This is a genomic window from Mesorhizobium yinganensis (assembly GCF_040081985.1).
In the GTDB taxonomy this organism is placed as follows: domain Bacteria; phylum Pseudomonadota; class Alphaproteobacteria; order Rhizobiales; family Rhizobiaceae; genus Kumtagia; species Kumtagia yinganensis.
Map to the genome: position 1 here is coordinate 1 of NZ_JBEBMH010000039.1, position 45600 is coordinate 45600.

Annotated in this window: 45 protein-coding genes and 5 pseudogenes; 29 read left to right on the forward strand and 21 right to left on the reverse strand. The window is 62.4% G+C overall.

Annotation, left to right across the window (positions count from 1 at the left end; translation table 11 throughout):
- Nucleotides 1–436 (reverse strand): epoxide hydrolase N-terminal domain-containing protein (locus ABMA59_RS33250; RefSeq protein WP_349009656.1); only part of this gene is annotated, 436 nt, incomplete at its 3' end.
- A gap of 280 nt (nt 437–716) precedes the next feature.
- Here ABMA59_RS33250 and ABMA59_RS33255 point away from each other — a divergent pair.
- Together ABMA59_RS33255 and ABMA59_RS33260 are read left to right on the forward strand one after the other, a co-directional pair.
- A pseudogene (locus ABMA59_RS33255) lies at nt 717–1043 on the forward strand (winged helix-turn-helix domain-containing protein); the annotation flags it as partial.
- Between the two features lie 157 nt (nt 1044–1200).
- Nucleotides 1201–1602 (forward strand): winged helix-turn-helix transcriptional regulator, encoded by a 402-nt coding sequence (locus ABMA59_RS33260; RefSeq protein ID WP_349009657.1) that lies wholly within the window; start codon nt 1201–1203, stop codon nt 1600–1602.
- A 43-nt stretch (nt 1603–1645) separates the two neighbouring features.
- Here the strand turns inward: ABMA59_RS33260 and ABMA59_RS33265 are convergent, their stop codons facing one another.
- Nucleotides 1646–2557 (reverse strand): NmrA/HSCARG family protein, encoded by a 912-nt coding sequence (locus ABMA59_RS33265; protein WP_349009658.1) that lies wholly within the window; start codon nt 2555–2557, stop codon nt 1646–1648.
- 28 nt (nt 2558–2585) lie between these two features.
- Between ABMA59_RS33265 and ABMA59_RS33270 the strand changes: the two genes are divergently transcribed.
- Nucleotides 2586–3317: a TetR/AcrR family transcriptional regulator gene (locus tag ABMA59_RS33270; protein WP_349009659.1), complete on the forward strand. Its 732-nt coding sequence runs from the start codon at nt 2586–2588 to the stop codon at nt 3315–3317.
- A 206-nt stretch (nt 3318–3523) separates the two neighbouring features.
- On the opposite strand, the gene ABMA59_RS33275 is transcribed toward ABMA59_RS33270, so the two are convergent.
- Together ABMA59_RS33275 and ABMA59_RS33280 are read right to left on the reverse strand one after the other, a co-directional pair.
- Nucleotides 3524–3928 (reverse strand): hypothetical protein, encoded by a 405-nt coding sequence (locus tag ABMA59_RS33275; RefSeq protein ID WP_349009660.1) that lies wholly within the window; start codon nt 3926–3928, stop codon nt 3524–3526.
- Nucleotides 3929–3930: 2 nt separating this feature from the next.
- Complete coding sequence (locus ABMA59_RS33280; RefSeq protein ID WP_425476027.1) at nt 3931–4359, reverse strand: hypothetical protein; 429 nt, start codon at nt 4357–4359, stop codon at nt 3931–3933.
- A gap of 59 nt (nt 4360–4418) precedes the next feature.
- On the opposite strand from ABMA59_RS33280, the gene ABMA59_RS33285 reads away from it, so the two are divergent.
- The 5 genes from ABMA59_RS33285 (at nt 4419) to ABMA59_RS33305 (ending at nt 6606) form a co-directional block, all read left to right on the forward strand.
- Nucleotides 4419–4619 (forward strand): hypothetical protein, encoded by a 201-nt coding sequence (locus ABMA59_RS33285; protein ID WP_349009662.1) that lies wholly within the window; start codon nt 4419–4421, stop codon nt 4617–4619.
- A complete protein-coding gene (locus ABMA59_RS33290) occupies nt 4597–5553 on the forward strand; it encodes a hypothetical protein (RefSeq protein ID WP_349009663.1) in 957 nt (318 codons plus the stop codon). The genes ABMA59_RS33285 and ABMA59_RS33290 overlap by 23 nt, the downstream gene beginning before the upstream one ends.
- 107 nt (nt 5554–5660) lie before the next feature.
- Nucleotides 5661–5867, forward strand: coding sequence for a helix-turn-helix transcriptional regulator (locus tag ABMA59_RS33295; RefSeq protein ID WP_349009664.1), 207 nt, complete (start codon nt 5661–5663; stop codon nt 5865–5867).
- Between the two features lie 5 nt (nt 5868–5872).
- A complete protein-coding gene (locus tag ABMA59_RS33300) occupies nt 5873–6076 on the forward strand; it encodes a hypothetical protein (RefSeq protein ID WP_349009665.1) in 204 nt (67 codons plus the stop codon).
- Nucleotides 6073–6606 (forward strand): hypothetical protein, encoded by a 534-nt coding sequence (locus ABMA59_RS33305; RefSeq protein ID WP_349009666.1) that lies wholly within the window; start codon nt 6073–6075, stop codon nt 6604–6606. The genes ABMA59_RS33300 and ABMA59_RS33305 overlap by 4 nt, the downstream gene beginning before the upstream one ends.
- On the opposite strand, the gene ABMA59_RS33310 is transcribed toward ABMA59_RS33305, so the two are convergent.
- Nucleotides 6578–7390, reverse strand: coding sequence for an adenylate/guanylate cyclase domain-containing protein (locus tag ABMA59_RS33310; protein ID WP_349009667.1), 813 nt, complete (start codon nt 7388–7390; stop codon nt 6578–6580). The two genes, ABMA59_RS33305 and ABMA59_RS33310, sit on opposite strands and share 29 nt — an antisense overlap.
- A 560-nt stretch (nt 7391–7950) precedes the next feature.
- Here ABMA59_RS33310 and ABMA59_RS33315 point away from each other — a divergent pair.
- From ABMA59_RS33315 to ABMA59_RS33325, 3 genes are read left to right on the forward strand one after another with little or no spacing between them, the layout of a single operon-like run.
- Nucleotides 7951–9201: a site-specific DNA-methyltransferase gene (locus tag ABMA59_RS33315; protein WP_425476028.1), complete on the forward strand. Its 1251-nt coding sequence runs from the start codon at nt 7951–7953 to the stop codon at nt 9199–9201.
- Nucleotides 9198–9503 carry a DUF7220 family protein gene (locus ABMA59_RS33320; protein WP_349009668.1) on the forward strand — a complete coding sequence of 102 codons (306 nt, stop codon included), beginning with the start codon at nt 9198–9200 and terminating at the stop codon, nt 9501–9503. Before ABMA59_RS33315 ends, ABMA59_RS33320 begins: the two co-directional genes overlap by 4 nt.
- Entirely contained in the window at nt 9503–9970 is a 468-nt protein-coding gene (locus ABMA59_RS33325; protein WP_349009669.1) for a phage terminase small subunit P27 family, read from the forward strand. The genes ABMA59_RS33320 and ABMA59_RS33325 overlap by 1 nt, the downstream gene beginning before the upstream one ends.
- 112 nt (nt 9971–10082) lie before the next feature.
- Here the strand turns inward: ABMA59_RS33325 and ABMA59_RS33330 are convergent, their stop codons facing one another.
- Nucleotides 10083–11339, reverse strand: a complete 1257-nt coding sequence (locus ABMA59_RS33330; RefSeq protein ID WP_349009670.1) for a cation:proton antiporter — start codon at nt 11337–11339, stop codon at nt 10083–10085.
- Nucleotides 11340–11531: 192 nt separating this feature from the next.
- A complete protein-coding gene (locus ABMA59_RS33335; RefSeq protein ID WP_349009671.1) occupies nt 11532–12545 on the reverse strand; it encodes a YihY/virulence factor BrkB family protein in 1014 nt (337 codons plus the stop codon).
- A 281-nt stretch (nt 12546–12826) separates the two neighbouring features.
- On the opposite strand from ABMA59_RS33335, the gene ABMA59_RS33340 reads away from it, so the two are divergent.
- From ABMA59_RS33340 to ABMA59_RS33350, 3 genes are all read left to right on the forward strand, one after another.
- Nucleotides 12827–13714, forward strand: coding sequence for a transglutaminase family protein (locus ABMA59_RS33340; RefSeq protein WP_349009672.1), 888 nt, complete (start codon nt 12827–12829; stop codon nt 13712–13714).
- An 84-nt stretch (nt 13715–13798) separates the two neighbouring features.
- The gene (locus ABMA59_RS33345) at nt 13799–14605 is read left to right on the forward strand and encodes a transglutaminase-like domain-containing protein (protein WP_349009673.1); all 807 of its coding nucleotides are present in this window, start codon (nt 13799–13801) and stop codon (nt 14603–14605) included.
- A gap of 183 nt (nt 14606–14788) precedes the next feature.
- Nucleotides 14789–18052: a hypothetical protein gene (locus ABMA59_RS33350; RefSeq protein WP_349009674.1), complete on the forward strand. Its 3264-nt coding sequence runs from the start codon at nt 14789–14791 to the stop codon at nt 18050–18052.
- Nucleotides 18053–18195: 143 nt separating this feature from the next.
- Here ABMA59_RS33350 and ABMA59_RS33355 read toward each other — a convergent pair whose 3' ends face one another.
- On the reverse strand, nt 18196–19197 hold the full coding sequence (locus ABMA59_RS33355; protein ID WP_349009675.1) for a helix-turn-helix domain-containing protein: 1002 nt from the start codon (nt 19195–19197) through the stop codon (nt 18196–18198).
- Nucleotides 19198–19447: 250 nt separating this feature from the next.
- Here ABMA59_RS33355 and ABMA59_RS33360 point away from each other — a divergent pair, with 250 nt between their 5' ends.
- The 8 genes and pseudogenes from ABMA59_RS33360 to ABMA59_RS33395 all read left to right on the forward strand — a co-directional run bounded on the left by ABMA59_RS33360 (nt 19448) and on the right by ABMA59_RS33395 (nt 27572).
- Complete coding sequence (locus ABMA59_RS33360) at nt 19448–20086, forward strand: TetR/AcrR family transcriptional regulator (protein ID WP_349009676.1); 639 nt, start codon at nt 19448–19450, stop codon at nt 20084–20086.
- A gap of 2 nt (nt 20087–20088) precedes the next feature.
- Nucleotides 20089–20565, forward strand: a complete 477-nt coding sequence (locus ABMA59_RS33365) for a hypothetical protein (protein ID WP_349009677.1) — start codon at nt 20089–20091, stop codon at nt 20563–20565.
- 461 nt (nt 20566–21026) lie between these two features.
- Nucleotides 21027–23759, forward strand: a complete 2733-nt coding sequence (locus ABMA59_RS33370; RefSeq protein ID WP_349009678.1) for a beta strand repeat-containing protein — start codon at nt 21027–21029, stop codon at nt 23757–23759.
- Nucleotides 23760–23864: 105 nt separating this feature from the next.
- On the forward strand, nt 23865–24308 hold the full coding sequence (locus tag ABMA59_RS33375; protein WP_396651574.1) for a cupin domain-containing protein: 444 nt from the start codon (nt 23865–23867) through the stop codon (nt 24306–24308).
- A gap of 46 nt (nt 24309–24354) precedes the next feature.
- Nucleotides 24355–24438 (forward strand): annotated as a pseudogene (locus ABMA59_RS33380) (hypothetical protein); the annotation flags it as partial.
- Between the two features lie 166 nt (nt 24439–24604).
- Nucleotides 24605–25150 (forward strand): GNAT family N-acetyltransferase, encoded by a 546-nt coding sequence (locus ABMA59_RS33385; protein ID WP_349009680.1) that lies wholly within the window; start codon nt 24605–24607, stop codon nt 25148–25150.
- 98 nt (nt 25151–25248) lie between these two features.
- A pseudogene (locus ABMA59_RS37420) lies at nt 25249–25449 on the forward strand (IS481 family transposase); the annotation flags it as partial.
- Between the two features lie 131 nt (nt 25450–25580).
- Complete coding sequence (locus ABMA59_RS33395; protein WP_349009681.1) at nt 25581–27572, forward strand: mechanosensitive ion channel family protein; 1992 nt, start codon at nt 25581–25583, stop codon at nt 27570–27572.
- A gap of 456 nt (nt 27573–28028) precedes the next feature.
- Here ABMA59_RS33395 and ABMA59_RS33400 read toward each other — a convergent pair whose 3' ends face one another.
- The gene (locus ABMA59_RS33400) at nt 28029–28511 is read right to left on the reverse strand and encodes a sigma 54-interacting transcriptional regulator (RefSeq protein ID WP_349009682.1); all 483 of its coding nucleotides are present in this window, start codon (nt 28509–28511) and stop codon (nt 28029–28031) included.
- A 180-nt stretch (nt 28512–28691) separates the two neighbouring features.
- Here ABMA59_RS33400 and ABMA59_RS33405 point away from each other — a divergent pair, with 180 nt between their 5' ends.
- From ABMA59_RS33405 to ABMA59_RS33425, 5 genes and pseudogenes are all read left to right on the forward strand, one after another.
- The gene (locus ABMA59_RS33405) at nt 28692–35960 is read left to right on the forward strand and encodes a hypothetical protein (protein WP_349009683.1); all 7269 of its coding nucleotides are present in this window, start codon (nt 28692–28694) and stop codon (nt 35958–35960) included.
- Nucleotides 35961–36369: 409 nt separating this feature from the next.
- Complete coding sequence (locus tag ABMA59_RS33410) at nt 36370–36783, forward strand: hypothetical protein (RefSeq protein ID WP_349009684.1); 414 nt, start codon at nt 36370–36372, stop codon at nt 36781–36783.
- Nucleotides 36784–37242: 459 nt separating this feature from the next.
- A complete protein-coding gene (locus tag ABMA59_RS33415; RefSeq protein ID WP_349009685.1) occupies nt 37243–38070 on the forward strand; it encodes a phytanoyl-CoA dioxygenase family protein in 828 nt (275 codons plus the stop codon).
- A gap of 221 nt (nt 38071–38291) precedes the next feature.
- Nucleotides 38292–39628: pseudogene (locus tag ABMA59_RS33420) on the forward strand (IS1182 family transposase).
- A gap of 526 nt (nt 39629–40154) precedes the next feature.
- Complete coding sequence (locus ABMA59_RS33425) at nt 40155–40391, forward strand: hypothetical protein (protein ID WP_349009686.1); 237 nt, start codon at nt 40155–40157, stop codon at nt 40389–40391.
- Here the strand turns inward: ABMA59_RS33425 and ABMA59_RS33430 are convergent.
- The 5 genes from ABMA59_RS33430 to ABMA59_RS33450 are packed head-to-tail and all read right to left on the reverse strand — an operon-like array spanning nt 40360 to nt 41696.
- A complete protein-coding gene (locus tag ABMA59_RS33430; protein ID WP_349009687.1) occupies nt 40360–40605 on the reverse strand; it encodes a DUF6894 family protein in 246 nt (81 codons plus the stop codon). The two genes, ABMA59_RS33425 and ABMA59_RS33430, sit on opposite strands and share 32 nt — an antisense overlap.
- Before the next feature lie 10 nt (nt 40606–40615).
- The gene (locus ABMA59_RS33435) at nt 40616–40849 is read right to left on the reverse strand and encodes a hypothetical protein (RefSeq protein WP_349009688.1); all 234 of its coding nucleotides are present in this window, start codon (nt 40847–40849) and stop codon (nt 40616–40618) included.
- A gap of 25 nt (nt 40850–40874) precedes the next feature.
- Complete coding sequence (locus ABMA59_RS33440) at nt 40875–41078, reverse strand: DUF3606 domain-containing protein (protein ID WP_349009689.1); 204 nt, start codon at nt 41076–41078, stop codon at nt 40875–40877.
- A gap of 2 nt (nt 41079–41080) precedes the next feature.
- Nucleotides 41081–41389 carry a hypothetical protein gene (locus tag ABMA59_RS33445; RefSeq protein ID WP_349009690.1) on the reverse strand — a complete coding sequence of 103 codons (309 nt, stop codon included), beginning with the start codon at nt 41387–41389 and terminating at the stop codon, nt 41081–41083.
- Between the two features lie 4 nt (nt 41390–41393).
- Entirely contained in the window at nt 41394–41696 is a 303-nt protein-coding gene (locus tag ABMA59_RS33450; RefSeq protein ID WP_349009691.1) for a hypothetical protein, read from the reverse strand.
- 162 nt (nt 41697–41858) lie between these two features.
- On the opposite strand from ABMA59_RS33450, the pseudogene ABMA59_RS33455 reads away from it, so the two are divergent.
- Nucleotides 41859–42742: pseudogene (locus ABMA59_RS33455) on the forward strand (ATP-dependent DNA ligase).
- A 64-nt stretch (nt 42743–42806) separates the two neighbouring features.
- Here the strand turns inward: ABMA59_RS33455 and ABMA59_RS33460 are convergent.
- Both ABMA59_RS33460 and ABMA59_RS33465 read right to left on the reverse strand, forming a co-directional pair.
- Entirely contained in the window at nt 42807–43220 is a 414-nt protein-coding gene (locus ABMA59_RS33460; protein ID WP_349009692.1) for a hypothetical protein, read from the reverse strand.
- A gap of 203 nt (nt 43221–43423) precedes the next feature.
- The gene (locus tag ABMA59_RS33465) at nt 43424–43600 is read right to left on the reverse strand and encodes a hypothetical protein (RefSeq protein WP_349009693.1); all 177 of its coding nucleotides are present in this window, start codon (nt 43598–43600) and stop codon (nt 43424–43426) included.
- Nucleotides 43601–43610: 10 nt separating this feature from the next.
- On the opposite strand from ABMA59_RS33465, the gene ABMA59_RS33470 reads away from it, so the two are divergent.
- Nucleotides 43611–43832, forward strand: a complete 222-nt coding sequence (locus ABMA59_RS33470; protein ID WP_349009694.1) for a DUF768 domain-containing protein — start codon at nt 43611–43613, stop codon at nt 43830–43832.
- A gap of 226 nt (nt 43833–44058) precedes the next feature.
- Here the strand turns inward: ABMA59_RS33470 and ABMA59_RS33475 are convergent, their stop codons facing one another.
- The 5 genes from ABMA59_RS33475 to ABMA59_RS37425 form a co-directional block, all read right to left on the reverse strand.
- Nucleotides 44059–44271: a hypothetical protein gene (locus ABMA59_RS33475; RefSeq protein ID WP_349009695.1), complete on the reverse strand. Its 213-nt coding sequence runs from the start codon at nt 44269–44271 to the stop codon at nt 44059–44061.
- Nucleotides 44272–44480: 209 nt separating this feature from the next.
- Nucleotides 44481–44687, reverse strand: coding sequence for a hypothetical protein (locus ABMA59_RS33480; protein WP_349009696.1), 207 nt, complete (start codon nt 44685–44687; stop codon nt 44481–44483).
- Between the two features lie 89 nt (nt 44688–44776).
- A complete protein-coding gene (locus ABMA59_RS33485; RefSeq protein ID WP_349009697.1) occupies nt 44777–45016 on the reverse strand; it encodes a hypothetical protein in 240 nt (79 codons plus the stop codon).
- Nucleotides 45016–45198 (reverse strand): hypothetical protein, encoded by a 183-nt coding sequence (locus tag ABMA59_RS33490; RefSeq protein WP_349009698.1) that lies wholly within the window; start codon nt 45196–45198, stop codon nt 45016–45018. Before ABMA59_RS33490 ends, ABMA59_RS33485 begins: the two co-directional genes overlap by 1 nt.
- 267 nt (nt 45199–45465) lie before the next feature.
- The coding region (locus ABMA59_RS37425) for an integrase core domain-containing protein (protein WP_425475858.1) at nt 45466–45600 on the reverse strand (135 nt) is incomplete at its 5' end.

Sequence of the window (45600 nt, forward strand, 5' to 3'; positions counted from 1 at the left end):
TCATCTGCTCGATGATGGAGCCGGGCCAGCCATGCGTCACGATGATCGGCAGGGCATTCTCATGCTGCGAGCGGACGTGGATGAAGTGGATGTCCAGTCCGTCGATCTCGGTGATGAACTGCGGCAGGGCGTTGAGCCGCGCTTCCATTTTTCGCCAGTCGTAGTCGGTTGCCCAATGCTTGGCGAGTTTTTGCGCGGTCTCGGTCTGCACGCCCTGCGTGCTGTCCGCGACGGTCTCCTTGTCCGGCCAGCGGGTCGCCGCCACGCGCCGGCGAAGATCGTCGAGCTGGTCCTGCGGGAAGGCGACGCTGAAGGGACGGATCGCCTCGGCCGATACCGCGCCCCGGAGCGCGCCCGGAAGCAGGCTGATGGCGGCGGCCGCCGCACCCGTAAGCAGCAGTTCGCGTCGCGTCGTTGAAAGCGTGATGGCAGACATATGGTCCTCCTGTGCCGAACCGTCCATCGGCGGGCGGTTCCGGTTGGTTTCGATGGCTGCGGGAACTTCTGCCCGACGGGAAAAACCTAGGCGCAGTCCGCTCCGGGGTCGAATTAAGCTCCGTGAGGAAATCTGAAATATTCTGAAGCGATCCGCGGGCGCGCGGCGGCGAGCCGATACCTGTCGGTATGCCGCGACGAAGACGATCGCCCATTGTGCTCGCGGGCGGGGCGGGCTTAACTGGGAAATCGCAATTCTCAACAACGAGATCATCATCGCCTTGGGGCAGATAGAACCACGCGTGTTTGAATCCCGTGGATGGGAAGTCGATCTCGCGAAGCGAGAGTTGCGTGCCCATGGCGTGGCAGTCCCGATTGGCAGCCGCGCCTTCGAGATTATCGAAGTCCTCGTTCAGGCTGCGGGCGAACTTGTCACGAAGGAGGATCTGATGAGGCGGGTGTGGCCCGGCCTCGTCGTGGAGGACAATACCGTCCAGGTCCATGTCGCCGCGATCCGGAAGCCCTTGGGTGAGGATCGGGGTCTGCTGAAGAACATTTCCGGTCGAGGATATCGACTCCTCGGAGACTGGGCGAGCCGGCAGGAGCCTGACCCAGATTGCCGCTTGCGCCGCTGACACCGATATTCATGATTGAACCTTCCATTACGTTCCGTTAGTGCGTAGCGATATGAAGGTTCCTTAGCCGCCGCGCAAGAACGCACGTTCTCGAGCGCCACGCACCTCTAGGTGCGTATTGGAGACGACGATGGCAAAGGCTCAACTACGACTTGTAGAGGTCGACTATGCTGCCGAGGGTGCGGCCAACTGCAAAGCGCTCGGACAGATCTTCGAACGCATAGGCGACAAGTGGACGATCATGATCGTGGGCGCGTTGTCGCGTGGCCCGATGCGGTTCAACGCCCTGCAGAAGACGATCCCGGGGTTGTCGCACAAGATGCTGACGACGACATTGCGCGGCCTGGAACGCGACGGACTGGTGACGCGCACCGCCTATGCCACCATTCCGCCAAGGGTCGACTACGAACTCACCGAGCAGGGTCGGTCGCTGCATGAGCCGTTGCTGACACTCGCGGCCTGGGCTCGATCGCAGCAGCCCTACATCGAGAGTGCACGCCAGAAGTTCGACCACAGAAAATCGGATGAATGAATAGGTCGTCCGGTCCTCGATAGTGGACCGGACGATTTATGGCTCAGACCTGATGATCGCCGATGACGAACTTCTCGCGGTTCTGCTCGATAAACTCGTCGAGCGTGGTCAGAGAAATGCCCCAGCTGCGAACGGCGGCGAGGTCGACCTTATAGCCCTCGACGTTGTTCCACACCTCGGAGCGGTACCCCACATCGCCCCAGGGTTGCGCGAGCCGCTTTTCCTTAGACAGGGTTACCGCCGACACCGTTTTCCCGGTTGCCTTAGCCATCTTGGCTGCGACCTCAGGCAGTGTGAAGGTTTCAGTGGCAAGGTCGATCTCATGACCATGGAAGCGCTCGGGATCGGCAAAGGCGGCAGCCGCGAACGCGCCGATGTCCTTGGCAGCAATCCAGTCGATGCGGGCACCCGCGTCGATTGCAGTCTCAAAACGACCACGCTCCCGAAGCGATGCGAACTGCATGTCTGCCTGCGGCGGCACGATGTCCTCCATGATCATCGCGGGCTTCAGGATCGTCCAATGGCGGAAACCTAGAGCTTTGACCAAGTCGTTCACAGCAGACTTGTTGTTCCAGTACAGTGGCTCCCAGCGACCCTCTTCCCAGTCGACAAAGTTCTCCTGATCGCCAGCGCGAGCAACGGAAGTGTGGACGACCTGATCAACGCCTGCACGCTCCGCCGCCTCAAGCAGCGCCGTTCCGGTGATGACTTCTGTCTCCGGGTCCCCTGGATGCGATCCCATCTGGACCGAGAACACGCTGCCGGCGCCGGATAGGGCAGCATCGAGAGCGACAGGATCACTCATGTCGCCCTTGAAGATTTCGACGCCCTGTGCGGCCAGCGCTTTTGCTGCGGGTGAGTCTGGATTACGTGTCAGCGCACGGACGGAGCGTCCTGCTTCGAGCAGGAACGGGATGGTAGCGCCGCCTTGCTTGCCGGTGGCGCCGGTGACCAAGATAGGGCGGTTATCAGTTCGAGTAGACATGGTAGACCTCATGATGGTTGCACACGTCTCGACGCGTGTTGACCTCCAAGTAGGAGTGTCCGAAACGAAACGCAAGAGTTTCGATACCGTTGAGTTTCGACACGAATTGATCTATATGAGCATCATGACCGATCAAGCCACCCATTATCAGCACCGCTTGCCGACTGCCGAACGTGGTCGGAACCAAGATAAGAGCCGCGACGACAAAATCATCCGTGCGACCCTCGAGTTGTTGGCGGAAGTCGGTTACGACGCCTTGACAATGACTGACGTAGCGGCACGCGCCAGTGCCTCAAAAGCAACGTTGTATCGCCGCTGGACGCAAAAGTCAGACCTTGTGGCCGATGCCGTCGCGACACTCGATCCTATCGCACCGCCGGTGTACCTTGGCACTTCACTGCGGGATGACCTGCTCGCGTTGCTAGCGACAGCAGGCAACTGCGACGACCTTCCCGAAGCCGTCACTGCGACCAGGGAGATGGCACGGTCGAACCCGGAGCTTTACCAAACCTTGAGCGATCGTTTCGGCAAGTTCGTCCGTGCCGAACTGGCTGCCATCGCTGAGCGATATTTGACTTCAACCGACCTCGATCTCGATGTCATTGGGGATACCATCGTTGCGCTGCTGTCCCATTATGCCGGGCCGGCTGGTGCATCTGTTTCGCGCAAACGCATCATCAAGTTGGTGGACGAAGTCCTAACGGTTTTGATGACCGGCAGACGCGCCTAATAATCGTGCAGAATTCTGTGGTGGCCAATACGCCCATCGTTTGGCGGCTGCTTTCAGGCATCATCAGATCTGCCGCGAACGGCTTATATGGGGTCGTTGGCCGAACGTCGGCTTTCTCATTTCGCGCACCAGAACCGGACAGGCAGCAGACGGCCCCATTTCGGCCATCACTGCAGTCGTTCGTAGTGACCGCTATCACAGTCCCGTCATATTTCATCCGCCACCATACGTCTCTGCGCATCCCACTCATCCGGCAGGCTTTTGAGTGTAATATCCTGTGCGATGATGCTCTGCGCCTTGCCATCCAGCACGGCCTCGACGATGTCGGGTGCAAGCAGGGTGAGCCGCAGCAGGCGGCTGATATAGGAGCGGTTGATGTTCTCGGCGACGGCGATCTCGTAGGCTGTTGCGTAGACGCCCGTCTCCAGCATCTTGCGCCAGCGAAAGCCGCGGGCGAGCGCCTTGACCATGGCGGTATCGATGCGGGCACGGGGAGCTGCCCAGGATGTTCCGTGCGGGGTCACGATCTGCTTTCGGCCGCCACGCTTGCGCAGCATGAGCGGCACATGGACGGTGATGGTGTCGGAACCTTGGGTGATACTGGTTGCCATGGCTACGCGGCCTTCCGCTCCTGAACTTCGATGGTGCGCAGTTCGCTTGCAATCCCGGTCAGGCCCTTGGTCCGCAGCCGGATGGCGATGCCGTTGACAGCGAGATCGACCCGCTCGATGAGAAGCTGGACAATGCGAGCCTGTTCTGCCGGAAAGAGTTCGTCCCAGAGTGGGTCGAGCCGATCGAGAGCATCACGGACTTCGGTCTCGGTCAGGTCGCTGATGTCGGCGCGTGCTGCCCGCCATGTACCGACGATGATTTCCGGTGCGCGCAGCAGTCCCCGCAACTGGTCGATGACGGCCGTTTCGATCTCCGAAGCCGCGACGCGTCCGACTACACATGCACCGGCGCCACGCTTCAGCACCGCCTGGCTGACATAGTAGCGATAGAGCCGATGACCTTTTCGGGTGTGTGTAGGCGAGAAAGCCACACCGCCTGGGCCGAACAGCAAACCCTTGAGCAGGGCAGGGGTACCTCGGCCGGGGAGCCTTGGCAAAAACCTATAGTATCACCCAGGCTACACTTGCGATCGGCTATCGCGGCCGCAGCGACAGAAGGCTGCGGTCACTGCCGGTCACGATTACCGTTCCGCATCGATCAACGCTCAAGGACCTGACCGAGATCGAACGTTTGCTCGCAACAAAATATTTGCAGAAGTGGGGATTAGTTGCCCAACCCGACGTTTCCTGAACCCGGCCCCGACGGCAATCCGGTCGATATGGTACTATTACTGCAGTTGCTGGAATCGAGGCGCCTCGTCTTTACAATGTCGGCTCTTCGTAATTTTTGCCGGGCGGCGCAACCGCTTGTCGAGCGGTGTATGCTTATACCTGATGGCTACGACACAACCATTGTCGACGACGAGGACGAGGACTGTACTGCATTTGACATTGGGCCTCACCCTCACCGGGAAGGGCTCGGCTATTTCCACCCCGTCCGCGGCTGGGTCGATGTCAATCAAACGCAGCTGCAGCGCTGGAGGCCGGATTTGACGGCCATCTTCACCGCGCTGCTCGGCAAAGAGCTCAGACTGCCTGTGCAGGGTCTTCTGGAGCGGGAAACCGGACTTATCTGGGAGATCGGCTCCGTTCGGTTGATCAAGTCCGGTCGGACAACCATCTGGTTTGTCAGGTGCCTGCATGATCTGGCGACACAGCATCGCCTTCAGGAGGCACTACGCAAGTTCCCGCCGTTGGACACCGTGCTTGCCCTCACGTCTACCGAATACGAGGATGGGCCACATATGGGTTTGGGTCGGTGCGTCATCGTGCCGATTGCCGATGTGCTCGATGCATATGCACCGCAGCGGATAGATTTCGACCGCTTGCGTCGACGGTTTGAAGGCCGACATCATATTGCTGATACCGGCCCCCTAACCCTCTCGCAAGACGGGCGAACGCTTACGATTAGTGGGGTGGAGATGGTATTTGGCGGAGAAGCTCAACAGCACGCAATCCGGCAACTAGTCGATGCTTATCATGATCACCGTGGCTTACGCGCCGCGGCCGTCCTGGAAAACGCCGGGACGTCAGTGACCAGCTTCGCCCAGCTCTTCAAGAAGCAATGGCCCGTATTGCGTCGGTATCTGAAATCGCAAAATGGCTTCTGGCACCTAGAGCCTTGAGGTCAGTACAGAACTACCGCTTCAACTACCGACCACCATAACGACCGACTACCGAATATCGTGCGACGCCTTTCGCAATCACAACCATTGTGGCGAAAGGCTTTGCAATGACCCCCACCTATCTCAACCAGGGTGAACTCGCCCGCCGTTTCCGCGTCAGCCCGCGCACGTTGGAGCGCTGGCGCTGGAAGAAAACCGGTCCGCATTATCACAAGCTCGGCGGCAAGATCGTCTACGCGCTCACTGACGTCGAAGCTTATGAGCGCCGACGCCGCGCCGAGACCCACTCCTCGATCCTCGGTTCGTGGGAGTGACCGCGATGGTTGGGAAAAACGAAGACCCGGGAGCGCTGGCCGGCGCTCAACGGGTCGATGTCACAATGCTGGCTGGCAATGATGACACCACAGACTTTAGTCCGACCACCATCGACCTTCAAGTCCGGACGTTGCTGCTGCGGTACGCCATGTCTGTGCCGATGGCGATGGTGGTCGCCGAACTCGCCTTCTTTGGGAGGTCGGCATGATGGATGCCATCCCTCCCTGTATCCTTGAATGCCCCGACACGGCCGAGATCGAGATGCTTCGCACGGCAGGCGTGGCGATCATGTCGCTGGCGAAGCCTTGGGCGATGAAGGTCGCATGCGGCTATCTTGCCTCCGACAACCGCTTCGAGCCTCACGGTCGCGGAGATCGCTGGTTTGCCTTCGACGAGGTTGGAGCCGGTGACATCGTTTTCTGGCATTGGCCGACCGGCAGGGTCACGACCTGGTACGGCCGCACCTTTGCCTTGGGCGCTGAGGTGATCGACAATCCCGGCACCTACAGCTTCGACTGCGCGCTCAACATCTTTGTCGATCCGCTGGATTGGCTACGCGCAAACCGCGACGGGATCGTGGTGCTCGACTGGGACCGCGCCTACGACCGACTCCGGGACGCGTCACGCATCGCCCTCGCGGTGATCCTTCCAAGACATAACGAACGTTCAGGTCACGGCCAACTTGGCGCACATCGACGGCTCTGTCCTTTTAGGCCATCGAGGAGTTGCGAGCGATGACTTCAAAGCCGCGAAAGCGCGCAAGGTCCGTGATGATATCCTCGCTGATACCGTCGGCCAGGCGACCGGTCGCTGTGTCGCCGCCGAGATTGGTGAAGGGGAGCACCGCGATCGATGCCTTGGCGATGGGCGGCTCGATCGGACGCATCCACCAGGCAACGACGCCGACGACGGCGGCAGCTACGAGCGCTGCAGCAGGGACGCGCATCCTGCCTCTCTGTTGGCGCAAGCGCAGCCGCCAAGGCCGACCGCTGCCGTTCAGCCTGATGCGATAGGCACGCACCGGGCGCGATATGTTGTTGACTTGCTGCTCGCCGGCGAAGTCGAGAGGAAGGTCGAGCTTCCCCTGGAGATGGTCGTAGACAGTGCCCGAGAGGAGTACGCCACCCGGATCGCATAGCTGCTCCAGCCGCGCGGCGACGTTAACACCGTCACCGAGAAGATCGTCTCCCTCCACTACCACGTCGCCGAGGTTGATGCCCATGCGGAAGACAATGCGACGCTCCGCCGGCGTTGCTGCTTGCGCCGCTGCGGTTTCGTACTGCCGTGCCACCGCGCACGTGGCGGCATCGACGACCGAGCCGAACTCCACGATGGCGCCGTCACCCATCAGCTTGACGATGCGACCGTTGTGTTTTGCCAGAAGTGGATCGATCACGTTGAAGCGCAGCGATCGGATCGCGGCAAGTGTTCCAGCCTCGTCATTCTCCACCAGCCGCGAATAGCCGACTATATCGGTGGCAAGGATCGCGACCAATCTCCGTTGCGTGCGCTCGCCGGTCATGTCCATGTCCTGCGCAGAGAGCTTATCTTAAGTCACGAGCGCGAAAAGAGGGAGGTCCGTCGAACTCGACGCTCAACAGCACAGGACTAGTAGCAGGTAGATCGATGTCCGGGTTCCTCGATAGGTGACGGCAAACAGCCATTCGGCTTGCGGCCCCATGCCAGGTGGCGTGGTAGAGTTCGTACACCTCTCACCTTGCACGGCGCTGTCCCCACTCGCCGTCGTTGCATTGCGAAGTCCTGCGTACAAATGTCGGAAAATGTCAGGATATCATGGCCTTAGCTGCCGTGATAGAATCCGTTCCGTAGTCATCCCCCGGGCGAATAAACACGCCGCCAATGACCCCGGGGGGGGCGATCAGAGCTGGTAGGGATCGAGCCGTAGACCCGGCCCGCTCCTTCGCTTTCACTGCCTCGAAATTGGGAATGGGGTATCCGCCCATGACGATCCCGCCCGAAGCCGCAGAAATCAGCCATTCTGGGGCCCCCATCGGGGGTAAAAGTGCCGCGATCCAGTCGACAAACTCTGGGGTAGAACGGGGGTTACACCAGCAACTGGCGGTGCAATATCGCCCGGTCTCGGCACTGATCCCCTATGCGCGCAACGCCCGCACGCACTCGGAGCGGCAGGTCGCTGAGATCGCAGCATCTATCCGGGAGTTCGGCTGGACAAACCCGATCCTGGTGGATGGCGATAATGGCATCATCGCTGGACACGGCCGGCTGCTGGCGGCGCGAAAGCTCTGCATGGCCGATGTGCCAGTGATCGAGCTTGCCGGATTGAGCGAGGCGCAGAAGCGGGCGCTGATAATTGCCGACAACAAGCTGGCCTTGAACGCCGGCTGGGACATCGACCTGCTTGGCGTCGAACTGGCGGACCTCCAGAGCATGGGGTTCGATCTGGCGCTCACGGGCTTTGGCGAAGAGGAGGTCGCCTCACTGATTGCCCGTGGCACGGCAGGCCTCAGCGATCCCGATGATATTCCAGAGACGCCGAGGCAGCCGGTCAGCCGGATCGGTGACCTATGGTTGCTTGGAAAGCACCGGCTGATCTGTGGCGATAGCACCAGGGCAGGGGTCGTCGAGCAGGTGCTGGCTGGCGTGAAGCCGCACCTACTTGTGTCCGATCCGCCCTATGGCGTTGCCTACGATCCGACATGGCGCAGCCAGTTGCCCGACCATGCCAATGTCGATCTTGCCCGCGGCACGGTGCTGAACGACGACCGTTCCGACTGGCGCGAGGCATGGGCGCTGTTTCCCGGCGATGTCATCTACGTCTGGCACAGCGCCCTGCACGCCGCCACCGTTGCCGAAAGCCTGGAGGCCTGTGGCTTTTCCATTCGCTCGCAGATTGTCTGGGACAAGACGCGGCTGGTAATCGGCCGAGGTGATTATCACTGGCAGCACGAGCCCTGCTGGTACGCAGTCAGGAAGGGGAAGAAGGGCCACTGGTCGGGCGACCGCAAACAGACGACGGTCTGGCAGATCGCGCATCGCAAGTCCGAGACAGGTCACGGCACCCAGAAGCCGGTCGAATGCATGAAAAGGCCGATCGAGAACAACTCCTCGCCCGGTCAGGCAGTCTACGAACCCTTTTGTGGTTCCGGCACCACCATCATCGCCGCCGAGATGACAGGCCGTATCTGCCATGCCATCGAGCTTAATCCTGCCTATGTCGATGTGACCATCACCCGCTGGCAGGATTTTACCGGCGAGGCCGCGACACTGGAGGCAACCGGTCAGAGCTTCGAGGAGGTGCAGGCCGAGCGGTATGGCGACGCCAGCCAGGCTTATGACGAGGTCCGGTCATGACGACGCATCCACCGCCACTCGACGGCAGCCAGTCCCGCACCGGTTCCTTCATCGAGGCAGTCGCCAACGTTATCGCCGGCTACATCGTCGCCATCATAGTGCAGCGGCTTGCCTATCCCCTGTTTGGCATTGACACGACACTGGCCACCGACGGCATGATTGCGGCCATCTTCACCACGGCCTCGCTGGCCCGCTCCTATGTGCTGCGACGCTTCTTCCAGCATCTCGCTGATGCCGACAAGCAGCACGATCTCCAAGGCAGCGAGCGCCTGAGGCAGCGCCTTGCCCGGAGACATCTGTGATGCGTGGACGCAAGCCGAAACCGCAGCTCTACCTCGTCGACAGCGATGAGGGTCCCAATTCGAAATCCCGGCGCAAACCAAAGCCGCCGACCTGTCCGGCGCATCTGAGCCCGACCGCCAAGACAGAATGGAAGAGGCTTGCCGCGAGCCTGCATCTGCGCGGCATCATCAGCGACAACGATCGCGCAGTGCTTGCGGCCTATTGCCAGGCGTATGGCCGTTGGGTGGAAGCCGAGCGGAAACTCGCCGAGACGCCACTGCTGATCAAGCTTCCATCCGGCTACATCCAGCAGTCCCCATGGCTGGCGATCGCCACCAAGCAACTGGAGATCATGCATAAATATGCAGCCGAACTCGGCCTCTCACCGGTCTCCCGCAGCCGCGTCACCAAGCTGCGCTCGCACGAGCAGAAGCCATGGGAGTTCGGTACCCGGCCGGCCGATGCATATTTGAAACCGCGGATCTGAAGACAAGCGGCCTACAGGCAACGGAGCAGACGCCGCGGGGCGAAGACACCGGGATATCCTTCCCAAGAGGGCGAAAACGGAAAGCTTGGTGCAGTAGGACAACGTTATGCAATTACGGCGTTGGTTGTCTCAATGAGCGATCCATTTTGTTCATGACCGGTGTGACGAGCATCCCATGCGCTATGATTGAACTCAGAACGACGAAGCAAACGGTGACCCAAAGGAGTTCTGGTCGCTCGAAATCAGCCTGCCCGAGCGCGAACGCCAGATAATAAAAGGATCCGAGACCACGGATACCAAAGAAGGCTATCACTCCCTTTTCGGCAGCAGGTGCTGCATATCCGGCAAGCCCCACCCAACCGGAGAGGGGTCTTATAGCGATTAAGATCAGGACTGCGGTGATCACGACCTGCCAACTCAGCGCGCCAAAGACTGCCCCTTCGCCGATAGCAGCTCCAAAGCAGACCAGCAGAACCATCATTAGCAGCCGTTCGATCTGCTCGGCAAAGTTATGCAGATTTTCGTGGTAATGATGTTTACGCTCGACCGATCGAAGCGCGACGGCGGCAACGAACACGGCGAGAAAGCCATACCCGTGCAAGAGCTCGGTTGAGCCGTACGCGAGACAGGTGACGCCGAGGGCGACAAACCCATCCCTGGTTTCCGAGAGCCCGGCGCGTTTAGGCAGTCGAAACGTCAGATATCCCATTGTCTTTCCGCCGAGCCATCCTATTGCGATCCCGGCGGCAATTTTCCAGATGACATCGACCAGAAACCAATCGGCAAAGAACGGCTCTCCGGACGCCTGCGACAGGGCGATGGCAATCGCCAGATGGACGAATGGGAACGCCGCCCCATCGTTCAGGCCAGCTTCTGAGGTTAGTGCAAAACGAACCTCGTCCTCCTCGCCAGATTGAGGGGGGCCAACTTGTATGTCACTCGCAAGCACAGGATCAGTTGGTGCGAGGGCCGCTCCGAGGAGAAGCGCCGACGCGATGCCAAGTCCCAGAATTGACCAGCCGAGAAACACGATGCCCGCGATGGTCAGAGGCATCGAAATGCCGAGGAGGCGCCATGATGTCTGCCAACCGGCTAAAGAGAGGGGACGATCGAGCTTCAATCCGGCTCCCATCAACGAGACAATGACGACGAACTCCGTCAATTTCTCAGTAAGGTACCGGTTCTCCAGAGGGTTCATCCCCACGACGGGGGCAAAAGGTGACCAAGCCAGGACAGCGCCAATGCCGATGCACACCATCGGCAGTGAAATTGGCATCCGTTTCAGCAGCAGTGGCAGCCATGCTGTTAGCAGCACGACCACGCCGAATGCGGCCAAGATAAGAGCGTAGGGTTCCGCGGCGTCTAGCATCACAACCGCCTAACTCCACAAGCGCCACCGTCCAGGATTTCTTTCGCCATGTGGACTCACATCTTAGTCGGGAGGCTTAAGGTGCCTTGGACCCGGCATCGGGGAAACCGATGATTTTACAGAATTCGGAAGATAATGATTCGCGCATTGGGCGGGCGAACATTTTCCCGCATTTTGCAGATTCAAGTCGGGCTAGTGGCGACCGGTCCGATCGCCACGCTTCGAAGAAGCTATTGCTGTCGTCAGCGCCGAGACAAATGCGATCAGCGTAACGGTGAGAAAGGGGCTACTGTTTGCACTGACCGGCGGCCGGGAAGGAGTTGGAGCATCGGCGATCGACGTCGTCAGGTGCTTCAGGTCTGGCCTTGTCCCCAAGCTCGTGGCGTAGGCGCGAGTGAGTTCTGCGCCGAGAAGAAAAATCGAGGATGAGTAGAACACCCACAAGAGCAAAACAATCAAGCTGCCTGCCGCACCGTAGGACGAGGCCACTGCGCTGGTTCCGAGATACCATCCGATCAAGGACTTCCCAATGGTGAAGAGAACGGCCGTCGTCACCGCGCCGAAACGGACGTCTCTCCATGCCAGCGAACGATCAGGCAGAACTTTGTAGATCGCAGCAAAGAGCAATGCCACGAGTGACAGTGACACGATGGTGTTGACGAACGAAAGGATGACTTCGCCGAACGGCAGGCGGGCATTGATGAAATCACCAAGCCCTGAAATTGCAGCGCTCGCAGCGAGAGACACCAGCAGCAGAAATCCCAGCGACGCAACCAGTCCCAAACTTGCCGCTCTGGCTCTCACCAACCCGGACAGGCTTGTGGAACTGGGCTCAACCTTCCAGATCTGATTAAGCGAAGACTGCATTTCCCCAAATACGCCAGATGCGCTGGCGATTAGGGTGATCAGCGCAACCGAAGCGGCGAGCACTCCACTTGCCCTGTTGGAAGCGCCTTCGATGATCGCCTTGAGCAAGTCGGCGCCCTGCGGACCAAGGAGACCGGTCAGTTGCGCGGTTACAGCCAGTTGGGCAGCGTCTCGTCCGACGGCAAGGCCGGCGACTGCAATAACGATCAACAGAATGGGAGCAAGCGATGTGGCCGCGTAAAACGCCATGGCCGCGGCATGGGAAAGCGCATTGTCGTTGATGAAGCCCGCGACTGCGGTTTTTACGAGAGTCCAGACGCGACCAAGAACGAGTTTCATTTGCGCTCCCTCGGCCAGATCCTGTGGATCAGGAGATGCTATTCCACCTTGAAGTCGCCTTGTGGTGGGATTGTTCCGCACCGTGACCGAGTTGGGCCACCCGAGAATTCGGTCCAGGCATGAATAGTGTCGTGACAAGCGCTGCGTGAGGGTTTGGCCGATTTCAGTTCCTGGCGTGAGAACTATCACTCAGCCTATGCAATCGGAGTGGAGGTATATTTGACTGGCGAGATGCCGGCACCGCGATATCTTGTGTCAGAACTCATCCGGAACAGGATTTGATGACCGTTTTCTCGGTGCGGCATTCGACGGTCTATCGCTATCGACGTCCAGTCGGCTTCGGTGAGCACAACCTGATGTTCCGGCCCCGCGATAGCTATGACCAGCGCCTGCTCCACGCATCGCTCGTCGTCGACCCGGAACCGGCGTCCATCAACTGGGTTCACGACGTTTTCGGAAACTGCGTCGCGCACGTGGCCATTTCGAGGCGTGCAAAGGAGCTTCGCTTCGAGACCACCATTCGCGTCGATCACACGCCATCCGCCGCACCGGATTTCCGTATTGACGAGACCGCACTCGCCTATCCCTTTGAATACGATCCCGACGAGTTGCCGGATCTCGCAAGCACTATCCGTCCCCATTTTGCCGACGACGGCGGAGCGGTCGCCGATTGGGCGAAGCAGTTTGTGAGAGGCAGCTCGAAGAGCGAGACGGGAAAAGTGCTCATGACCTTGTGCTACGCCATCCATGAGGGCTTTTCCTACGCTCGCCGTTCCGAGCATGGCACGCAGCCGCCGCTGATTACACTGCGCTCGCGCAAGGGCTCCTGCCGGGACTTCGCGCTCCTGATGATCGAGGCAGTCCGCTCACTCGGCTTCGCGGCCCGGTTTGTCACCGGCTACATCTATGTCACCAGCCGCGATGGACAGACCAATCTGGGAGGCGGAGCCACACACGCCTGGTGTCAGGTCTATCTCCCCGGCGCGGGTTGGGTGGAGTTCGATCCGACGAACGGGATTGTAGGAAACCGCGACCTCATCAGAGTTGCGGTCGCACGCGATCCGAAACAGGCAGTTCCACTCTCCGGAAGCTATTTCGGTCGTGCTTCCGACGATCTGGGCCTGACGGTTCAGGTCAACGTCACGACGGAACTAAACCCAGGGAAGTAGGCCGAGCCCAAAATCTTGGCATGGAACTGAGCCAGTAGTTTCGGCGTTGCAGCGCACCTTCTTCAATTTTTCTAAGAGTGCTTCATGAAGATCCGCGCTGGCTTCGATATCGCTTACGAATGTCCGCAGCCGACGCAGATGCTGCTGGCGCTCGATATTCATCCTTCCCGGCGCGCCGATCTTCTCACTAGCCATGAACTGAGGTTCGATCCTGTGGTGGAGGCGTGGGGCTATGTCGATGGTTTCGGGAACGCCTGCACGCGGGTGACGGCACCGGCCGGCATCCTCAACATCGCGACAGAGTTCGAAATCTACGACAGCGGACGACCGGATATGGTCGCCTCGGATGCGGTTCAGCACGAGGTGAAGGATCTGCCCGACGACGTTCTCGTGTTTCTGCTTGCAAGCCGCTACTGCGACACCGACCGGCTTGGCGACTTGGCGTGGTCGACTTTCTCACAAACCCAGCCGGGGTGGGCACGGGTGCAGGCGATCTGCGACTTCGTTCACAATCATATTGCCTTCAACTATCAGAATGCGGACTCACTGCGCACAGCGCATGGCGGCTGGACCGATCGGACCGGTGTCTGTCGCGACTTTGCCCATCTGGCGATCACACTTTGTCGGTGCATGAATATTCCGGCTCGCTACTGCACAGGCTATCTTGGTGACATCGGCGTGCCGCCAGTCCCCGATCCGATGGACTTCTCGGCGTGGTTCGAGGTCTACCTCGGCGGACACTGGTATACGTTCGATGCGCGCCACAATGTCCCTCGAATTGGTCGCATCCTGATGGCAACCGGGCGCGACGCGACCGATGTCGCTCTCTCGACCAGTTTCGGCCCCGCCAGGCTAATGCGCTTCGATGTCATCACTGAAGAAATCTCATGAGTAGCGTCCTGAATATTCTGGCGTCCGGCGCGGTGACACTTGCTGGCGGCGACACTCTCGGGTCTGAGTCAGGCCCGGCACATTCCGACTATTGCCCTACTCGTCTCCATGCCTAATATTGCTAGGACAACCTAAGGTCGGTGGTGACTTGCTCGCACGACCATCCCCGCGACAGGAGTGAGCATGGCAACCTTCACCGTGACGGAACAATCGGCCGCCGGCGCCGGGTCGCTCGCGGCGGCCATTTCCGCTGCCGCGGCGAGCGCAGGCCCCGACAGGATCGTGTTCGCGGCGGATGTCAAGAACATCGTCACCTCCGGCACACTGACAATCGACAGCAACCTCGTGATCGACGGCGACCGCAACAATGACGGCCTGGCCGACGTTACGATATCGTCGGATTTCAACACCGACGGCGTCGGTGACCATACGCTGTTCGTGCTAGGCACCGGCGCGACCGTGACGTTCGACGGCCTGGTTTTCACGAAGGGATACGATGCCGGTTCTTCCGCAAGCGACATCGCCGTCGGTGCGATCCTCAACAACGGCACCGCGACGATCAAGAATTCGCAGTTCCTCGACAATCAAGCGGTCGGATGGGTCGGCCAGAACGGAGCGACGGGCGGGTCGCCGACTCTCCGGGGCGGGGACGGCACAGCCGGCGGCGCGGCGGTTGGAGCGATCCTCAATCGCGGCACAATGACCGTTCAGAACACGCGCTTCGAGGATAATTCCGGCATCGGCGGCAATGGTGGCGCTGGCGGGCAAGGCGGCTACATTCCCGCCAGCCCGCCGTTCGGCCTTGAAGCCGGCGGAAGTGGCGGAGATGGGGCCAATGGTGGGTTCGGAGCCGGCGCAATCGTCAATTTCACGGCGGGCAAACTGACGCTCTCCGGCACGGTGTTCGACGACAATGTCGGCGTGGCGGGCAATGGCGGCAATGGTGGCGATGGAATTCCGGTTGGCTTGAGCATAGACGCGTATGGGGGCAACGGCGGCACGGCCGGCCATGGCTCGGCCACGGTTCTCGACTTCGGCGCGTTATCTGGAACGGGCACCACCAGCGGCGGCTCGTTCTCGGGCGGCACTGGTGGGAACCAGGGAGACCATCCTCCGGACTCGGACTATCCCTACATTCGCCCCGACGGGTTCGGCGGGGTCGACATTACGAGGATCGGCACCGCTGGAAGCGATGCGCGCACCGGAACGGGCCTATCGGAATTGTTTGCCGGGCTTGGCGGCAACGACACCTTTGTCGTTGCGTCGGGCGGAAACGACACTTTCCATGGGGGTGACGGCACCGACACCGTCGTCTTCTCCTCGATCGCGGGCAGCGTGCACTTCAATCTCTTTTCCGCCAATCTGCAATCCGTGGGTGGCGGCACTCTAAGCGTTACTGGCGTCGAGAACGCGACCGGTGGCAGCGGCAACGACACCCTGACCGGCGACGCAGCCGCCAATACGCTGAACGGCGGTTCCGGCAACGATACGCTCGACGGTGCCCTCGGCGCGGACGTGTTGAACGGCGGCAGTGGCAACGACACTTTTTACGTCTCGGATGCTGGAGACGTTGTCGTGGAGGTGGCCGGGGGCGGCACGGACAGGGTCTTGGCGGATGTGGACTACGTCTTGTCGGCAGACGCTTCCGTCGAGGCATTGGCGACGAAGAATGCCGCGGGCAAATCGACGATCGACCTCACGGGTAATGATCTTGCCCAGACCATCTCCGGCGATGCGGGCAGCAACATTTTGCGCGGTTTGGGCGGCGACGACACACTGAACGGCGGCGACGACCTGTCGGTCGACACGCTCTATGGCGGGAGGGGCGACGACATTTTCCGCGTCTACACCAATTCCGACCGGGTGCGCGAGAATAATGGCGAGGGCTTCGACCGGGTGCTCGCCAGCCGCGACTTCACGCTGTTCGCCTCCGCCGAGATCGAGATGCTGACCACCAGCAGTTCCACCGGCAAGGACGCGATCGTGCTGGTCGGCAATGCGTTTACCCAGACCATCATCGGCAATGCCGGCGACAATGTGCTGAACAGCGCCGGCGGCGGCGACACGTTGCGCGGGCTCGGCGGCAACGATCTTTACCACCTCAATAACGACGACACCGTCATCGAGAACGCCAATGGCGGCACCGACACCGTCAACGCCCATTCAAACTACGTGCTGGCGGCGGACGCTCATGTCGAGGTGCTACAGTCGAACGACCCCGGCGGCACCTTCGCGCGCGACCTGACCGGCAATGCGTTTGCTCAAACCATCATCGGCGGAGCCGGTGCCAACCGGCTGCACGACGGCGGCAAGGGCGCGGCCGACATCCTGCGCGGGCTCGGCGGCGACGACACCTATGTCGTCTACAATGCCGGCGACGTGATCGAGGACACCGCCGGCATCGACCGCGTCCTGGCCGGCGTCAGCTTTGCGCTCAAGGCTGGCGTGACGGTCGAGATGCTGACCACCACGTCAGGCAGCGGCAAGGGCGCCATCAACCTAACCGGTAACGAACTGTCGCAGGAGATCGTCGGCAATGCCGGCGAGAACGTGCTGAGTTCCGGCGCGGTGGGCGGCGTGGATACGCTGCGCGGCCTCGGCGGCAACGACATCTATCGCGTCTACAATGCAGGCGATGTCGTCGCCGAGGAGGCGAGCCAGGGCAGCGCCGACCGGGTCATGGCCTCGGTCAGCTACGCGCTCGGCGCGGGCGTGTATGTCGAGATGCTGACTACCAACAGCTCGATCGCGACGACCCCGATCAACCTAACAGGCAACGCGTTGCATCAGACCATCACCGGCAATGCCGGCGCCAACGTGCTCTCCGACGGCGGTGTCGGCAAGGCCGATACGATGAGCGGGCTTGGCGGCAACGATACCTACCGGGTCTACAATTCCGGCGACGTTATCGTCGAGACCTCAAGCCAAGGCACGGCCGACCGGGTCATGGCCGCAGTGGACTATAAGCTCGGTGCGGGCGTCTATGTCGAAAGCCTCACCACCAACGGCACGTCGGGCAAGTCGGCCATCGATCTCACCGGCAACGAGATCGCCCAGGAGATCATCGGCAACGCTGGCGACAACCGCCTGGAGGGACGTGAAGGCAACGACACGCTGCGCGGGCTTGGCGGCGCCGACACCTTCGTCTTCAATACAAAACTCGGCGCGTCGAACATCGACACGATCGTCGACTTCAATGTCGTCGACGACCGTTTTCTGCTTTCGGACGCGATCTTCACCAAGCTGAACACGGGAGTGATGCTGTCGGGTTATTTCCGCGCCAACACCACCGGCCTGGCGCAGGATTCCTCCGACCACATCATCTACGAGCGCGACAGCGGCAAACTGTTCTACGACGCCGACGGCGTCGGTGGTTCGGCCGGCATCCACTTCGCCACGCTGACCGTCGGACTGGCGCTCACCAACGCCGACTTCTCCGTGGCGTAGGCCGCCGACGTCGACAACTCAACTCCCGCCCGTTTTCGGGCGGGAGGTGGAGACCGCACACATTACCCAAAGGAACGTCCCCTTAGGCGGACTACCGGCGGAGCGAATTATGCCCGACCGTCGGTGCAACCATGAAGATGCCCTCAAATATTCAGTGCCGGCTGATCATGCACCTGTTTTCGCCAGCGCGATGGGGCCGTGCCCTTGTGGGCAGCGAACACGCGGCTGAAATGCGCGCTGTCATTGAAGCCGCAGGAAAAGGCGATATCGGTGATCGACCGGTCCGCCGTCTCCGGTGCGGCCAGCAGCCGGGCAGCGCGGTTCACCCGCTCTTCCCAAAGGCGGTTCATGATCGTTTCCCCGCGCTCCGCGAACAATTTCTGCAGGAGCCGCAGCGATACTTTGAGCTGCTGCGCCATTTCCGCGGGAGCAAGGTCCGGCTCGTCGGATCGCAATGCGATAAGGCGGAGGGCACGGGCATAAAGGTCTGCCTGGCGCGCCGCCGGCAGGCCACGGGCTTTCGCGATCTCGGCGGCGTCGCGCGTCGCGCCGAGCGCCAGCGCGATGAGATCGTGGACGTGGCTCACTGCCAGTCGGGAGGACTCGGCCGATATGGGTGCTTCGCCTTTGAACACGAGGTCGGTATAGCCTGTCAGCAGCCGCATCGCCTCCGCATCACTCGGGATTGGGCAGAGCAAGGCGTCATCCAAACTTGCGATCGCCGGCGCGAGATCGCTCCTCAGCAGGGAGTAGTTTGTCAGCCGCGCGGCCGTCCGCTCCATGAAAAATGTGTCATGGCTCGAAGCCAGGAAAGCACCGCCCTCTTGGACGATTACTTCTCGGCCGCGCTGCGTTGCTGTGGCCGTCCCTTCATGGACCACCACCAGCACGAGGTCGCGTGCCCCGTCCGCGTCCATTTCGCGCGTGCGGGCAATGCGAACTGCGTCAGAGGCGATGTGCGCAATTCCAAGACCAGGCATCACAAAAGTGTTCGCGCCGAAGTCGAACCAGTCCCGGGTAGCCTTTACATCCAAATTCCCCGTTGCGCGTGTGAGCATTTCCCGAAACGCATCCAGCCGCCTGCCCGGCGGCAACTCACCCGTCGAGAACCTGATCTGCCGAAATGCTTCGTCCGCCGGAGCCATGCGTTCGCTCTCAGTCAAAAGGCCGGGCGCTCTCGGTCAAGCGCGCCAGGCGCCTGCCTGTTACTCCTCCCGAACAGGAAAGCCGACCGTTAGGGGCAAGCTGGAGATGACGATAATGACCGAAATGTGTCCCGACCCTTCTGGTGATGGTTCATGTCGCAGACCGGGAGACGTTCTCTCCATAAGCCATCAACGGTCTTGACAGTTCTACTGAAGATATGGCAGTATAGCTGCCAACACAAGGTGGACAATGACCGAGACGATGACACCGATGTCGGCGCGCGCCGAACTGGCCATGCTTACCCAGGACAGGATCATGCGCGGCGTCGCCGACATCCTAGCGACGGGCAATGGCGACGTCACCTTCAAGGCGCTTGCGACGGCCTCAGGCGTGCCGGAGCGCACGATCTATCGCCACTACGCCACCAAGGAAGTCGTGCTGAGCAGCTTCTGGAGCTGGATGAACGAAAGGCTCGGCATGCCGGCGCCACCTCGTTCGCCCGAGGAACTGGTCGAGCAGGTGCCGGCCGTGTTCGAAGCCTTCCAGGCTGGTGAGCCGCTCGTGCGGGCGATGCTGCACGATCCTCACGGGCGAACCGCACGGCTGGGCGGCGGCGACGCGCGGCGCGAAAAATTTGGCGAGGCGCTGAAGGATGTCCTGGCCGGGCTGGAGCTTTCCGACCGGACACGGCTGCTGGCAAGCGTGCAGGTGCTGTTCTCGGCCGCCGGCTGGGAGACGATGAAGGATTATTGGGGCCTGTCCTCGCCGGAGGCCGCCGACGCGGCGCAATGGGCGATTCAGGCATTGATCGAACACGCAAAGAGAAGCGCCGCGCCGCCCCGGTCGGATGCGGATGCCAGCCCGGCCGCTTCGCGCGAGGAGAGTTGATTATGCTTTATCATGCCTCATTCAACGTGCGGGAGCCTGAAAAGGTCGCTCAGGCGTTGGCCGGGATGCTGGATGCCACCACGATCCGCGCGCCGGTTCCGCCGTTCCCGGAGGGCTCGTGGTTCGTCTGCTTCGGTGATGACAATGGCTCGTTCCTCGAAGTTCTGCCGTGGGGAAACATCCTCGACCCCGACACCCGCTTCGGCATCGGCTTCGACGGCGACATGCGGCCCCGCGCCGGCAGCCATGTGCTGGTGCGCACGCCGCACGCCAAGGAAGAGATCAGGGCGAGGGCCGAACAGCTCGGCTGGCGCTGCGAGTTCGTCAATGCACGGCTGTTCGAGGTGGTGAAGGTCTGGATCGAGAACGCCGTTCTCGTCGAGTTCCTGCCGCCGGAATTCGTGCCTGCCTATGTTTCGACGTTCGGGGCGGACGGCATCCGGTCGCTCGATGGAAAGCTACGGGCCATGGAAGCCTAGTCGAGAGCGAATCCCGGCTCCAGCAAGCTGGAAGACAGCTTGGGGCCGAACGCTACAAGCCAGTGAAGAAATAATTCATTCGGCCGGCGACGGCCGGAGATAGAGATTGCGCGCCCATTGGGCGCCGGCAAACCAGGTCATGCTGGCAGCAGCCTTTGGCTTGACAGTGACAACCTCCAGGCAGGTGAACTCGGCAAGGACTGGGCGTCTGCCTTTCAAAAAAGGGTCGGACAGCGTTCGGGCAGGTGACGGCATGATTGCACCAGTCGAACCCGCGCCCTGACGGGTTTCTGGAACCATAGGCGAGACAACTCGCCTGGCGCACGGCCTCAAGCAACAAAAACAAACTCACGATCCAACTGGAACTCACCCGCCGCCGGCATGCCGGCGGCGAACCCTGCCGCGCGCCGGCAGCAACCCGCCGCGTGTGCGGCAGATCAAACTTTTAGAGGAATGACATCATGGCTATTTTCAATGGCGACGAGGGTAACGACCTTTTAACCGGTGGCGGCGATGCCGACACACTGAACGGTTTGGGCGGCGATGACACGCTGCGCGGCCTCGGGGGCGCTGATGCGCTTGACGGAGGCGAGGGAATTGACACCGCGGACTATAGCAAATCCGGCGCGGCTGTCTTCATCGACCGGGTCTTTGGCACGGCCGAGGGCGGCGATGCTCAAAGCGACGGTTATACGTCGGTTGAGAATTTCATCGGCTCCGCCTTTGGCGACGGCTTGCTCGGTGACAACGGCGCCAACCTCATCAATGGAGGGTCCGGCGATGACACCATCTTCGGGAATGGCGGCAACGACGTGCTCGTCGGAGGATTCGGCGGTGACATCATTGGCGGCGGGGACGGCATCGACCTCGCCAATTATAAAGACTCCGATGCCGGCGTTATCATCGATCTGCTGAACGGAACCGCAAGCGGCGGACATGCTGCCGGTGACATTGTCGGAGGCATAGAGAATCTCGTTGGTTCGGTGTTTGCGGACACATTCACCGGCGACAATTTCGACAACCGCATCGAGGGAGGCAACGGCGATGACGTCATCTCCGGCCTCGGCGGAAATGACCGGTTGTTTGGTGCAAATGGCTTCGACACGCTGTCGGGCGGTGAGCAGAATGATTTTCTTATCGGGGGGTCCGGCGGCGACTTCCTGGATGGTGGCGCCGGCATCGACGCGGCCGACTACTCGACTTCGAGCGCCGGCGTCACAGTCAAGCTTACAGGTGGCCTCGGCGACGCCGGCATCGGCACGCATGGCGATGCCGAAGGAGACTTTCTGGTTGGCATCGAGAATATCCAGGGATCAGTCCACAGCGACACGCTCGAAGGAGACGGCTTTGGCAACGCCATGAATGGTCTTTCTGGCGACGACACCTTGCGCGGCCTGTCCGGCAACGACATCCTCGCCGGCCAGGTGGGGGCAGATACGATCGACGGCGGCGATGGCATCGACGCGGCGGCGTATGACTCGTCCGACGCCGGCATTACTATCTCCCTGCTGCTTGGCACCGGCGAAGGTGGTGATGCGCAGGGCGACACGCTGATCAACATCGAGAATGTGATCGGTTCGGGTCTCGGCGACGTCATTAGCGGCAACGGCGCCGACAACCGCCTCCTCGGCCTGAGCGGCTCCGACGAACTCAGCGGCTTCACCGGCAGGGATGTGGTCGAGGGCGGTGCTGGCATCGATCGGCTTTCCGGGGGCGACGGCGACGACACCCTGGTCGGCGGCGCGGATGGCGACGATCTCTTCGGTGACGACGACAACGACATCCTGATCGGCGGAGCTGGCGCGGACGATTTGGACGGCGGTGACGGCATCGATATCGCCGACTATTCTGCATCGTCGGCGAATGTGCAGATTTCGCTCCGCCTCAACACCGCTGCTGGCAGTGACGCGCAGGGTGACAGTCTCGCCAACATCGAGCAGGTTGCCGGCGGCGCTTTCGACGACGACCTCGAAGGTGATGACAAGGCTAACAAGCTGTTCGGCAACGCCGGCAGCGACGTCATTGTCGGTGGTGGCGGGGGGGATACTCTCGACGGTGGAGCCGGTAAAGATACGTTGAGCGGCGGCGAAGGCAACGATCTCTATATCGTGACCGCTACCGACAGCATCATCGAGGGGGTAGGCGAAGGCACGGCCGACCGTGTGGCGGCGTTTGAAGACTTCACCCTCGGCGGCGGCGACAATATCGAGATCCTGTCGACGACGGATACAAAGGGCACATCCTCCATCTCCCTGACCGGCAACACGCTGAAGCAGGAAATCCTTGGCAACGCAGGCGCTAACGTCCTCCACACGGGTGGCGGCGTTGCCGATGTGATGAAGGGTCTCGGTGGCAATGACATCTACCGGGTGTTCAACTCGGGCGACGTCGTCGTCGAAACCGCCGGCAACGGCTTCGACCTGGTGCTCGCGGCGGTGGACTACAAGCTGGGGGCCGGTGCCGAGATCGAGCAGCTCTTCACCAACGGCTCTTCCGGAACGTCAGCGATCGACCTGACCGGCAATGCATTCCAGCAGGAAATCGCCGGCAATGCCGGTGCGAACATTCTTCATGACGGCGGGGCGGGCGAATTCGACCTGATGCGGGGCTTCGGCGGCAACGACACCTACCGGGTGTTCAACTCCGGCGACGTCATCGTCGAAAGCACCTCGCAGGGCAACGCCGACAAGGTGGTCGCGGCTGTCGACTACAAGCTCGGCGGCGGCGTCGATATCGAGATCATGCAGACCAACGGCTCGACCGGCACCTCGGCGATCGATCTGACCGGCAACGAGTTTGGCCAGCAGATTATCGGCAACGCCGGCGCCAACCGGCTGGAGGGCAAGGGCGGCATCGACACGCTGCGCGGTGGCAGCGGCGCCGACACCTTCGTCTTCGCCTCGACGCTGGGCGCCGCCAATGTCGACAAGATCCTCGACTTCAGCGTGCCGGCCGACCGCACGCTGTTGTCCGACGCGATCTTCACCGCGCTCGACACCGGCACGCTGTCGGCGGCGGCGTTCCGCGCCAACAACACCGGTCTGGCGCAGGATGCTTCCGACCACATCATCTACGAGCGGGATAGCGGAAAACTGTTCTACGACGCCGATGGCGTCGGCGGTTCGGCCGGCATCCACTTCGCCACGCTCACAGGCGGCCTGGCGCTCACCAACGCCGACTTCTCGGTGGCGTAGGCTCTCACAAACACTTCACCTGGCGCCGCCCCCTTCAGTGGGTGGGCGGCTGCTGGTGGGCCGCTTCAGCCAAAAAAATGCGCAAACTCTTGGCGGTGGCGCGCAATGGAGAACAATCCAATGAAATCCTGTAAGTTCATCCGCGGCGGCAAGCAGTTTCGCGGCAGGCAGGGCCTTGACTACTTCGCCGGCATCTCGGCCGAGACCGTGGGCTCGGAGGGCATCTGCATGCACCTTCTGACGATGCCGCCGGGGGCAACTGCGAAAGCGCATTACCACCAAGCCCACGAGACCGCGATCTACATGCTGGAAGGCGTGATCGAGGTAGCTCACGGTCCGAACCTGGAGCGTGTCGATCGCGGCCAGGCCGGCGACTTTGTCTACATCCCGGCCGGCGTTCCGCACCAGCCTCGCAATCCAACCGGGCAGGTGGCGAAAGCCCTGATCGCCAGGACCGATCCGAAGGAGCAGGAAAGTGTCGTCCTTCTTACCGAAGAGGAAGCGACCATGCGGCCTCACATGCGGGAGGATCGTCATGATCTGGATTGAGATAATTGGATTCGTCGGCAGCGGCTTCGCCATCCTCACCTACTGGATGCGCGACATGCTCGCGCTGCGGATCGTCGCCATTCTGAGCTGCGTCTTCTTCATCGCCTATGCAGCGATGATAGGCAGTTACCCGTTGATTCTCATGGAATTGACCCTGCTGCCGATCAACACCTATCGGCTGTTCGAACTGCTGCGGCCACGCTGTGGGCCAGTGGCTCCACTTCCGCGCCGGCCGGTCACCGAAGGAGCCGACCGGCGAAAACCTCAATCTTCTACGGAATCAAACGATGCTATCCATGGAAAAATACCATGCCGGGGACATAAGACCCGCGGATCGGTCGGAGACGACCGAAATCTCCTCCCTGATCGCAGCCGCCTTCGAGCCCTTTCGTGGCAATGCGCCGACCGAAGCGCTCAGACTCTATATCGAGAATTCGTGCAACATCGACGAACGCTGGGACAAGGGCCAAGTGCTGGTGCTTGACCACAATGGCCGCATCGTCGCCACCGTCACCTATTATGCCGATGCGACGCTGGAAGGTCTTGGCTGGCCGCACGGGTTCGCCGGGTTCCGCACGCTGGCCGTGCATCCACAGGCGCGCAGTCACGGCTTCGGCCGCCGCCTTGTCGACCGCTGCATCGACAACGCCCGCCGCGACGGCGCCAAGGCGGTCGGCATCCATTCCGCCGCCTTCATGGAACGGGCATGCGGCATGTATGAGCGCGCCGGCTTTGTGCGGTGCCCTCAATACGACATCTACGCCTCCAGCATTCTTGGCTTCGACCGCAGCCTCGGTGACGAACTCGTCATCGCGTATCAGCTGCCGTTGCCGGAGAGTTAATCGCCATCACACTTCAAGATCGCTTCGACGCCCCCCACTAGATGTTTGACCCCTGAGTTTGATGGTGCCTGGTTTTCCAGGCAATGGAAGGATGTGCTATAGGACAGGTTCTTCACGGCCGCGCCACAACGACAGAGGCGATCCGTCGAGTAATACAAAATATTCAAGAGAGCCTGGGGCTCAAAGCTCTACGGGTTTAGTCCCAAGACCGTCGCCAATATAGGCCACGATCCCGCATCTGACCCGTTCGTCACTTCATCGCTGTCTTTGAGCGCCACGGCATCTCACGGCTGCCGAAGTGGAGGACGGCATAGGCATCAAATGCCTGTCTGCGGGAACAGTTGTTGCTCCGACCCCTATTTCGCGATTCTTAATAGGATCACGCTAACGGTGGTCTGTTAACGACCTTGCGACGGCAGAGGTGGTCGAGTTGAGCAAAGCAACACCGGCGGTTGATGTGTCCAGTCAAGGCGATCCTGTGGCAGCGGTTGAACAGGTAGTTCAGCAGCTATTCCACGGATTGATGCTTGGATTGCGCGGTATCGGCGAAGTGAGGGGCTTGCTATCAGCATCCGATGACGGGCTTTTGGCAGAGGGTTCGTCTTGGGCATTGGCGCATGGAATCGCGCTGGTTGTCCTCTTAAGCGCAGCCGCCTCGAGCCTTGCGGTGTTTTACCTTTTCCGTTCGTTCCTACATCAGCAACTGGCTGGAAACGACACAATCGGTCACTTGAATCGCGCGCTGCGGCAACTGGTCGTCGATCTCATCGCGTTGGCCGTATTTGTCGGCGTAGCACGCCTCCTCGAGGCGCTTATCACGAGCAATGGCAGTTACACGCAAAGCCTAGTCCGAGCCATCGTCATGGCCGTAATCGTCGCCCTTTGCTGGGCGATCCTCGGTCGGTTGCTGTTTTCGCCCAATGAAGCGCGCGTCCGTCTCGTCGAAATCGCAAGGCCGCGCTGGCATTGGACCATGCTCGTCATCTACGGCGCCATCGGCGCGTTTTTCGCTCAGACAGTGCGTTTGGGTTACGCCAAAGGCGCCGATCCTTTGGCGCTTGAGGGCTGGTTCTTCATGGGAACAACGATTCTGACCGTCGTGAAACTTTTGTGGTTCATCGGCGGCGCGCGCGACATGCGGCGCGCATTTGCCGGCAGGGAGCCAGGTCGCCTTCGCTGCGTCGCTGCCTACTGCCTGCCCGCGTTCTACGTGCTAACGGCCTTGCTCATCTGGTTGGCTAGTGGGCTGGCCGCCGGCACGCCGCAAAGCCCAAGCTGGATCTCCGCCACCGGCTCGACACAGATAGTCCTTCTTTTTCTGCCCGTCCTCGCGCTTGGTACCCATGCACTTGCGGCAGCGGTGATCCGCCGTGTTATTGCCTCAGGTGAGCGCACACATTTCGAGATGGCGATGCTTCAGGGTCTGCAGGTATTGTTGACCGGAGCAATATGGCTCACGGGCATCTATCTGATCTTCAGACTTTGGCGGCCGATCCTTACGGATACGGCTGACGCACCGGCGCTGCATTTCCTCATCCAGATTGAACGCGTGATACTGGCTGTCGTGCTCGCTTTCGCATTCTGGAGTTTCCTGCGCACCTTCTTCGAGCGCTTGGCGCCATCCAAACGGCCCCTGATACCAGGCACCACCGACGACGGGGGTCCGGTTGCGAGTGCCGGCCGCCTCTCGACCGTCATGCCCATTATCCGTAACATCGCGTTCGGCGCGATTCTCGCGATACTAGGACTCGTGGTACTATCCTCCATCGGCGTTGATATCGGCCCTCTTATCGCGGGTTTTGGGATTCTCGGCCTCGCGATCTCCTTCGGTTCCCAGACGCTGGTGAAGGACATTGTGTCTGGCATCTTCTTCATCGCGGACGATGCGTTTCGCGTTGGAGAATATGTCGATAGCGGAAGACTGAAGGGCACCGTCGAGCGCATTACGCTGCGTTCGCTGCAGTTGCGGCACCAGAACGGTCCGCTTAACACCATTCCCTTCGGCCAGATTCAGTCGATTACCAACTACAGCCGCGATTGGAGCACGATCAAATTCGAGATGCGCTTCGATCGAGACGCAGACCCCGAGCGCATCCGCAAGACTGTGAAACGCGTAGGGCTCGAAATGCTCGAGGATCCCGATATGGGTCCACAATTCCTTGTTCCGCTCAAGATGCAAGGTATTCAGGACGTAACGGAAAATTCGATCGTCATCCGGTTCAAGTTCACAGCCAAGCCAGGCAATCCCAGTCTCATCCAACGACAGGCCATGAAACGCCTGCTGATAGCCTTCAAGGAGGCGGGCATCGTGCTCTCCTCCAACGCGGTAGTGGTTCGAGGCGGACCAGATTCCCATTCTTCCGGCGCAGCCGCCGCAACTGCGTCGGCCATGGCAATGGAAGCCGCGGCGCAACCTGGGTGACTCGCCGAGCCAGTGAGGCAATATCTCCCTGTAGATGGCGTCGGCGATAGCGTGCCATCGTCCGGTGGCGGGGCATCGAGCCGAGAGCGTGCTCAACGTTGCGGACGAAGCCCGCAACGTGCCTGTTCGGTTGCCAAAGGCTTGGCCGGTTGTAAGCGCCAATAAAATCCGTGAGGTGAGCTTCGCACTGGTGATGGCTGACACGACAAATCAATTTCAGGTTAGCTTCCGGCGCCAAGTGAACCCGATTCGAATCCGACAAAGCCAACACCTGGTTCGATTTCGTTTACCACAACGGCGATGAAGCCATCTTCAAGGCAACACGGAATTCCCAATCCCTTCCGTTCAATTTTTTGCGTAGGGTAATGTAATCCTACACTTGCACTTGGATGGCCGGCGCCTTGAATGGGGCTTGGCGCGTGGGCATGCGATAAGTGGGGGGATCGCGATGGGAACCTAGACCGATATCCGACACGAGCTCGATGACCGGCGTGAGGGCCGCTGCCACCGGAGATGTGGCGTCTCCCGCGCAGGACGGTCGAGAGGTCCGCGTGCGAGAGCGGCTCCCACCGGGCAAGCGTGATCACTGGGCTTCTTGGCGCCGCGGCGATCCGTGCTGCCAAAAGATACGTTGCTCATCCGGTGACGAAGCCGGCCTACCCTGCCTGACCTCGCTTTCGCCGGGCCGCGCCAGCCCTCATCATATACCCGCCTCGCTTTGATGGCCGGGAGGATCACCGGCACGAAAGGCTTGTCCGCCCGGTCGACAGCGAGTGCAGCGAGCGCGGCCGCGACCTCCTTGCCGGTTCCCGATCGACCGGTCAGCAGGACCGAGGTCGGAAGCGGCGCCACCTTGGCGATCGTCTCGCGCACCTCGCGGATGGCGGGCGACTCGCCGATCACCTCAGAAGCGAGATCGGTCATGCCGGCCAGTCGCATCCAACGGCTTCATAGGAAATTAGACGACGCTGTTGCTTGACATCAACTACCCAATCAGAAAGGTATCTTACCCAACGGCAACAGATTCGGTTTCCATGAATATTGATCGTCTGCGCCTCGACAAAGATGCGTGCCGGATGGGCGTGCATGCCGTTTGAGTGATCGGGTTGGGGGACAGCGATGACAAAGAGACTGAATTCGGACGGCCGCTCTAGGACCGGCGACCGGGCCTCGGCCGATGGAGGCGCGATGCCCGGTGTCCAGGATGGGACCGCCCGCCGGATATGGCGGGGGGGCACGGCCAGGATGGCCATGCCGATCGGGCCGACCCGAGCCGGCCTGATCGCGGGATTGCTCGGCACCACGGCCTGGCTCGCCATGCCGGACACGGCCGCGGCCCAAAGCTGCGGCATGCAAGGCAGCGTCTATACCTGCACCTATTCCGGCAACACGTACGCCTACAACTTCTTTTACGCGAATGCCGATGCCCCCGATGCCGTGCCGATGACGGTGACATCGACCGGCGACATTACGATGGCGGTGCAACCGGGCCAGGGTGACACGCTGAATTTCGGCGCCTTCGGATTCAGCCAAACCAACAAGAGCGGCGGCAACACCCAAGGCCTTCAGTTCACCAACTCCGGATCGCTCACCCTCACCGCCGGGGCATCGTGGGGTAACAACACCTACGGCATACAGGCGACGCAGATCGCCGGCTCGGGCGACAATGGCGGTTCGAGCGGCAGCCTGAGCGGAAGCGGCGTCCCTGCGGGCATAACCATTAACAACTCCGGGACAATCGACCTTGAGCTGTCTGGCATCCAGGTCGGTGGCGGTGCCGCCATCTCGGGGTTCGATTCCGGCGGGAACGGCGTGTCGGGAGGCTCAGGCGGTTCGTCCGCGGGCGTGTCGATCACGAACAGTGGCCAAATCACTGTTAATGTGAGCAGCTATGCCGGCTTCGCCGGCATCACCGCCCAGTCCGTGGGGGGCGACGGCAGCACCAACGACGCGGGCGCCGGCGGCGCCGTTACGATCGACAATTCCGGCTCGATCAGCGCGACGGCGATTGGGTCCGCCGGCTTCACCGGCCTCTACGCGCAGTCGCTGGGCGGGAATGCGCCGTCGGCATCCCAGAGCCAGAGCAACTCGGCCAGCGGCGGGGACGCCGGCCTCGTGACGGTGACGAGCTCGGCGGCCGTCGACGTGGGCTTCACGTGGTCGAACGCGGCTTCGCCGAGCGAGGCCACGCTCTTCGGCATCTACGCCCAGTCGGCTGCCGGCGACGCCGGCAACAACCAGCACGGCTCCGACACCGGCTCCGTCGGCGTCGCGGGCAACGCGGGCGGCGCGAGCATCACGCTAACCCAAGGCGGCGACGTCTCCGTCGTCCAGAGCGGCACGCCCCCGACGGCCCAGGACGACTTCCTAGGCGCCGGCGTCGGCGCCTTCGCCTCCGGCGGGCTCGGCGGCAACTCGGCCGAGACCTCGAGCAGCGCGGTGTCCGGCACGCCCGGAGGGAGCATCGCCGGCGTCGGCATCAAGATCACGGACGCCAGCGTCACGACCAGCGGCGACGGACTGCCGGCCCTCCTCGCTGTGGCGCAGGGCGGCACGGGCGGCGGCGGCGGCTGCGCCCAGGGGCCGGTCGACGGCCAGGACTGCAACACCGTCAATAGCCGCGACGAGGGGCGGCACCAGAACGGCGGCGTCGGCGGCTCGATCGGCGAGAGCGGCATCGTCATCCAGGCACAGAACGAGGCGGTGCAGATCACGACGGACGGCGACAACGCGCCCGCCATCGTCGCTTCTCTCACCGGCGGCGACGGCGGCGACGGCGGCGGCATGATCTATTTCGGCGAGGCCGACGCCGGCAGCGGCGGCAACGGTGGAACGGTCACGGGCTCCGGCCTGACGGTCGAGCTCGCCGGCACCACCCAGACCCCGATCACCGTGCAGACGACTGGCGCCGATTCGCCCGCGATCTTCGCGGCCAGCACCGGCGGCGATGGTGGCGACGGCGGCGTCGCGAAGACGACGAGTGCGAGGTCTTTCGCCGGCCCGGGTGGGACCGGTGGCGCCGGCAGCGCGGTGACGGTGGCCCTCATCTCCACAACCGTCGCGACCGAGGGCGACACCTCGTCGGCCATCGTCGCGCAGTCGCGCGGCGGCGATGGCGGCGTGGGCGCGCTCGCGATCGGCGGCTCGGCGCACGGCGGTGTCGGCGGCAACGGCGGCGCAGCCGGACCGGTGCTGGTGACGCTGGACAGCAACTCGAGGGTCGCGACCCAGGGCACGCAGTCGATGGGCATCCTCGCCCAGAGCATGAGCGGCGCCGGTGGCAACGCCAACGGATCGAGCGGGCTCGGCAGCGCCGGCGGCGGCGGCGGCACCGGTGGCGGCGGCGCGGGCGTGACGGTGCAGAATGCGGGCGGCATCACCACCGCGGACGAGGAGGCGCGCGGCATCTTCGCGCAGGCGATGGCGGGCAACGGCGGCGCCGGCGGCGGCGCCAACGCCCTCTTCAGCTCAAGTGGCGGGACCGGCGGCGGCGCCGGCAGCCCGGGCGACGTCACGGTGACGAACACCGGCACGATCTCGACCAGCGGCGAGGGCGCGCAAGCGATCCTGGCGCAGTCGATCGGCGGAACGGGCGGCGCCGGCGGTTCGTCGAGCGGCGTCTTCTACGTGGTGGGCGGCACCGGCGGGACCGACCCGTTCACGACGACGGGCGACAGCGTCACCGTCAACCAGTCCGCCGGCGCCATCAGCACCTCCGGTCAGCTCGCGTTCGGCATTCTCGGTCAGTCGATCGGCGGCGGCGGCGGCGACGGTGGCAGCGCCTCTGGGATCAGCGTCGCGGTCGGCGGCGGTGGCGGCAACGGCGGCCTCGGCGGTGAAGTGGTCGCCAATCTCACCGGCGGATCGGTGACGACGACGGGCGACCAGTCCGCCGGCGTCGTGATGCAGTCGATCGGTGGCGGTGGCGGCAACGGCGGCAACTCCACGGGCACCGGCGTAGAGCTGACCGTCAGCCTCGGCGGCACCGCCGGCAGCGGCAGCGACGGCGGTACCGCGACAATCTACAATTACGGCACCTCGATCGTCACCAGCGGCACCAAATCGCCGGGCATGGTGGTGCAGTCGATCGGCGGCGGCGGCGGGACAGGCGGCGGCGCGCTCGGCTATACAGTGGGTGCGGGGTTCGCGGGCAGCTTCGCGCTCGGCGGCAGCGGCGGGTCGGGCGGCGACGGTGACTGGGCGGCCGCGACCGTATCCGGCGCCTCGATCCTCACCGGCCAAAACGCCCTCCTGATCAACGGCACGTTCGCGCCCGACGGGCAGGCCACCACGTGCCCTCAGACCCTGCCGTGCAACATCCTGCCGATCGACAATTACGGCGTCGTCGTCCAGAGCATCGGCGGCGGCGGCGGCCTGGGCGGCTCGGCGACGGCCAAGGCGCTCGCCGTTTCGGTGCCCACGGGCGACGAGGGGAACTCGGCGGCGGTCGCCGCGAGCATGGCGCTCGGCGGCAACGGTGGCGCGGGTGGCAACGGCAGTCTCGCGGAATTCTCGCTGTCGGACGGTGGCACGGTTCAGACCCTAGGCCAGGGCTCCACGGCCGTGCTGGTCCAGAGCATCGGCGGCGGCGGCGGCGCCGGTGGCGATTCCAGTGCCCTCTCGGTGGCACTCGGTTACAACAAGCTGATCCCGGACAGCGGCACCTCGGCCGTCGGCACCACGATCTCCGTCTCGCACGGCGGCAAGGGTGGCACCGGCGGCGACGGCGGCGCCGTAAACGTCGCGCTCGGCGGGTCGGTGGTGGACAGCGCGTTCAATCCGGACAACTCAAGCCTGACGAGCACCGTCACCACCTACGGCGACTTCGCCGACGGCATCAAGGCGCAGTCCATCGGCGGCGGCGGCGGCGATGCCGGCACCGGCAGCAGCAACACCCAGCAGTTCGGCACCGGCACCTCGAACAATCTCAAAATGGTCCTGGGCTCGCAGGGCGGAGGCGCCGGCAACGGCGAGACTGTCATCGTCAATCTCTACGAGAGCAGCTCGATCACCACCTACGGCTCGGGCGCGATCGGCGTCGTCGCGCAGTCGATCGCCGGCGGCGGCGGCTCCTCACAGGGCGGCTCGCTGGCGCTCTCCCAAGGCTCCGGGATCGACATCAAGCTCGGCACACAGGGCGGCGGCGGCGGCACCGGCGGAACGGTCGCCGTCACCAGCGACGGCGCGATCTCGACCCAAGGCGGCGACGCCACCGGCATCCTTGCGCAGTCGATCGGCGGCGGCGGCGGCCTCGCCGGCTCGTCCGGCTCCGACGCCTCCGCCGACAACCCGGTCACCGTCGCGACCAATGCGCGCAAGACCGGCTCCTCGATCGCCAAGTATGTGGAGAACGGCGGCGACATCAACCCGCAGTTCAACCTCTCCATCGGCGGCGCCGGCGGCAGCGGCGGCTCCGGCGGCGTCGTCTCGGTCGCGGTCAACAACGACGTCACGACGCTGGGCGACTGGGCGCACGGCGTGGTGGCGCAGTCGATCGGTGGTGGCGGCGGCAAGGGCGGCACCGCCGCGGCGACCGGCACGGCGAGCGCGAGCAACGTCAACATCAACCTCAACATCGCCGTCGGCGGCAGCGGCGGCAACGGCGGCGACGGCGGCCAGTCGACCAGCGTCGAGTTGGGCGAGGGGCCGTCCGGCAGCACGCTGATCACGACCGGCGGCGCCGGCGCCGGCTTTGGCGCGGCGGGCGTGGTCGTCCAGAATATCGGTGGCGGCGGCGGCATCGGCGCCGACGGGTCCGACCGCGCGCTCGGCACTATCTCGCTCGGCTTCTCGCAGCAGGGTGGCAGCGGCTACGCCGGCAACGGCAACACCGCCGAGCTGACCTACTCGAACAACGCCGGCACCCAGATTGTCACCAGCGGCGCATTGGCCGACGGCGTGGTCATCCAGTCGATCGGCGGCGGCGGCGGCATCGGAGGCGCCGGCAGCAGCGCCTGGCCGGGCGCGGCGAACGGCACCTTTGACCTCACGGTCGGCGGCGGCCAGGGAGCCAACGGCAACGGCGGCGACGTCACCTTTGCGCCGAACGGCGGCTTCATCGACATCACCACAACCGGCTACGGCGCCTACGGCGTGCTGGCGCAGAGTATCGGCGGCGGCGGCGGCACCATCCTGGCGGCGCGCAACGGCAACAACGCCGGCACCTACCTCGGCGGCACCTATTCCGGCTCCGGCGGCAACGGCGGCACCGTAACGGTCAACCTCGGAAGCGAAAGCAACATCACAACCAGCGGCAACATGGCGTTCGGCATCGTCGCGCAGTCGATCGGCGGCGGCGGCGGGGCGATCCGCGTCGCAGGCTACACGACCGACGTCGCGAACATGCTGGTCGGCGCGGGCAACACCACGTCGACCTACCCGACGGAGGGCTCTGGCAACACGGTAACGGTGGAAACCGCCGGCACCATCACCGCGAACGGCCCCGCTTCGATCGCCATCTTCGCGCAGAGCGTCGGCGGCGGCGGAGGACTGATCAACAACGGCGTCAGCCTCTATGCCGGCGCGCCGCTCTACGACAAGTGCGACTCGAAGTGCGATGCGGGCGGCGGCGGCGCCGTCGAGGTCACCGTGGAGTCCGGCGGCAACGCCTATGCCACGGGCGAGAACGGCATCGGCATCTTCGCCCAGTCCGCCGGGCCGAAGACCAGCGCCGTTACCGTGAACGTCTCCGGCAACGTGCAGGGCGGCACCGGTTCCTCCTCCGCCGGCGTGTGGATCGACAGTGGCAGCGACAACCAGGTCAACATTGAGAGCGGCGGCAACGTCTACACCGCCGGCGGCGGCAACGCGGTGACGACGACGGGTGGCGGCAGCACCAAAGTCAACAACGCCGGCGATGTCATGGGCTCCGTGCTGCTGAACGGCGGCACGATGGCGAACGCCGCAACCGGCGTCTTCGCCGCCGGCGCCGTTATGGGCGGCGACCTGGCGAACCACGGCCTCGTCGCGCTGGGGCGGGTCAACGACCGTGCGACGCAGGTGACCCGCGTCGACGGCGACTTCACCCAGTCGGCGAGCGGCCGGCTCGAGGTGCTGTTCGACCCGCTCAACCGCGCCGCGAATCGCCTCGACGTCAACGGCACAGCCACGCTCGACGGTGAGATCGCCGTCGTCGCCCGCTCGCTAGTTCGCGACCGGGAACTCGCCATTGTGAGGGCTGGCCAGAGTCTGACTGGCGCTCTGACCGCTGTCGACACCCGCGCCATCGATTTCGAGGCGCGCACGGCGGCCGGCGAGGCGCGGGTCGCAGCGATCGATTCCCGGTTCGCCGCGGCATTCGATTCGCTGTCGCGCAACGAGGAGCGGCTCGGCGAGCACCTCGACGCGATCTTCGACAACCGCTCGACGAGATATGCAGGGCTCCTTGCCGCGCTGAACGAGATCGGCGTGGCCGACGACACGGGCGTCGCCTACGCCCGCGCCCTGGCCGCGCTGTCGCCCGGCGCGTCGCAGGCGATGGCAGCGGCGCAGCCCGCGCTGGCGCGGGGCAGGCTCGACGGGGCGATGCGCTGCCCCGCCGATGCCGGCACCCTTGAGGTGGACCGCTGCGTCTGGGGGGGCGGCAGCGGCACCTACATCGACCAGATCGGCGCGGGCGGCTACGATGGCCGGCTCTGGAGTCTCGGCGGCGGTGGCCAGTTCGCGCTCGGCGAAAATTGGATCGTCGGCGGCGCGGCCGGCATCGACAACAGTGACTACCACTCGGACGACGGCTTCTCGCGCGCCGACGGGACGACAGGGTACGTCGCCGCGGCGGTCGGGCGGCAGTTCGGCGGGTTCAGCCTGACCGGCGCCGTGGCCGGCAGCTGGGGTGCCTTCGACACCAGCCGCAGCGTCGTGCTGCCCGGCTTCACAGGTACTGCGGAGGGCGACACCGATGTCGCGACGCTGAGCGGGCGGGTGCGCGCCGCCTACACGTTCGCCGCGGCGTTCGGCTACGTCAGGCCGACGCTCGACGTCGACCTCGTCTACACCCACTCGAGCGGCTACACAGAATCCGGGGCCGGGATCTACAATCTCGACGTCGCCGCCGCCGACCAGACAGCGCTGATCGCGACGCCTTCGCTCGAGGTAGGCACCAGCTTCGCCGCCGCCGACGGTTGGGCGATCGGCGGCTTCGCCACTGTGGGGCTCAGCCTCTCGACCGAGGACGAGTGGACCACGTCCGCGCGCCTCGAAGCGGCGCCGCTCGAGGCAGGGCGGTTCGCCACGCGCCTGCCGATCGCCGACATCATCGGCGAGGTCGGCCTCGGCCTCTCCGTCGCCAACCCGGCACACGGCGTCGAGGCGCGCGTCGAGTACGAGGGCTCGTTCGGGAACGACTACGCGAGCCACGGGGGGCTCCTGCGCCTCTCGAAGCGGTTCTAGCCCTTCTCGCTTCGAGCTTGCGTTCCATACCTAGCAGGCCGTTGAAGCGAAATCCAGGACACCGTCTTGATCACATTTCGCCGATCGGGTGTGAGGACCATGTAACTAGACGGGGGCGCGGATGAGCCCAGAGAATGTTGGATTTCAGGTTCTCTCCCTCCGCCAGATATAACTGATTTAATTGAGTTTTCTGGATTTTTTGGATCGCTGCGTACAAAACTACGGCTTGCCGCGAATGATACATGCGACACTTGTAATTCGGTGGGCTAGTTGTCGACCCAACAGACTTCAGGCGCGCTCAGTGCACTAGATACGCTTCGTCGTAGGCGACGAGCCGCCTGATAGCGACGAGGCCGTCGCAATCTACCGTCGCTTCCTGTATGCCGACGCGAGAGTTTGTGGAGGATACATGGTCAAGCTGACGGAAGAAAACCGAAGGAAAACGCTAACCGCGTGCTACGACTATTTCGGCGTAGACAGCGCGGGCAAGAACGTGCGCAGGTGGTGGACAGACCGGGCGCCGAACGGGGAGGTAGTCGTAACGCTGTGGGTTGACCATTTCCAAAACGAAAATTTGACCGAGTACAGCACCTTCAACCGGTCAGATTTAGCTGCCTGGGTAGGTCGCTCTGAGAACCACCAGCGGCGCGACTTGCTTCAGAATGTCGGCATCGGCGGGACCTTTCAATCGATCGTTCAGCGGTATGCCGACCCCAACCGCCGACCTAGAGTAGCTGCAGAAAGGTACATAGGCCGCCCAATGCGGCTGACGGCATTGGATGAGCACACTGGCGAGTTCAGCGCACGAGAGATTGACTTCTAACTCATTCCACCCAGCCTGGCATGCCGACCGTTGGGAGAAACATTTCGCCTTGGATATCTGACGGAACGGTTGCGCGGCGTCGCAAGATCGATCGCCGCTTGGGTGCCTGTTTTTGATTGGGTGATACCGCCCCGCCAAATGGCAAGGCGTTCAAGAAAGAAGGCCGCGCCTGCTTTCCCGGGTAAGCTGCCTGACCAAGTGGAAGGCCGCCGACGGAAGGGCCGCCTTGGCCAGCGTTGCGACTGGCTGCCGGTGTCCCCCGGCCACTGAACGCTCACGCACAAAGCTGAGTCAAGCCGCGAGGAAGAGATTGAGGAAGCTCCGACGCTGGGTCTTAACGACGAGTAAGTCGGACTGTCTCAGTCCTGCAGGCGTTCCAGTACCTCGTCGTCCGATATCCACGGCTGAGTTCCTGTTCATATTATGAACACCATGACGAATTTAGTGGAGACCATTGTGTTGCACACGCACTCCCTCGCGCTGAATGTCTCGGACGATATCGCGACGCTGTTGGAGGACGGCATCGTCGGAAAGAAAGGCGCGTTCAGAAGCGACTTCGCGGAAGCGATGCGCGAGGACATGATGACCGCTTTCTGGAAGGCGATACAAAGGCCGGGTGGAGCGGTGGGGCGCGGGCCGCGCCGCTGGTACGTGGAAATTCATCCGCAGGAGTTTTCCGGCTTCATCGAACTGACGACCCATCCCTGGGTTGTCGCCATGTGCGAAGCGACGCTCGGGCCGGACTACAAGATCGTCGAGATCGGCTTTGACACGCCGTTCCAAGGCGCGAAGTACCAGCCCTGGCATCGCGATTTTCCGTCGCCCGAAGACACGTTTCGCGACAAACGCATAACCTCGCTGGCCTTCAACCTCACCGGCGTCGATGTGACCGAGGACATGGGGCCGTTCGAGATTGCCGTCGGCACGCAATATGTCGATGGGCGCGGCTGGAAACATGAGATGTTCCCGCCACAGGAAATCTGGCCGGAGTTCGCGGCCAAGGGCGTGAAAAAATATCCTAAGATGGGCGACATTTCCTGCCGCTCGGCGCTCACCATCCATCGCGGCACCGCGCATCCCTCGCCGATCGCCAGGCCTGTTATGGTGCTCGGCGTCGACGCGCCCGGCGCCGGCCACGACACACTGCACGATCTAATGGTGACGCAGGACTTTTACGACGCCCTGCCGTCGCAAGTCCGCGATCACCTCGTGTGCCGGGTGGTTGACGAACTGGTGCCGGTAACCCAAAAGCACGATATTGAAGGGCTGGTGATGGGCGTGGAGTGAAAGGGCGAGCGTCTGGGTGAGCCGATAGCTTGCCGTAACTTGTCGGCATGCTGCTTGCCGAATTGGCGTCGCGGGAACACTCGGCCCGGCATCCGCGAAAGAGACAGAGGACAGTAGGACGGCAGCACTGAGAGGGTGTGAATCTTTTTTGAGTTTTGAGGATTTGCCAGAGCAGTGGGGTGTGATTCAGTTGGGCGTGGCGGTGCTTTGGAGGGATTTCGATGGGCGAGGAAAGTCTGTTCGGTGGCCTGCCGGAGCAGCGGGCGCGGGAGGCTGGGGGGCGTGGGGCGCCGCGGCTGCGCCTTCCGGAGCGCGGCCAGATCGACCTGCACTGGGTGGCGTTGGACGATCTGATCGCGGACGACCACATGGTGCGGTCGGTGTGGGCGTTCGTGTCGGGACTCGACCTGTCGGGGCTTTATGAGGCGACCGCGGCGCGTGAAGGCAAGCCAGGCCATCCGGCGGCGGCGCCTGAACTGATGATGGCGCTATGGCTGTGGGCGACGATCGATGGTGTCGGCAGCGCGCGGCGGCTGGATGCTCTGTGCCGGGAGCATCTGGTCTATCGCTGGCTGTGTGGCGGGGTCTCGATGAATTACCACAGCCTCTCGGACTTTCGGATCGCGCATCATGCGGTGCTGGACGAACTGTTGGCGCCGGGCGTGGCGGCGCTGGTGGAAGCCGGGCTGGTGTCGCTGGAGGTTCTGGCGCAGGACGGCTTGCGGGTGCGTGCCAGTGCCGGGGCCGGCTCGTTCCGGCGCAGGCAGCGGCTGGAAGAATTGCGGACGGCGGCACGGGCCAGGGTGGTGCGGCTGTCCGCCGAACTGAAGGCCGATCCGGGATCGGGCGAGCGGCGGCGGCTTGCGGCCGCCGAACGGGCGGCGCGCGAGCGCGAGGCGCGCATCGCGGCGGCCCAGCAGCGCATGCGCGAACTGGAAGCCGAGCGGGAGCGAAGGCACAAGACCAACAAGAAGGAGGTAGCCGGACAGAAGCAGCCGCGGGCCTCCACCAGCGATCCGCAGGCGCGGGTGATGAAGATGGCCGATGGCGGCTTCCGCCCGGCCTACAACATGCAAATCGTCGCTACACCGAAGACCCAGGTGATCGTGGCGGTCGATGTCGATAGCAGCGGCTCGGATCGTGGTTTGGCACGCCCGGCGATCGAAGCCTTGCACAAGCGCGGCCATTGGCCTTGCGACTATCTGGTCGACGGCGGCTTCACCAAGAACGACGACATCGACTGGGTCCATGCGGCGGGCACGCGGCTGTGGTGCCCGCCGGGGCAGACAAAGCACGGCGGCGATCCCTACACACCGAAAGACGGCGACAGCGCCGCCGTGGCCGACTGGCGCCAGCGCATGGCGAGCGATCAGGGCAAGCACTCTATCGCCGTCGCGCCGAGCACGAATGCATCAATGCCAGGGGCCGGCTTATGGGGCTCCAGCAACTCACGGTGCGTGGCAAGGACAAGGCCCGGACGGTCCTGCTGTGGTTCGCGCTGGCCCACAATATGCTGCGCGGCTTCGCCCTGCGCGCCGACGCCCGGGTCCCGGCATGACAAGAGCCTTGCAACGGGTTGGCCGCGCCCGCATCGCCCCAAATCGAGCCACCTGCCCGCTTCTGCGCCCGGCCCGGTCAACCCGGCCGGGCTACTCAACAAGCCTCGCCCAATCAGCCCTCGCCCCGAAGCGGGCAATACATTCTCAAGCTCTGAGGAGTGTCGGCGAGCTATGTGGATTTATGAAAGCGCCGTCCGCCGCCTTTAGCGCTTACTTCCGCGACCTTCGGAACTTTCGTACATTGAGTATGTTCGTAACGCTGATCGCAGCGCTGCCGCATCATCGCTGCGAGGGCGTGTGGGTTATCCAGCGTTGAGCCCGTCCCGTCTCCCTTCGGGGGCGGGCTTTCTTGTTTGTGATATTTTCGTGCGTGCGCGGAACATGACGCGTCGTGTCAGGTTCCCACTTTGACCGAGGCGGCCTCACGGTGTCAGAGTTAGGCCCGCCGCCCCCCACCGGGGAGGGCGGACTCGGTTAGTCTCCGCCAAACCGCTTCGGCTGTGACCATTTCCCAATGGAGATCGAATGGCTTCATACTACTCAACAATGATATCCGGCATCGAGAACGACGAAAGCCTGTCATCGAGCGAAAAAATCCAAAAACTGAAAAGCATCGCATCCCAGGTTGTGGACCTCCGTCGGGCATCTGAATCTCCCGACGACACAGATGACACAAACGACGATCTGAAAGCGGTGCAGCGAGCACTCGCAAAACTTGAAGGTCAGGAATCTAACCGCGCCGCTTCAACCAGTCAGCTTTGAATTTCAAGTCGGCGATGAAGACGTATTCTCCTGCTTCGTCCCGCACTTTGACCCAGAAATTTCGTTGAGGCGGGCCTGGCAATTCGTCGTGGACGATATCCGGGATGGCCGCGACAGCCTCGTCGGCTGCCGCGTCTTGCGTGGCGGACTCGATGCCCACCTCATCTCGCGTGATCCCATCCCCGTCAAAAACATCGAAATAGTAGCGCGGCATGGAGGCCGCTCTACGAATGATGTTCTAAGATTTCGGAGCATCGTGGACAGGTCACGTCGAAGTGGCCGAATTGAGCCTCTTCCACCGGCGCCTCGCCACCCCCGCAGCGCAGCCAGAACAGCATGCCCTCGCCGGGGACCTGCGTTCCCTCGACCGCGTGCGTCACGAAATCGGGATCAGTCCAGCGGATGGGAAGGCCGTCCAATTCCGTTAAAACGTTCGATCCGTCTATGTGATGGTTCATGATGTTAAGCCATACATCCGCACGGTCATGCCTGTGGCCTGCTATCAACTTTCAGCTTTTCGGCCTCGCGCTCAATAACATCTCTGTCATTGCCGAACCGGTCGATGAGTTCGCGGACTTGATCTGTAGATAGGCCGAATTTGCTGGCGACGTAGCCAACCTCCCATTCCTGGTCTCCTGCCACCTGCGATCGGTCGCGGTTGTCCTGCTTCGATTTGTCATCTGCCATGTCTACCTCTGGTCGTTGTAGGGCGCCTTCGTCGCTCCCACCATTCGGGCGAGTTCGGAGAAGGGTGGGATATCAGCCTCGCCCTGAGCATTGTTGGCCATTCGCAAGAGCCGGACAGGAAAGCATAGCGCATCACGATTTGAGGGCGACATATCCTCGTAGTTCCGCTCTTCCCCTGTCAGCCCTGCTTCCACCTTGTGCAGGGCGAGGTCTATGTCATCGACGGTGAGAAGCCCCTTGTGGACCAGCGCATTGTTCACGGCAGCAACCGCCATAATCAGGCCTTCAAGCTGCAAGTTGGCTACGTTCATGGCGCTACTTCTTCACGTATGCGCCGGGCTGACGGCCAGCTTTAGGAGCCTTCGCATCCTTCGAGTGCTCGGCAATGGCTGGGCCAGCGCCTGACACCTTTTCAGTTGCCGGCGATGGCGTAGGCATCTTGGACGGCTGCTGACCGTCCGAGTGCCGCGTCTTTTCGTCAACATCATCGACCGGCTCTGTCAGGCCATATGGCTTCTTTGGCTCCTCGCCACGGTCTCCGTTGTGGAATTGATCCGGACGCTGGCTCATTCCCGCCTTGGGCTCTCGCGCCCCAGTCTCTCGATTGTTGTCGTTCATGTGATCCTCCTGTGAGACATGAACTGCAAAAACATCGGCCGGTTCCGGCGCACCATTTGAATCACTGTTCGTTCCCGTTGCCGTCTCGCTCTCCACGCCTAGACTCAGCTTGTGCGTAAGCGTTCAGTGGCCGGGGGACACCGGCTGGCGTTCATAGAGCCGATGCTGCCTACCCTCGTCGAGGCTCCGCCCGAGGGCGGTGAATGGACTCACGAGGTGAAATTTGACGGCTACCGCTCGCAACTCATCAAGCGGCCGGGCGGCTCTCGCATCTTCACGCGCAACGGATTCGATTGGACCGCGAAATATGCTCCACTGGTCGAGGCTGCCGACGGCCTGGCAGTCGCCAGTGCAATCATCGACGGCGAAATCATCGTGCCCGATCCAGCCACCGGGCTGACCGACTTTCAGGCACTGCGCTCCACAATCCGCAAGACGCCGACCGGCTTATCTTCGTAGCCTTCGATCTTCTCCACCTCAACGGCCACGACCTCCGCGACATGACGCTGGAGGAGCGCCGGCACCTCTTGGAAGACTTGATCGGCGACAGCGATACGGGCGGCCGGTTCCAATTCAGCGAGCAAATGGAGGGGACCGCGAAAGAACTCTTCCGCAAGATCGACCGGGCCAAGTTGGAGGGCATGGTCTCAAAGCGGCTCGGCAGCCGGTACGAAAGCGGCCGAACCATGGATTGGCGGAAGGCCAAGAGCTACGAGGAAGCCGACTTCAACATCATCGGCGTGCAGCGCGAGCGCGGCAAGCCTGCTATGGCGTTGATGACGGACAGCGCGGGGAAATACGTCGGCGGCGCCTTTGTGACGTTACCGATTGGCGTTCGTCAGCGGCTATGGGATCGCGTTCAGGCCAAGGCCGGGGCGAAGCCGCCGAAGGGTTTGCCTGTTGAGAAAGCGGAATGGGTAAAACCGGGATTGGTGGCCCGAGTTAAGTTCCTGCGTGGCGAGGAAAAGCTTCGGCACGCGTCGGTAAAAAGCTTTCGAGAGGGCGCAGTCACGGACGGACCGGCGACGGCTCCTCGCGACGAGTGAAAAACTCGGCACTGTTCCAATGCTGAAGCCGCTCCAGCACCTCATCGTCCGGGAGCGTGTCGCGCTAGCTGCCGATGATCGAAAGAATGTCGGATTTGCCTCCAACACGCTGGAGCGCGTCATGCATCGACTTCGGGTCGGTTGTGTTGAGGGCCGCTATCTCCGCTTCAGTAGCCCCGAGTAGGCGTAGGCTCCGCTCAACTTCCCTCACGATGTCGGCATGCCACGGCGTGCGGGCCTTGAGGGCCAAGCGCGTCACTCCAGGCTGCTGCTGCATCTGTGCCCCTTGGGAGGGCGTCGCTTCCGGCTCTTGCGGGTCGCGTGGCTCAGTTGCTGTAGCAAGCTCTGTCCCTTCAAACTGCTGCATCTGCCTAAGGGCGAGGTTTGACATGTCTAGGTTGGGCATGGTCATCTGCTCAGATTGATACTCGATCGAACGCGGTTGGGTACGGTGATGTTCCGGGATCATCCTGGCCACCTGACATCTCGCCGCCACAAATATCCAACACTGCCGTCCGGGGCATCGTCTGGTATTTCGCCAATCGCCTTAAACCAGGCGGTTTCAACTTGACGCCCTGCCGCTCGCGCTGAATTTTCGTAGCCGCTTGCTGGCATCGGCCGATCAATGCCAGCACCGAACGCCGTAAGTCCCCAGAGTCACTTTCCCTTCATCGGCGAGTGTTAAAGCTCATAGATGCGCGCGACGACTTCGCCTTTCATCCGCCGATCGAAGGCGCTGAAATCGTTGTAGCCTTCGCCGGGCCAGGTCTCGCGCCATTTGAGGCGAAGCTTTGCCGGCGAAACTGTCGCAGGAACCTCCACGGCCGCTTCGGCGCTATTCTTGTCTGGTTTCGGCAAAGAGGCTTCCATGAGTGCGCGCGGTCTTCAATTCCTGAATAAATGGATAGCGAAAAACATTCCTGCCGACGCAAAGGCCGACTCAGTTCTTGCCAGCGAACTTGCCGATAAAGTGCTGGTGGCCGCCGAAAAGGAAGGTCTCACTGCGAAGGACGTCGGTGAGGAGGTCGACAGCATTTTCGAGACCATCCTGAAAGCGCTCAAGGATCGTGCAGGAGGCTCGCCCGAATAGGTGTGTCGCCAGCGTCGCCGCGATGCCCGCCGCAGACCCAAAGGTACCGTGTCTGCCGGCATAGCCGAAGCAGCCCCAGCGCTTGCAGCCGGGATGTTCCCACCAATGCTCATCGATATGTTTGGTACGAGACGCGGTCGTCAACTCGACCGAGATTTGCGGGATGATCGCTTCGTCGCTCATTGGCGGAGTGAACGAAATGAGAACGGAGGAGTCAACCGCCCTGTCAATTTGCGGAAGTGCCAGTTCCTTGCGCTGGAGCAGTTAAACCGCCAGGAGCATCGGCTGCCGGCGCGTCGATCGTCTCGCCCCAAATTGCGACACCGCCCCAAACGACGCCCGCGAGCAAGAGCGATATGATCAGGACAAACAGCACCTGAAGCCCTGTTCGGCCTTGGCGCGCTTTGTCCGTGGTGATTGTTGTGATTGTCTTTTCCATGAATGCCGATCCATTGCCGAGGGAGAAGGTCTCTGGTCAATGTCCCGATCGGCGCATGGTTCCGGCCGGTCAGCCTTTCTTCAGCCTCAGGAATAAGGTTCGACAAGCGCAGTTCGCGGCGTTCATTTTCTGAAGGCTCTGCCGAGCTGATCGCTATTCAGCTTGTCGGCGCTTGGCATCAGCACGGTTGCCACGCGCCGGCCCAGTCTTCAAACGACCATCAAAGTGGGGCCTACCTCTGGCGTGTCTTTGCCTTCCGCTATCACTGCTTCCAGCGCAGTGATAGCCACATGCACTTGGGAAAGTCTTTCGATCTGACCATGATTGGTGGCGCTGGTGACATTGTACGCCTCTATTCGCCGCTGCCTGGTGAGGTCATCTTTCAACTTCTTAAGCTCTTCAACTGTCTGAGCCATCGAGTTCTCCTTTGTTCCAGTCCGTCGGCCGCGCCTTCACGACTTAGCGAATGGCAACCTCGTTCCATCGCCTTCCGCAACAAGCACCGTTAAGTGATGCCACGCGGGATTAGGGGAGCTTTCGGCGGGGAGTCTTCACGACGAGTGACATCGTGGGTGGAGTTCCAATGCCGCAAGCGCATTAACGTCTCCACGTCATTCAGCGTGTCCCTATAACTGCCGAGCACAAACAGAAGATCGGACTGGGGGTCGACCTTGCCCACGGCCTCATAGAGTTCGTGTGCTATCTTCGCCTTGATGGAGTCTTCAGGCTGATCCAGGTTTTCCATCAGCGCTGCTTCTCGCCGGCGCTCTTCCCGTCGGAGCTTTTCGAGCGCTCTTCAAACCGCTTTTCACTTTTAGCGAGCGGGCGGCCCATATCAGCCTCAGTTTTCCGCTCATCTCTCGCGGCAGCTTGCTCTAGGCTCGCGGCGGCTTCCTTGCCTTTGGATGTTGGCGCATTGCGGATCATAGGAACCTCCCGTTGGCGGCAGCCTGCCACATGCGTTGAACGTAGAGGTGTTACAGACGTTCCAGCCGAGCAAGTTATCCCTTCCGCAGCCTCACGCCAGCGCTGCAGCCGTTCTCAGGCAGGCCGCTCGCCCGTGACCTGAAGTTGAGGTATTCACGCCATTACTCTTCCGTTCGGGGTTCCGGGCTTCCAAACCTGATATGGCGTCTGACGTGAGACCCCAATCTCCTCCGGCTTGAGGGAGAGTCCTGGGTTTCGATTTAGGCCTCATGCGGCCTGTTTTTCCAGCGTGGATTTGATTGCGAACTCGACTGGCGGCATATTGCCGAGGGCCGAGTGTGGTCTGTGGTGGTTGTAGTCCTCCTTCCATGCGGTGATGGCGGTGCGGGCCTGTGTGAGCGT

Coding starts and splice junctions, on each gene's coding strand:
- ABMA59_RS33430 (WP_349009687.1), bottom strand. CDS start 40,605: ATGCCGCGCTACTATTTCGATGTTTTTGACGGGGATGGGATCACGCGA.
- ABMA59_RS33440 (WP_349009689.1), bottom strand. CDS start 41,078: ATGGCAGATGACAAATCGAAGCAGGACAACCGCGACCGATCGCAGGTG.
- ABMA59_RS33410 (WP_349009684.1), top strand. CDS start 36,370: ATGGTCAAGCTGACGGAAGAAAACCGAAGGAAAACGCTAACCGCGTGC.
- ABMA59_RS33345 (WP_349009673.1), top strand. CDS start 13,799: ATGAAGATCCGCGCTGGCTTCGATATCGCTTACGAATGTCCGCAGCCG.
- ABMA59_RS33435 (WP_349009688.1), bottom strand. CDS start 40,849: ATGAACCATCACATAGACGGATCGAACGTTTTAACGGAATTGGACGGC.
- ABMA59_RS33445 (WP_349009690.1), bottom strand. CDS start 41,389: ATGAACGTAGCCAACTTGCAGCTTGAAGGCCTGATTATGGCGGTTGCT.
- ABMA59_RS33275 (WP_349009660.1), bottom strand. CDS start 3,928: ATGGCAACCAGTATCACCCAAGGTTCCGACACCATCACCGTCCATGTG.
- ABMA59_RS33340 (WP_349009672.1), top strand. CDS start 12,827: ATGACCGTTTTCTCGGTGCGGCATTCGACGGTCTATCGCTATCGACGT.
- ABMA59_RS33360 (WP_349009676.1), top strand. CDS start 19,448: ATGACCGAGACGATGACACCGATGTCGGCGCGCGCCGAACTGGCCATG.
- ABMA59_RS33485 (WP_349009697.1), bottom strand. CDS start 45,016: ATGGAAAACCTGGATCAGCCTGAAGACTCCATCAAGGCGAAGATAGCA.
- ABMA59_RS33300 (WP_349009665.1), top strand. CDS start 5,873: ATGGTTGGGAAAAACGAAGACCCGGGAGCGCTGGCCGGCGCTCAACGG.
- ABMA59_RS33480 (WP_349009696.1), bottom strand. CDS start 44,687: ATGGCTCAGACAGTTGAAGAGCTTAAGAAGTTGAAAGATGACCTCACC.
- ABMA59_RS33385 (WP_349009680.1), top strand. CDS start 24,605: ATGGAAAAATACCATGCCGGGGACATAAGACCCGCGGATCGGTCGGAG.
- ABMA59_RS33470 (WP_349009694.1), top strand. CDS start 43,611: ATGAGTGCGCGCGGTCTTCAATTCCTGAATAAATGGATAGCGAAAAAC.
- ABMA59_RS33350 (WP_349009674.1), top strand. CDS start 14,789: ATGGCAACCTTCACCGTGACGGAACAATCGGCCGCCGGCGCCGGGTCG.
- ABMA59_RS33270 (WP_349009659.1), top strand. CDS start 2,586: ATGGTAGACCTCATGATGGTTGCACACGTCTCGACGCGTGTTGACCTC.
- ABMA59_RS33320 (WP_349009668.1), top strand. CDS start 9,198: ATGACGACGCATCCACCGCCACTCGACGGCAGCCAGTCCCGCACCGGT.
- ABMA59_RS33450 (WP_349009691.1), bottom strand. CDS start 41,696: ATGAACGACAACAATCGAGAGACTGGGGCGCGAGAGCCCAAGGCGGGA.
- ABMA59_RS33335 (WP_349009671.1), bottom strand. CDS start 12,545: ATGAAACTCGTTCTTGGTCGCGTCTGGACTCTCGTAAAAACCGCAGTC.
- ABMA59_RS33310 (WP_349009667.1), bottom strand. CDS start 7,390: ATGACCGGCGAGCGCACGCAACGGAGATTGGTCGCGATCCTTGCCACC.
- ABMA59_RS33260 (WP_349009657.1), top strand. CDS start 1,201: ATGGCAAAGGCTCAACTACGACTTGTAGAGGTCGACTATGCTGCCGAG.
- ABMA59_RS33325 (WP_349009669.1), top strand. CDS start 9,503: ATGCGTGGACGCAAGCCGAAACCGCAGCTCTACCTCGTCGACAGCGAT.
- ABMA59_RS33475 (WP_349009695.1), bottom strand. CDS start 44,271: ATGGAAAAGACAATCACAACAATCACCACGGACAAAGCGCGCCAAGGC.
- ABMA59_RS33330 (WP_349009670.1), bottom strand. CDS start 11,339: ATGCTAGACGCCGCGGAACCCTACGCTCTTATCTTGGCCGCATTCGGC.
- ABMA59_RS33355 (WP_349009675.1), bottom strand. CDS start 19,197: ATGGCTCCGGCGGACGAAGCATTTCGGCAGATCAGGTTCTCGACGGGT.
- ABMA59_RS33295 (WP_349009664.1), top strand. CDS start 5,661: ATGACCCCCACCTATCTCAACCAGGGTGAACTCGCCCGCCGTTTCCGC.
- ABMA59_RS33405 (WP_349009683.1), top strand. CDS start 28,692: ATGACAAAGAGACTGAATTCGGACGGCCGCTCTAGGACCGGCGACCGG.
- ABMA59_RS33370 (WP_349009678.1), top strand. CDS start 21,027: ATGGCTATTTTCAATGGCGACGAGGGTAACGACCTTTTAACCGGTGGC.
- ABMA59_RS33365 (WP_349009677.1), top strand. CDS start 20,089: ATGCTTTATCATGCCTCATTCAACGTGCGGGAGCCTGAAAAGGTCGCT.
- ABMA59_RS33375 (WP_396651574.1), top strand. CDS start 23,865: ATGGAGAACAATCCAATGAAATCCTGTAAGTTCATCCGCGGCGGCAAG.
- ABMA59_RS33305 (WP_349009666.1), top strand. CDS start 6,073: ATGATGGATGCCATCCCTCCCTGTATCCTTGAATGCCCCGACACGGCC.
- ABMA59_RS33400 (WP_349009682.1), bottom strand. CDS start 28,511: ATGCGACTGGCCGGCATGACCGATCTCGCTTCTGAGGTGATCGGCGAG.
- ABMA59_RS33490 (WP_349009698.1), bottom strand. CDS start 45,198: ATGATCCGCAATGCGCCAACATCCAAAGGCAAGGAAGCCGCCGCGAGC.
- ABMA59_RS33425 (WP_349009686.1), top strand. CDS start 40,155: ATGGCTTCATACTACTCAACAATGATATCCGGCATCGAGAACGACGAA.